This window comes from Dactylosporangium sp. NPDC051541 (assembly GCF_044454505.1).
Taxonomy (GTDB): Bacteria; Actinomycetota; Actinomycetes; order Mycobacteriales; family Micromonosporaceae; genus Dactylosporangium.
Map to the genome: position 1 here is coordinate 596521 of NZ_JBITDU010000003.1, position 55269 is coordinate 651789.

Below are 55269 nucleotides of genomic sequence, written 5' to 3' on the forward strand. Positions count from 1 at the left end.
GAGGGTGCGTGCAGTGGTCGGCGTCGCGAAGGTGCGCGAAGTCACCCAGGATCTGACCCTCGGCGGCATCCTGCGGGGTGTGTCATGAGACGCGCCCTGCCGATGCCCGCACCGGTCGACGCCACGAGAACGCCCGCAGTGGCCGGCGTCGCGGGGGTGCGCGCGGTGGTCAGCAAGACGAGGGTGCGTGCAGTGGTCGGCGTCGCGAAGGTGCGCGAAGTCACCCAGGATCTGACCCTCGGCGGCATCCTGCGGGGTGTGTCATGAGACGCGCCTTTACCGCCGCCCTGGCCGCCGCAGCCGCCGGCGTCTGCCTCCTCGCCGGCGGCTGCGGCCTCCCGCTTCCCGGCGGGGCGCCGGCCGGGGCCGGGTACCGGGTCACCGCCGAGTTCGAGGACGTCCTCGACCTCGTGCCGCAGGCGGCGGTCAAGGTCAACGACGTCACCGTCGGCAGCGTGGAGCAGATTTCGCTCGCGGGCTGGACGGCTCGGGTGCGGCTGCTGGTCGATCAGAAGGTGCAGCTGCCGGCCAACGCCACGGCGGCGATTCGGCAGAGCAGCCTGCTCGGCGAGAAGTACGTGGCGCTGGAGACGCCGGCCACCGAGTCGCCGCAGGGGCGCCTCGCCGACGGGGCGGTGGTGCCGTTGAGCCGGACCCGGCGCTCGGCCGAGGTCGAAGAGGTCCTGGCCGCGTTCGGCATGCTGCTCAACGGCGGGGGACTGGCCCAGCTCAAGACCATCAACGCGGAGCTGGCGACCGCGTTCCAGGGGCGCGAGCCGGCCGCCCGCGACGCGCTGCACCAGCTTGACACGTTCGTCAGCGGGCTCGACGCGCAGAAGGCCGACATCGTGCGCGCGCTGGACGCGCTCGACCGGCTCACGGACTCACTCGCAAAGCAACGAGCCGTCATCGGTACCGCACTGTCATCGCTCGCACCGGGGCTCACCGTGCTCGAGGACCAGCGCACACAGCTCACCGCCACCCTGACCGCGCTCGGCGACCTCGGGAAGGTCGGCACGCAGGTCATCGCGGCCAGCCGGGACGACACGCTCGCGTCGCTCAAAGCGCTGCAGCCGCTGCTGCAGCAGCTTGTCAAGGCCGGTGACGCGCTGCCGAAATCGCTCGACTTCCTGCTGTCGTTCCCGTTCCCGCCGAACGTCAGCGGCGCGATCGTCGGTGACTACGTCAACCTCGGCGCGACCGCGGACCTGGACGCGACCACGATCCTGTCGAATCTGCTCGTGAACACCGCCCCGCCCGCGGCGCAGACACAGAAGCCGGCGGGCGGCGCGCAGCCGAAGACCGGCGGCTCCGGCGGTACCACCACGGGCAACTCCGGTTCTGGAAACTCGAACCAGAAGCCTCCCGTGGACGTCCCCGCCGTGATCGGCGTGCTGCCGCTGAGCTGCCTGCCGGTCGGTGGGCTCCTGCCGCCGGGCTGGGTGCCGCCGAAGGGCTGTGAGCTGCCGAAGGACTGCAAACTCCTGGCACCGGGGACGCCGGCGCCGCCCGGAAGCCTGCTGCCGAAGGGCGGGGTCGTGCCGCCGGGGACCGTGTTCCCGCCCGGCACGCTGCTGCCGCCCGGTTTCGCGCTCTCGCCGGCCTGCCTGCTGCCGCCCGCGACCGGAGCGACCAACGGGCAGCAGGGCGGGCTCGGCGACGTGCTGGGCGGGGGGCTGCTGCCGTGATTCGCCGGTCGACGAAGCTGCAGGTGCTGGCGTTCCTGGTGGCCGGGCTCCTGGGGGTCGTGTACGTCGGGCTCGAGTACGTCGGGCTCGGCGATCGCCTCCTCGGCCGCGGCACCACCGTCTACGCCGACCTGGCGCAGGCCGGTGGCCTGTTCGCGAACGCGCCGGTCACCTACCGGGGCGTGCCCGTGGGCCGGGTCGAGTCGGTGACCCTCCATGATGGCGGCGCGCGGGCCCGGCTCCACCTCGACGACGGCGTGCTGGTGCCGGCCGGCACGCGCGCGATCGTCGGGCAGCGCTCCGCCGTCGGTGAGCAGTTCCTCGATCTGCGCCCGGACGGCGACGCCGGTCCGTATCTGCGCGACGGCTCCGTGATTCCGGCCTCGCGGACCGGTATCCCGCTCGCACCGGAGACGCTGCTGGCGAATCTGGACGCACTCGTGCAATCCGTCGACCCGCAGGCGCTGACCGTGGTGATCGACGAGCTCGGCACGGCGTTCGAGGGCAACGAACAGGCGCTGCGACACCTGCTCGACGCCACCGAACTGTTGCTCGATTCGGCCACGGCGACGCTGCCGCAAACGCACACACTGCTCACCGACGGACGCACGGTCTTGCAGACACAGCAGGAGTCGGCGCGGGCGATCCGGCAGTGGGCGGCCGGACTGGCCCAGATCGCGGCGACGCTGCGCTCGTCCGACGCCGACCTGCGCCGAATCATCGCCGACGCGCCGCCGGCCGCCCGGCAGCTCGTGTCGCTCCTCGACGGCCTCGATCCGTCGATCGGCCCGCTGCTGGGCAACCTCATCGCGGTGAACGGGGTCGCGGCCCGCCGGCTGCCCGGCATCGAGCAGATCCTGGTGGTGTACCCCCTGGCCGTGGCCGGTGGCTTCACGGTCACCCCGGGCGACGGCACGGCCCACTTCGGCCTCGTGCTCAACGTGAACGACCCGCCGCCGTGCAACTACACGACCTCGAACAAGTGCGACCTGGTCCGCGGCACCGGCAACGCACCGCGGCCCGGCACATCGGGCGACCCCGGCGCGCCGGGCGACCCCGGGCCGCCGTCCGTCGACCCCGCGACCGGAACCGTGCTCGCCGCCGACGGCAATCCGTTGCTGTTCGGCACCACCGGCGGTCAGTACGCGCTCGCCGGCGACCAGTCCTGGAAACAGCTTCTACTCGCCGGCCTCGCGCCGTGAAGGAGGATCCCGTGTCCGCACCTGAGGAGCGCGGCCTGCGGCTGGTGCCGGGCGGCGCCGACTCCGAACTCGCCCCGCGCAGCGTCCGGCGGCGGGCCGCCACCCGCCGCCGGCTCCCGGCCGCCAAGCGCCGGGACACGATCGCCAACGTCCTGGCCCACCTGGACGAGGAGCCCGAACTCCTGTCCGCGGACGAGTCGGACCGGGATGAGTCGGACCGGGACGAGGCCGCGGACGCGGCCGAACTCCAGCAAGACGTTGCTCCAGACGAGGATGACGCCGGGAAGCGTCTTCGTCGGCGAGCGGCGCCGCACCGACGGGGGCCCGCCCGGCCGGTGCGGCGCCGTCTCGCGAAGCCCTCGCCACGGCGTCCCGTCGGCTCCGCGCGGCGGCGTCTCACCCGGCCGTCGCCGCGTACCGTCCTGCTGGCGCTGCTCGTCTGCGCCGCGCTCGCCGCGGCCGGGGTGCTCGGGCAGCGCTGGTACGCCGGCCGCAGCCTGGAGCAGGCCCACCAGCAGGCCGTCGCCGCGGCCAAGCAGACGACGGTCGACTTCGTCTCGGTCAGCGCCGGCAGCGTCGACCGCGACCTGCAACGGATCGTGGCCGGCGCGACCGGTGACTTCCGTGACGAGTTCACCCGCGGCCAGGCCCAGGTCCGGGCGGCGGTCGTGGAGAACAACGTCGACTCGAAGGGCACGGTGCTGCGGGCCGCGCTGGTGTCCGGGGACAAACATGCGGCGGTGGTACTGGTAGCCGTCGACGCCACCGTGAAGAACGCCAAGGCCCCGGACGGCCGCGCCTCGCACTACCGCATCCAGGTCGACATGGCCCGGGACCGCGACTCGGGCCGCTGGCTGGTGGCGAAGCTCCAGTTCGTCGGCTGACCGCTGAGGAGGTACCAATGAAGCGTATTCTGTTTGTGGTTGTGCTCCTGCTGGCGGCGGCGTCCGCGGGCTGGTATTTCTCGGATCGGCAGCACCGCCGGGATGTGGCCGTCCGCCAGTCCACGGCCGCCGCCAACGCCGCCGCGCAGGCGCTGTTCTCCTACGACTACCGCAGTTTCGACGCGAGTGTCGCCAACGGCAAGGGCTTCGCGACGGGCGGGTTCGCCGACGAGTACGCCCAGACGACGGCCGCCCTGAAGCGCAACGCGGTCGCGGAGCAGGCGATCGTCCGGGCCTCGGTCTCGGCGACGGGCGTCGTGACGGCCGGCCCGTCCCAGGTCGAACTGCTGCTGTACGTGGACCAGTATCGCCGCAACGCGAACATCACCGGCGAGAAGGTCGACCAGAACCGGGTCGTGCTCACCATGGTTCCGGTCGCCGGCACGTGGAAGGTGTCCCACGCCATCGCCGTCTGACCGATCATCACAAAAAAAGAAACCGGTTGCGCGGTAGCGGCGGTTGGGTATCGGGTGGGGACATGGACGTCAATGAGATCCTCGCGCGGTTCGACCGGGAGATCCGGCAGCAGCCGCAGGAGGGGCCGGGGGCCGTGGTCGAGCGCGGGCCCGGGGTGGTGCGGGTGGTGTGCGGCGACGACGGCTGGTCCGGGATCACCTGGTCCGGGCTCGGCGGGCTGGATGCCGACGCGGTCATCGCCGAGCAGGTCCGGCGGTTCGCCGGGGTGCCATGGGAGTGGAAACTGTACTCCCACGACGAGCCCGCGGACCTGGCCGACCGGCTGCTGGACGCCGGGTTCGAGCCGGGCCCGCCCGAGGCGCTGCTCGTCGCCGAGGTCGACGCCCTGCCGCAGGCCGCCGCGCCGCCGGACGGGGTGCGGCTGGAGCCCGTCACCGGCACCGGCGGGGCCGAACTGGTGGTCCGGGTGCACGACGAGGTCTTCGGCGGCGACCACTCGGCGATCGGGCGGCACCTGCTGGACCGGCCCGACGAGGTGAAGGCGGTCGTCGCGATGGCGGGGGACCGGCCGATCTGCGCGGGGCGGATCGAGCTGCACCGGGGCACGGAGTTCGCGAGCCTCTGGGGCGGCGGGACCGCCGAGGACTGGCGCGGCCGCGGCGTCTTCAAGGCCGTCGTCGCCTACCGGGCGGCCCAGGCCGCGCAGGCCGGGTACCGCTATCTGCAGGTCGACGCCAGCGACGACAGCCGGCCGATCCTGCAACGGCTCGGCTTCGTCCGCCTGGCCACAACGACGCCGTTCGTGCACGCCTGATGGAGGATCGCGCATGAGTCACAAGTCGCGGCTGTTCGCCGTCATCATCGACGTCGCCGCGGAGGAGCGCGACGCCGCCACCCGGTTCTGGGCGGCGGCGCTGGGGGCCGACGCGGCCGTCGAAGCGCACGAGCCGCAGTTCACCAGCCTGGCCGGCGGGATCATCAAGGCGGCCCTGCAGCAGATCGAGGGCGACGCTCGATACCACCTCGACTTCGAGACCGACGATCTCGACGCCGAGGTGGCCCGGCTGCGGGGGCTGGGCGCGGTGCCCGTGTCGCGATACCTCGACTGCCACGTGCTGCGCGCCCCCGGCGGCCACCTGCTCTGCGTGATCCCCGTCCACGGCGACCGCGCCGACTTCGACGCCACAGCGCGCGTCTGGGACTGAGACGCAACCGCGCGTGTCTGAGACCGAGACGTCACGGCGCCTGTCCGGGAGTGCGACGCGACCACGCGTATCCGGACAGAGACGCCACCGCGCGTGTCCGGACTGAGACGCCACGGCGCGTGTCCGGGAGTGAGACGCGCGGTCAGGACTGCTGCTGCCGGCGGGCCCGGACGTGGCGCGTGATGAGCGTGCCGGCGCAGGCCAGGACGATGACGCCGGAGACGACGCCGAGGATCGGGTTCACCGTGGACAGCGCGGCGTTGAGTACGGCGGCGACGGCAAGGGCCGTCCAGAGCAGCGTGTTGGTGCGGCGGTCGTTCGTCATGATGCCCTCCTGAGTGCTGCGGTTCGTTCGACACCTATGACGGTATGAGCCGGGCCGGGCGGAATCGATGCCGTGCGCTGCCCAACGCCGGTACAGCAGGCTGTACCTCCGGCGCATGGTTGCTCGGCGTGGCTCGAGGCCTCGGTCCCGTGAGGTCGCAGCGGAAGGTGTGGCGTTAAGCTGAGCCCCGCGCGGCCGGTGCGGAGGCGCTGATTGTGTGCTCAGCCCCTTTGAGGCGCGGCCCGGACGCGCGGATTGTGAGGGGTGTGGTGGAGGCTCGTCTCCGCGCCGCATTTGGGAAACGAGGCCGGGCCGCGCTCGACGCGCTCGCGCGGCTCGTCGGCGGGCTCGGCACGGCCATGCTCGCGCTCATCGCACTGCTGACCTGCGTGGTCACGCTGCTCGCGAGTGTCGTCGGCGTCGGGCTGCTGATCGCGCCGTTCGCGGTACGACTGCTGCGGGTCGTCGCCGACCGGGAGCGTGACCGGCTCTCCCGGACCGGGCCGGAGCTGCTCGGAAACCTGCCCGCGCCGACCGGCGTCCGCGCGGTGTTCACCGACGTCGTGGTCCGCCGGGAGCTGCTCTGGGCCGCGATCCACGGCACGGCTGGGCTCTTCATCGGCATCTTCGGCATCGCGCTGCCGGTCAACGTGCTGCGTGACGGCTCGTTCCCGCTGTGGTACCGGTTCGTGCCGCTCGAGGGGCGGACCGCGTCGATCGGGTTCGGCGTGGTGCACACGCTGACCGGGGCGCTGTGGGTGTCGGCGCTGGCGCTGGTGTGGCTGTTCCTGCTGTTCTACGGCACGCCGGTGCTGGCCCGGGTGCAGGCGGCGCCGGGGCGCGAACTGCTCGCGCCACCGCCCGGGACCGACCTGATGCTGCGGGTGGCCGAGCTGACCGCGACCCGGGCCGCGGCGCTGGACGCCCACGCGACCGAGCTGCGCCGGATCGAACGGGCGCTGCACGACGGCACCCAGAATCGGATCGTCGCGGTGAACGTGCTGCTGGGGGCGGCCCGGCGGGCCGTCAGCCGGGACCCGGCGACCGCCGACGAGATCCTGGAGCGGGCCCAGGGCGCGGCCGAGGCGGCCCTGGCCGAGCTGCGGGCGGTGGTCCGGACCATCCTCCCGCCGGTGCTCACCGACCGCAGCCTGCCCGACGCGCTGCGCTCCCTGGCCGCGAACTGCGCGGTCCGGGTCGATGTCGACGCCGAGCTGCCGGTGCGTTGCGCGGCGTCGGTGGAGGCGACGGTGTACTTCGTCGCGGCCGAGGCCCTCACCAACGTCGCCAAGCACAGCGGCGCCGAGCACGCCACGCTCCGGCTGCGCCGCACCGGGGACCGGCTCCACCTGACCGTCACCGACGACGGGCACGGCGGCGCCGACGAGCACGCCGGGTCGGGCCTGACCGGCATCCGCCAGCGGGCCGCGGCCCACGACGGCACCGTAGACCTGACCAGCCCGGTGGGCGGTCCGACCATCCTGAAGGTGAGCATCCCGTGCGGATCGTGATCGCGGAAGACGACGCCCTGCTGCGCGAGGGCCTGGCGATGTTGTTGCGGGCGGAGTCCCTCGACGTGGTGGCCACGGCCGACAACCCGACGACGTTCCTCGCGGCCGTCGACGAGCACAAGCCGGACGTGGCGATCGTGGACGTGCGGATGCCCCCGACCCACACGGACGAGGGCATCGTGGCCGCCGTCGAGGCCCGCCGCCGCCGGCCGGACCTCGCGGTGCTGGTGCTGTCGGCGTACGTCGAGCAGGCCTTCGCGACCGACCTGCTCGCCGTGGGCGGTGCGCGGCTCGGGTATCTGCTGAAGGAGCGCGTCGGGCGGGTCGAGGAGTTCCTCACGGCCCTGCACCGGGTCGCGGACGGCGGCACCGCGATCGACCCGGACGTCGTGGCCCAGCTGCTGAGCCGCAGCCGCCCCGACGCCCGCCTGGAGCGGCTCAGCGCCCGGGAGCGCGAAGTCCTGGCCCTGATGGCCGAGGGGCTGGGCAACGCGGCGATCGCCGAGCGGCTGTTCGTCACCGACGGGGCCGTGCACAAGCACATCCGCAGCATCTTCGCGAAGCTGGAGCTGGCCCCCGACGACCGCACGGACCGCCGGGTGGCCGCGGTGCTCCACTACCTGGAGGCCTCCTGATCCCGGCCGTGGTGCGGCCGGCGCTACCCCTGGCGCAGCCGGTTGATGGCGGTGAGCAGCTCGGCCTGGGTGATCGGGCCCGACGTCCGGCCGGTGCGGGCCTCGCCCATGGCCTTGTCGAGCTGGGCGCGGCGCAGCGCCTCCTTCAGGTCCGCGCCGGTCAGGCCGGTGGCCGCCGCGGCCAGGGCGTCGGTGTCGACGTCGGGGGCGAACATCCGGAATCCGGCGTTCTCGTGCCGGTGGATGAGGGCCCGGATCTGCTTGGTGAGGATCTGTGCACGAGCGGCCGGACCCGGCAGTGGTACGGCCAGCTTCAGATCGAACCGCCCCGAGCGCACGAGGGACGCGTCGACCCGGTCGGGGAAGTTGGTCGTCGCGACGACGATGACGTTGGGGTTGGCGTCGATGAGCGTGTTCATCTCCTGCTTGAAGATGCCGGCCACCGCGTTGATCATCTGCCCGGCGGCGTCGAACGCGGCCCCCGTGTAGCTGATGATCGAGTCGAACTCGTCGAACAGCAGCACCGTCGGCCGGCGCAGGCCGCGGGCCTCGGTGAAGATCCGCTGGATGTTCTTCTCGGAGTTGCCGACCCACTTGTCGAGGATCTCCGGGGTGCGGATTTCGCGCAGGTCGCCGTCGATCTCGTTGGCGAGGGCCTGGGCCAGCATCGTCTTGCCGGTGCCGGGCGGCCCGTAGAGCAGGATGCCCTGCGGCCGGGTCGCGCCCCAGCGGGCCAGGACCTCCGGATGCCGGAACGACACGGCGACGTCGCGGAACTGGGCGACGACGTCCTCGAGCCCGCCGACGTCGTCGAGGCGCACACCCTCGGGCCCGGCCTCGGCCCCGGCCGCCGGGCTCACCGTCACCGGGCCGTTCGTGCCGGTCACCTGCATGATCGCGAGGACCAGGGCGGCGAGCGAGGCTGAGCGCAGTACCAAATCCGGACCCTGTTCTTGCACGTGAACCGCGGGGTCGTCGACGTCGGCGGCCCGGACCGGCCGGGTGCCGCGGGCGACGCCGATCGCGATGATCGTGCCGAGGACCGCCCCGGGCAGGCCGAGCAGCCGGAACAGCGCCCCGCCGGCCGCGCCGCCCGCGAACAGCTTGGCGAACGCGGGCAGGCTGAACGCGCCGCGCACCCACCGGGCCCGGTAACCGTCGGCCTCCACCGTGATCTCGATGCCGCGATGGGGCAGGTCGTGCCCGACCGCGTCCCCGGCGGTGAGCAGGTGCCCGTCGACGATCCGCACGATCCGGCCGCCGACGTCGACGACCTCGATCGCGGGGCGCAGCTCACGCTCGGTCATGTGTTCGAGTCTGCCACGGGATGGACGGCGCGGCAGCGCTCCCGGTTCTTGGCTCCGGGCCCGCCCGATCGGACAAAACGGGGATACTGGACATGGCTCCGAAGGTCTGGACATGAAACATCGCCGGAGTAACGTGCCGGGGATACGAGAGGGGTGGCATGCTCGAACGGTTCAACGGCCTCGCGCCCGAGGCCGCCGAGGAGGCGCTGCTCGCCTGCTGTGCCTCGCCGGACTGGGCGGCCCGGGTCGCCGCCGCCCGGCCCTACCAGACGCCGGCCGACCTGGTGGTCGCCGGCGTCACCGCATACGACGAGCTGGGCTGGGCCGATCTGCAACGGGTGCTCGCGGCCCATCCGCGGATCGGGGAGAAACCGGCCGGCGACGGCGCCGATGCCGCCTGGTCCCGCCGCGAGCAGTCCGGCGTCCGGGGCGCCGACGACGAGCTCGCCCGGGTCAACGAGGCCTACGAGGACCGCTTCGGCCACCTGTTCCTGATCTTCGCCTCCGGCAAGTCGGCCGCCGAGGTGCTCGCCGCCGCGCGCGGGCGCCTGGGCAACGACGACGAGACCGAGCGCGTCGTCGTCCGCGGCGAGCTGCGCAAGATCGTCGAGCTGCGGCTGGAGCGAATGGCGGACGCGGCGGCATGAGCGGTTCCGAGCGCAGCGAGGAGGCCGCGAACCAGGGGCGCAGCTTCGGCTCAGGCGGCCGGAGCGGAGCGGAGGCCGCATGAGCGTTTCGACACACGTCCTGGACACCGCCCGGGGCATTCCCGCGGCCGGGGTGCCGATCCGGCTGGAGACGACCGACCACATCTTCGTCGGTGACGGGCTCACCGACGCCGACGGGCGGCTGCGCTGGGACGACGTCGGCACCGGCCGCTACCGGCTGGTCATCGACACCGCGGCCTACCTCGGCCCGGACGCGTTCTTCCCCGAGGTGGCCATCGCGTTCACCATCGCCGATGCCCGCCACCACCACGTGCCGCTGCTGCTGAGCCCGTTCGGCTACTCGACCTACCGGGGGAGCTGAGCGCGCATGCCGACCTTCGAGCTGGGTCCCAACCAGTACGGCAAGGCCGAGACCCGCCTGGTCCACGTCGAGCGCGGCGCCGGCGGCGACCGGCTGACCGACCTCAACGTCAGCATCGCGCTTCGCGGCGACCTCGCGGCCAGCCACCTCACCGGCGACAACGCCGCCGTGCTGCCCACCGACACGCAGAAGAACACGGTCTACGCCTTCGCGCGCGAGTTCGGCATCGCCGGTAGTGAGGCGTTCGCGATCCGCCTGGCCGAGCACTTCGTCGCCGCGCAGCCGTCGATTCATGAGGCCAGGGTCACGATCCAGCGGTACCCCTGGATCGAAATCGACGGCCGGCACTCCTTCCAGCGGGCCGGCGGCGAGGTCCGCACCGTGACCGTCCACCATGGACACCACGGGACGCAGGTCGTCTCCGGCGTCAGCGGGCTCGTGCTGCTGAAAACCACCGACTCCGAGTTCCACGGGTACCTCAAGGACCGCTACACCACCCTGCCGGAGACCCGGGACCGCGTCCTCGCCACCTCCGTCGACGCCACCTGGCGGACGGCGAGCGGCTTCACCGACCCGGAGCCGGCCCGGGCCGCGCTGATCGAGGCGTTCGCCGACACCTACAGCCACGCGCTGCAACAGACGCTGTTCGCCATGGGATCGCGGGTCCTGGAGCGCTGCCCGGACGTCGTCGAGGTGAAGCTGTCCCTGCCCAACCGGCACCATTTCCTCGTCGACCTGGAGCCGTTCGGCCTGGACAACCCCAACGAGGTCTACTTCGCCGCCGACCGCCCCTACGGCCTGATCGAGGGTGTCGTACGGCGCGACGGTGTCACGATCCCGCAGGAGGTCACGTGGACTTTCTGAGGCCGTCCACCTGGGACGAGGCCCTCGCGGCCAAGGCGGCCCACCCCGATGCGGTGCCGATCGCCGGCGGCACGGACGTGATGGTGGAGCTGAACTTCGACCGCCGGCGCCCGGCCGCCCTGCTCGACCTGACCCGGGTGGCCGAACTGGCCGACTGGTCCCCGGACGGCGGTGTGCTGCGCGTCGGGGCCGGGGTCACCTACCGCCGGATCATCGACGAGCTCGGCCGGCGCCTTCCGGCCCTCGCCATGGCCTCCCGCACGGTCGGTTCGCCCCAGATCCGCAACCGTGGCACGGTCGGCGGCAACCTGGGCTCCGCCTCCCCGGCCGGCGATGCCCACCCACCGCTGCTGGCCTGCGGCGCCGAGGTGGAACTGGCCTCCGTGCGGGGCTCACGGCGGGTCCGCGCCCACGAGTTCTTCGCCGGTCCGAAGCGCAGCGTCCTCGCGGCGGACGAGCTGATCGCCGGGTTCCGGATCCCGCCGGCGGCCGGGGCGCAGCAGTTCGCGAAGGTCGGCACCCGCAACGCGATGGTCATCGCGGTGTGCTCGTTCGCCCTCGCGCTCGACCCGCAGCGGCGCACGGTCGGCACCGGAATCGGCTCGGCCGGTCCGACACCGTTGCGGGCGCCGGACGCGGAGGCGCTGGCCGGCGAGTTCCCGTGGGACACCAAAGATTCACTTCCGGAGCCGACGGCCGTGCGGTTCGGCGAACTGGTGGCCGCGGCGGCCCGGCCGATCGACGACGTGCGGGGGAGTGCGGCATACCGGCGGCACGCCCTGAGCGTGCTGGGGGCCAGGACGTTGCGGTGGGCGTGGGAGGAGTACCGATGCGGGTCAACGTGACCGTGAACGGCGAGACGGTCGCCGCCGACGATGTGTGGGAGGGCGAGAGCCTCCTCTACGTGCTGCGCGAGCGGCTCGGGCTGCCGGGCGCGAAGAACGCCTGCGAGCAGGGCGAGTGCGGCTCCTGCACGGTCTACCTGGACGACACCGCGGTGTGTGCGTGCCTGGTCGCGGCCGGCCAGGCCGAGGGCCGCACGGTCCGGACCGTCGAGGGGATCGCCGGCGCCGGCGCGCTGCACCCGATCCAGCAGGCGTTCCTCGAAGCCGGCGCCGTGCAGTGCGGATTCTGCACCCCCGGCCTCATCGTGGCCGTCCACGACCTCCTCGAGCGCAACCCCGACCCCAGCGACCCGGACATCCGCGAGGCCCTCGCCGGCAACCTGTGCCGGTGCACGGGCTACGAGCACATCATCGCCGCCGTCAAGCAGGTGGCGGCCCGATGATCGTCATCGAGGGGTGCGCGATCGCCACCGTCGACGCCGCCGGCACCGAGCACGCCGACGGGCACCTCGTGGTGGCCGGCGACCGGATCGTGGAAGTCGGCCCCGGCCCCTACCGCGGCGACGCGAGCGTCACGAGGGTCGACGGCCGCGGCTGCCTCGCCACCCCCGGCCTGGTCAATACCCACCACCACCTCTACCAGTGGGCCACCCGCGGCTACGCCCAGCAGGCGATCCTCTTCGGCTGGCTCAAGGAGCTGTACCCGGTCTGGGCCCGCATCGACGCCGGGATCGTGCACGCCGCCGCCGGTGCCGGACTGGCCCAGCTCGCGCTCTCCGGCTGCACCACCAGCACCGACCATCACTACGTGTTCCCGCGCGGCCGCGGCGACCTGCTCGCGGCCGAGATCCAGGCCGCCGCGGAGGTGGGGCTGCGGTTCCATCCGGCCCGCGGCTCCATGGACCTGTCCGAGAAGGACGGCGGGCTGCCGCCGGACTCGGTGGTCGAGGACACCGACGCCGCGCTCGCCGCGACCAAGGAGGCGATCGACCGCTTCCACGACCCGGACCCGGGGGCGATGGTGCGCATCGCGGTCGCGCCGTGCAGCCCGTTCTCGGTCACGCCGCGGCTCATGCGGGAGGCGGCCGAGCTGGCCCGGGCCGAGGGCGTGCGGCTGCACACGCATCTCGCGGAGACGGTCGAGGAGGAGTCCTACTGCCAGGAGGTGCACGGCTGCACGCCCGTGCAATACGCGGAAAGCCTCGGCTGGCTCGGCGACGACGTCTGGCTCGCGCACACCGTCCACCTCGACGAGTCCGCGATCGCCCGGCTCGGCGCGACCGGCACCGGTGTCGCGCACTGCCCGAGCTCCAACGGCCGCCTCGGCGCCGGCCTCGCCCCGGTCCGGGACCTGCTCGACGCCGGCGCCCCGGTCGGCCTCGGCGTCGACGGGGCCGCCTCGCAGGAGGCCGGGCAGCTCGGGGCCGAACTGCGGCAGGCGCTGTACGTGGCCCGGCTCCGCGGCGGCCCGGCCGCCCTCACCGCCCGCGAGTCCCTGGCGCTCGGCACGATCGGCGGCGCCCGCTGCCTGGGCCGGGCCGACGAGCTCGGCTCGCTGGAGGCCGGCAAGCTCGCCGACATCGCCCTCTGGCGCCTCGACGGCCTCGGCCACGCCGGCATCGCCGACCCGGTCGCCGCCCTCGTCCTCGGCCCGCCCGCACCGCTGGCCCTGCTCCTGGTCGGCGGCCGCGCGGTGGTCCAGGACGGCATGTTGTCCACGGTGGACGAGCAGGCCATCGCGAAAGCCCTGGCCCGGGCGGCGAAGGAGCTGCGATGACCAGCGCCGTCACGAAAGCAACGATCGGTGGCATCGGCACCTCACCGATCCGCCCCGACGGCACCCTCAAGGTGACGGGCGAGTTCGCGTTCTCGTCCGACCTGTGGGCCGACCGCATGCTGTGGGGCGCCACCCTGCGCAGCCCCCACCCGCGGGCCCGGATCATCGGCATCGACCTGACCGAGGCCCTCAAGCTGCCGGGCGTCCACGCGGTGCTCACCGCCGAGGACGTGCCCGGCGCCAAGCACTACGGACTGGAGCACCGCGACCAGCCCGTCCTGGCCATGGGCGAGGTCCGCTACGCCGGCGAGCCGGTCGCCATCGTCGCCGCCGACCACCCCGAGACCGCCCGCCGCGCCGCCGCCCGGATCGCCGTCGAATACGAGGTGCTGACCCCGGTCGTCGACAGCGAGGAGGGCGAGGTCCTGCGCCACGTGCCGATCCGCAAAGGGCCGCAGGACGTCACCGCACCGGTCGTGGTCACCGGCGAGTACGAGGTCGGCATGCAGGACCAGGCCTTCCTCGGCCCGGAGTCCGGCCTCGCCATCCCGGCCGAGGACGGCGGCGTCGACCTGTTCATCGCGACCCAGTGGCTGCACGGCGACCTGTGGCAGGTGGCCGACTGCCTCGGCCTGCCGCACGACAAGGTGCGGCTCACCCTGGCCGGCGTCGGCGGCGCGTTCGGCGGCCGGGAGGACGTGTCGATGCAGGTCCACGCCTGCATGCTGGCGCTGCACACCGGCCGGCCGGTCAAGATGGTGTACTCGCGCGAGGAGTCGTTCTTCGGCCACGTCCACCGCCACCCGGCGAAGCTGCGCTACGAGCACGGCGCCGGCGAGGACGGCCGCCTGCTCTACGTCAAGGCCAGGATCCTGCTCGACGGCGGCGCCTACGCCTCCACGTCGAGCGCGGTCGTCGCCAACGCCACCACGCTCGGCATCGGCCCATACCGGGTGCCGAGCGTCACCGTCGACGGATACGCGGTCTACACCAACAACCCGCCGTGCGGCGCAATGCGCGGCTTCGGCGCGGTCCAGGCCTGCTTCGCCTACGAGTCGCAGATGGACAAGCTCGCGGAGGCGCTCGGCCTCGACCCGGTGGAGGTCCGGTCCCGCAACGCCCTCGAACCGGGCGACACCATGCCCACCGGGCAGGTCGTCACCGGCCCCGCCCCGATCGCCGAGCTGCTGCGGCGGGTCCGCGACACGCCAGTGCCCGATGCGACCGCGGACGACCCGCGGGAACTGCCCGGCGGCGTCGCGAACACCACCCACGGCGAAGGCGTGCGCCGGGGCGTCGGCTACGCGATCGGGATCAAGAACGTCGGGTTCTCCGAGGGCTTCGACGACTACTCGACGGCGCGGGTGCGCCTCGAACTGGTCGGCGGGGAGCCGGCCGCGGTCGTGCACACCGCGGCCGCCGAGGTCGGGCAGGGCCTGGTCACCGTCCTCGCCCAGATCGTGCGGACCGAGCTCGGCGTGGAGCGGGTGACGGTCGCCACCGCGGACACGACGATCGGCAGCGCCGGTTCGTCGTCGGCGTCGCGGCAGACCTACGTCACCGGCGGCGCGGTGAAAGCCGCGTGCGAAGCCGTGCGCCGGGAGCTGGAGCGCCGCGGCGGTGCCCTGGGCGAGCCGATCGACGAGACCGTCGAGTGGCGGCACAAGCCGACGTTCCCGCTCGACCCGCACACGGGCCAGGGCAACGCGCACGTACAGTACGCGTTCGCCGCGCACCGGGCCACCGTCGACGTCGACGTCGAGCTCGGCCTGGTCCGGGTCGTCGAGATCGCCACCGCGCAGGACGTCGGCAAGGCCCTGCACCCGCAGTCGGTCCGCGGCCAGATCGCCGGCGGCACCGCCCAGGGGCTGGGGCTCGCCGTCATGGAGGAGATCCAGCTCGTCGACGGCCGGATCCGCAACCCGTCGTTCACGGACTACCTGATACCGACGATCCTCGACGTCCCGCCGATGCGGATCGACGTCCTGGAGCTCGGCGACCCGGAAGCGCCGTACGGCCTGCGCGGCATCGGCGAACCCCCGACCATCTCCTCCACCCCGGCGATCGTCGCCGCGATCCGCGCCGCCACCGGCCTGGCCCTGCGGCGCGTCCCGGTCCGCCCCGAGCACCTGACCGGGACCTGACGACGATGGCCCTCACCGATCGCGACCTGGCCGAGCTGCGGGCCCGGGTCGAGCACGCGGGCCCGGTCACCGTGCCCGTCGCCCGGCAGCCGAGCCACACGGTGTACGTCCCGGCCTCGGCGTTCACGGCCGCGACCGTGGGGGAGTGGGCGAACGAGGCCCGGGCCCTGGTCCGCGACCACGGCCGCCCGCCGTTCCCGGACGACATTGTGGAGATGGTCCTGGCGAAGCTGGTCACCACGCCGATCGAGGATCTGCGGGTCGATTTCGAGGACGGCTACGGCCGCCGCCCCGACGCGGAGGAGGACGCCCACGCCACCGCCGCCGGCACCGCGCTGCGCACGGACCCGCCACCGTTCTTCGGCCTGCGTTGCAAGAGCCTCGAGCCCGCTCTGGTACTGCGAGCAGCCCGCACGGTCGATCTGTTCCTGACCGCGCTCGGCCCCCCACCGCCCGGTTTCGTCATCACGTTCCCGAAAGCCACGTCGGTGGCCTCGGCCGAGGCCGCGGTCCTGCTGTGCCACCAGTTGGAGCACGCGCACGGCCTGGCCGACGGCACGCTGCAGTTCGAGCTGCAGGTCGAGACCCCGCAGGCGATCCTCGGCCCCGACGGGCGCAGCCCGCTGCCCGAGATGATCGTCGCGGCGCAGGGCCGCCTGACCGGCCTGCACTACGGCACCTACGACTACAGCACCGCGCTCGGCGTCGCCCCGTCGTACCAGAGCCTCGAGCACCCGGTGGCCGACCACGCCAAGTCGGTCATGCAGGTCGCCGTGGCCGGCACCGGCGTCGACATCGCCGACGGGTCCACGAACGTCATCCCGGCCGGCACCAGTGAGGAGGTCCACCGGGCCTGGGCCCTGCACGCCCGCCTGGTCCGCCGCAGCCTCGAGCGCGGCATCTACCAGGGCTGGGACCTGCACCCGGGGCACCTGGTCACGCGCTGGGGGGCCACGTTCGAGTTCTACCGCGACGGCGTCGACGAGGCCGTCCGCCGCCTGGGCCACTACCTGGGCCGCCGGGTCCGCGGGCACCTCGACGAGCCGGCCACGGCGCGGGCGATGGCCCGGTTCCTGCTGCGGGGCCTGCACTGCGGTGCGCTGCGCCCCGGCGACGTGCGCCACCCCGTCGACGTGCTGGAGGCTCTGTGACCTTCTCGCTGCGCTCCCGCCAGGTCTACCTGCCGGACGGCCCCCGCGCCGCGACCGTGACCGTCCACGACGGGCAGATCGCCGCGGTCGGCCCCTACGAGTCCACGGTGGACGGTCCGGTCACCGATCTCGGCCCCCTGGCGCTGCTGCCCGGCCTCGTCGACACGCACGTGCACGTGAACGAGCCCGGCCGGACCGAGTGGGAGGGGTTCAGCACCGCCACCCGCGCGGCCGCCGCCGGTGGTGTGACCACGATCGTCGACATGCCGCTCAACTCGCTGCCGCCGACCACGACGGTCGCGGCGCTGCGGGAGAAGCAGGCCGCCGCGCACGGCAAGTGCTACGTGGACGTCGGCTTCTGGGGCGGTGCCGTCCCGGGCAACGTCGAGGATCTGCCGCCGCTGCACGAGGCCGGCGTCTTCGGCTTCAAGAGCTTCCTGGTCGACTCCGGCGTGCCCGAGTTCCCGCCGCTGGACCGGGCCGGTCTGCACGCGGCCTGCCGGGCCGTCGACGCGCTGTTCATCGTGCACGCGGAGGACCCGGCGCGGCTGCACGACGCCCGCCCGTCCCGCGCGTATGCCGACTTCCTCGCCTCCCGGCCGGCCGCGGCCGAGGTCTCGGCGGTGGACACCGCACTCGACGTCGCCCGGGAGACGGCGAGCCGGGTGCACATTCTGCACCTGTCGGCCGCGGATGCGCTGCTGTCGTTGCGGGCGGCCCGGGCGCAGGGCGTCAAGGCGACCGCGGAGACCTGCCCGCACTACCTGACCCTCGACGCGCTCGGGGTGCCGGACGGGGCGACGGAGTACAAATGCTGCCCGCCGATCCGGGACTTGGGCAACCAGGACCGTTTGTGGGGCGGTCTGGCCGACGGGACCATCGCGATCGTCGTCTCCGACCACTCCCCGTCGACCCCGGAGCTGAAGCGCCGCGACACCGGCGACTTCGCCGCGGCCTGGGGCGGCATCGCCTCCCTGCAGCTCGGGCTGCCGGCGGTGTGGACGGCGGCCCGCGAGCGCGGCTTCACCCTGGCCGACGTGGTCCGCTGGATGGCGCTCGGCCCGGCCGACCTGGTCGGCCTGCGCCGCAAGGGCCGGATCGCCGTCGGTGCCGACGCCGACCTGGTCGCGTTCGACCCGGTCGGATCGTTCGTGGTCGACCCGGCGGCGCTGCACCACCGGCACCCGGTCACGCCGTACGCCACCCGCGAGCTGACCGGTGTGGTCCACACGACGTGGCTGCGCGGCGAGCCGATCGGGGACACTGCGAAGGGTCGTTTCCTGCTGCGGGAGGGTGCCCGATGACGTTCACCGACCTGACCGACCTGGCGTCGCGGCGGCTGGGCGGCGGTGTGGTCGCCGCCAACGACGAGTTCTTCGCGGCCATGGACAACCTGGTCAATCCGGAGCCGTCGGAGTTCGAGACGTGGACCTACGGCCCGAAGGGCAAGGTGTACGACGGCTGGGAGACGCGCCGCCGGCGGGAGCCGGGCCACGACTGGGCGATCGTCCGGCTGGGCGCACCGGGTCAGATTCACGGGGTGGTGGTGGACACGGCCCACTTCACCGGCAACTTCCCGCCGTTCGCGTCCGTGGACGCGGCCGAGCTCCCCGGCCACCCGTCGCCGTCCGACCTGGCCGCGGCGAACTGGACGGAGATCGTCGCGAAGTCCCCGCTCAAGGGCGACAACCGCAACCACTTCCCGATCGCACCCGGCCCGCGCCACACCCACGTCCGCCTCAACATCCACCCCGACGGCGGTGTCGCCCGGCTGCGGGTGCACGGCGTGGCCGTCCCCGACCCGGCGCTGCTGCACGGCCTGACCGTGAACCTGGCCGCGATGGAGCTCGGCGCCGTGGTCGCCGGCTGCAGCGACATGTTCTACGGCTCACCGGGCAACCTCCTGCTCCCGGACCGGGCGCGGCAGATGAGCGAGGGCTGGGAGACGGCCCGCCGCCGCGAACCCGGCAACGAATGGGTTTTGGTCCGCCTGGCCGCGGAGGGCCGGGTGCGGCTGGTGGAGCTGGACACCACCCACTTCAAGGGCAACGCCCCCGGCGCGGCCGCCCTGCGCGCGACCGCCGACCCGTCGTCCTCCTGGTCCGACCTGCTGCCGCGCACACCGCTGCAGCCGGACACCCGCCACTACTTCCGCCTCGACTCCGGCGTCGCCGCCAGTCATGTGCGGCTGGACATCTATCCCGACGGCGGTATGGCCCGCCTGCGCATCTGGGGCGAGACCACCGCCACAGGCTGACGGCCGGGGTACGGAACCGTACCCGTGGGTAGGGTTGTCGGGTGACCCTTGCCGCGATCGACGACGGGCTCTTCCGGCGCGTCCTGCGGCGGCACGCGGCGGCCGTCGTGGTGGTCACCACCGCGGGCGGGGACGGCCCCGCCGGGTTCACGGCGACGTCGTTCACCTCGGTGTCGCTGGACCCGCCGCTCGTCTCGTTCTGCCTGGCCAAGGCCGCCTCCGTCTGGCCCTCCGTCAGCGCGGCGACGGCCGTGGCCGTGCACGTGCTCACGGCCGACCAGGAGCCGGTGGCCCGGGTGTTCGCCACGCCGGGGATCGACCGGTTCGCCGAATACGAGCGGATCGGCGCCTGGCACCGCGGCCCCGCCGGCGTGCCGCTGCTCGACGACTCCCTCGCCGTGCTGATCTGCCGGATCGTCAACCTGGTCGAGGCCGGCGACCACATGATCGTCATCGCCTCGCCCGTGCACGCCGAGCACCACGACGACGCCGACGCCGCCCCGCTCGTCTACCACGACGGCGCCTACACCGCCCTGTGAACCCGGGCCGCCAGGCGCAGGCGCATCGCCGTGTTGGTCTCGCGGGTGAAGCCGAGCCGCTCGTAGATCGGCTGGCCGCCCGGGGTGGCGAAGAGCCGCACGGCCGGCACCGCGCGGGCCGTGAACCAGTCCAGGAGCGCCTCCAGGCACGCGGTCGAGAAGCCTTGGCGGCGGTACTGCTCATCCGTCGCCACATTGAAGATGTACCCGACGGCGCCGTCCGGGTTGCCGGGTGAGCCGAGGTGCGCGTCGATCGTGCCCACCGCGCACGCCGCCAGGCCGGGCGGAGCCGGGCGGTCCACCACGAACGCGGCCAGGGTCGCTTCCGGGTCGGGCACCGGCAGCCGGCGGCGCAGCTCGGCGGCGGCGCGGCGGGACCAGTCGCCCGGCGGCACCGCGGCACCCTCCATGGCCGACAGCATCACGATCCGCAGCCGGACCAGCTCATCGGTGTCGGCCGGCGTCGCGCGGCGTACGGGAATGCCCACAGCGAGCAAAAGTACCTGGAATACTCCGGTTCGGCGCGCAACGGCCGATCTCGCCGGGGGGAGGTGGCGCATGGATGGCACGGTGGACCGGGTCATCGGCGTGCTGTCGCCGTTCGTCGGCGGGACCTACTACGGGCGGCTCGTCGCCGGCGTCTCGGCCGCGGCCGAGCGGCGCGGCTGGCGGACCATCGCGGTGCAGGCCCTCGACGCCGCCGCCGACATGAGCATCAACGGCGGCAACCCGGCGTTCGTGGAGCCCGTCGCCTGGCGGCACGCGGCCGGGTTCGTCGTGCTGGCCGAGGCGGTGACCCCGCAGTACCTCCGCGAACTGATGCTCGCCGGGAAGCCGGTCGTGCTGGTCGGGCACGAACTCGCCGACGGCGGGTGCCCGGCCGTGCTGCCGGGCAACGGCGCCGGAGTCCGGGAGATCGTTTCCCACCTGGTGGGGCACGGGCACCAGCGGATCGCGTTCACCGGCTACCTCGAGGCGACGGACGTGCGCGAGCGGTTCGAGGCGTACAAGGGGGCGTACCGGCACGAGCCGCTGTTCCTGCCCGCGGCCGACAACCTGGAGAGCGGCATCACCTGGACCGCGGACGACTTCCGGCGGCTCGGCGCGGACGCGCTGGTGGCGGCCACCGACCGCAACGCGATCGGGGCGCTGCGGGTGCTGGCCGCGGCCGGGCTGGAGTGCCCGCGGGACTACGCGCTGACCGGGTTCGACAACATCGACGTGGCCGCGTTCATGCGGCCCGAGCTGGCCAGCGCCGCGCAGCCGCTCGCCGCGATGGGGGACCGGGCGGTCGAGCTGCTGCTGCGGGAGATCGGCGGGGAGCGCGTCGCCGCCGGGCCGCACCGGCTGCCGGCGGTGTTCGTGCCGAGAACGTCGTGCGGGTGCACCGACTTCGCGACCGCCCTGCCGGCCACCGCGGCCCCGGCCGGGCGGGAGCGGCTGGCGGAGCGGTTCGCGGCCGCGCTGCCGCCGGAAGGGCTGCGGCCGGCGGGGTCGGACGGCATCGCGCAGCGGGCGGTCACGGCGACCGTCGAGGCCATCACCGGCGACGAAGCCGGCGGGATCGGCCGCGCGGCAACCGCCCTGCAGCACCTGTACTCGCTCAGCCCCGCCACGGAGACACTGCGGTTCCTGCTCCGGGCGATCCAGGAGTACGTGGCCACGCTGACCGATCTGGACGTGCCGTCGGCGGGCCGGGTCGGCGGTCGCGTGCAGGAGCTGATGCTCGTCCTGGGCCGGGTGAACAACGGCGTGCAGTTCGCCGACCGGCGGCATCTGCGATCGCTCATCAGCATGCAGTACGCGCTCAATACGGCCCTGCTCTACGCCCGGGACACGGACCCGCGGGACCCGTCCTGGCTCGCGGCCACCCCGGCGACCGCGGCCGCGATCGCCTGGCGTGGCCCGGCCGGTGCGCTGACCCGCGGGCCGGGGTGGCGGCGCGGGCCCGGCCCGGCCATCCCGGCCGGGCCGACGACGATCGAGGCGTTCCCGCCGGCCGAGCTGATCGCGGCGGCCGGGCCGGGCCAGACCGTCGTCCTGGTCCCGGCGAAGATCAGCGGCAGCGACCGCGGCTGGCTGGCCGTCGTCGACACCATCGAGTGCGACGTCGAGGACGGCCGGGAGCTGGCCAACCAGTGCGCCGCCCTGCTGACCGTCGCCATCGACCTGCGCGAGCAGGAGGAGCGGCTGCGCCGCAGCGCGCTGTCGGACCTGCTCACGGCGCTGCCGAACCGGGCGTCCTTCCTGGCCACCCTGGAGGCGGCGGTGGAGCGGGCCGCGGCCGGAGGGCCGCCGTTCGCGGTGCTGTTCCTGGACCTGGACGGATTCAAACGGGTCAACGACACCCTCGGGCACGCCGCCGGCGACGAGCTGCTCGTGCACGTGGCCCGGCGGATCCGTGGCTGCCTGCGCCCCACCGACGTCCCGGCCCGCTTCGGCGGCGACGAGTTCCTGGTCCTGCTGCCCGGCGTGACCGACGGCGCCGCCCTCGCCGAGATCACCGAGCGCCTGGCCCGGTCGATCCGGGCGCCGTTCAACCTGGCCGCGGGGAGCGCCCGGATCGGCGTGAGCATCGGTGCGACGACCAGCGACCGGCACCCCACCGCCGAGCAGCTGCTGCACGACGCCGACGCGGCGATGTACCGGATCAAGGCCTCCGGTTCGCCGTTCGGTTGACGGGCCGGCCGGTGGGTAGTGGTCAAGTATGGATGTTGCATTTCTGGTATCCAAGGAAGGCATTGAGCAGGCCGAGCTGACCGAGCCGTGGAAGGCGGTCGAGCACGCCGGGCACAATCCGCGGCTGGTCTCGCCCGAGCCGGGCAAGGTGCAGGCGTTCAACCACCTGGACCCGGCCGACACGTTCACCGTCGACGTCACCGCGGCCGATGCCCGGCCCGGGGACTTCGCGGCCCTGGTGCTGCCCGGCGGGGTGGCCAACGGCGACCTGCTGCGGTCGCTGCCGGACGCGGTCGAGTTCGTGCGGGAGTTCGTGGCGCTGGGGCGGCCGATCGCGGTCATCTGCCACGGCGGCTGGGTCCTGATCGAGGCCGACGCGGTCCGGGGCAAGCGGCTCACGTCCTGGCCGTCGCTGCGGACCGACTACCGCAATGCCGGCGCCACCTGGGCCGACGAGCCGCTCATCGTGGACGGCAACCTCATCAGCAGCCGGAAGCCGGACGACCTGCCGGAGTTCAACCGGGCGCTGATCGCCGCGCTGGACCGGTAGGCGGACGGCGTTCGACCGGCCGGCGGTGGTCGTCGGACGGAGACCGGGCGTACCTGAAGGGAAAGGCCGCCGCTCGAATCCGAGCGGCGGCCTCACGCTGTACCCCCGAAACTAGGCCCTGTCCTGCCGATCTTTGCCGGCCTACGCCGGGCCCAGATCCCGCCTGCGCACACATCGCGAAAGGCCGGATACAACCCCGGTATCCGGCCTTCCACGCTGCGCACGCAGACGAAATCTGGACTCCGTCTCGGCTCGACAAGACCGACAGGACAGGGCCTAGCTCTTCTTGACGCCTTTTCCACTGCGGAACAGTTTGACCATGCCGGCGAAGAAGCGCTCCATCTCCGAGCCGAACGGGTTGTCGCTGACCACGTAGGTCCAGGTGGCGGACGGCCGGACCAGGCCCGCGTCGGCCGGCTCCCAGTCGGGGCCGTCGATCTCGACCTCGTCGAACTCGCTGACCGTGCGGTTGTCGATCTCGGCGAGCAGGCCGCGGAACGCCGGGATCGCCTCGCGGTGGAACTCGTCGAGGGGGTCCTGTGATCCGAGGACCCGCAGGTGGATGCCCTCGCGCAGCTCGCTCATGTCGGCCAGGTGCTCCGACCACGCCTGGTCGGCGTGGAAGAGGGCGATCGTGCGGGCGATGCGCAGCAGCGTCTCCTCGCCCAGCTCCTCGGCCAGCTCGTTGTACTTGTCCGGGGACCGCTCGGCCAGCAGCTCGCCGGCGGAGTCGGTGGTGAGCAGCTCCTCGCGCCGCTTGCCGTGCAGCTGGCGGTGCTGGTCGAGGAGGTAGTTGTAGCGCCACGTGTTGCGGTGGATCTCCAGGTTGACGGTCTCGGCGACCCGCTGGGCCGAGCCGATCGCCCACCGGACGTCCTCGTCCTCGATGGCGCCCTCGGCGTCGGCCTGGCCCATCGGCATCGGCTCGGGGCCGTAGCGCTCGACGAGCTCGTCCTCGAGGGAGACGAAGAACATCGACTCACCGGGGTCGCCCTGCCGGCCGGCGCGGCCGCGGAGCTGGTCGTCGATGCGGCGGGAGTCGTTGCGGGCGGTGCCGATGACGAACAGCCCGCCGAGCTCGGCGACCCGCTCGCGCTCCTTCTCGTCGCTGCCGCCGAGGCGGATGTCGACGCCGCGGCCGGTCATCTGGGTGGAGACGGTGACCGCGCCGAACGCGCCGGCCTCGGCCACGATCCCGGCCTCGGCCTCGTCGTTCTTGGCGTTGAGGACGACGCAGTCGACGCCCTCCTCGGCGAGGGTGGCGGCCAGGCGCTCCGACTCGGCGACGCTCAGCGTGCCGATCAGGACGGGGCGGCCGGTGTTGTGCATGGCGACGATCTCGGCGACGACGGCGATGTCGCGCTCCTCGGCCGAGGCGTAGACCCGGTCGGGCCAGTCCTTGCGGACGTTGGGCAGGTGCGGCGGGATGACCGCGACCTCGAGCTTGTAGAACTCCCGGAGCTGGTCGCCGACGGGCATCGCGGTGCCCGTCATGCCACAGATCCGCTTGTACTGTGTGAGGAACGCCTGCACCGTGATGGTCTGCAGGACAGTACCCCCGCCGCTGGATCGGATCTTCTCCTTGGCCTCGACCGCGGCCTGCAGGCCGTCGGGCCAGCGGCGGCGCTGCGCGACCCGGCCCCGGAACTCGTCGATCAGCTCGACCCGCTCGTCGCGCACGATGTAGTCGACGTCGCGGACCAGCAGGGCCTCGGCGTGCAGCGCGAGGTTGACCGCGGTCAGGACGTCGACGTTGTCCTCGGCGTAGAGGTCGACGTCGAGCGCGGCCTCGACCTTGGCCAGCCCGCGGGTGCTCAGATGCGCGGTGCGGCCCTCGTCGACGACCTCGTAGTCGCGGTCGCGGTGCAGCCCGCTGACGATCTCGGCGATCGCGGTCGGCTGGTCCTCCTCAGCGATCGTGGAGCCGGCCAGGACCAGCGGGACCCGGGCCTCGTCGATGAGGATCGAGTCGGCCTCGTCGACGATGACGGTCGCGAACTCCCGGTGCACCCGGTCCGCGGTGTCCGTCACGATGGAGTCGCGGAGCAGGTCGAAGCCGGCCTCGGAGACGGACACATAGGTGATGTCCCGCGCGTAGGCGGCGCGCCGCTCCTCGGCCGTCGAGGCCTCGTTGACCCAGCCGACGGTGAGGTCGAGCAGCTCGTAGACGGGCCGCATCCACTCGGCGTCACGGCGGGCCAGGTAGTCGTTGACGGTGATCACGTGGACCGGGCCCATCGCGGCGTAGCCGGCGGCGGCGATCGCGGCGGTCAGCGTCTTGCCCTCACCGGTGGCCATCTCGACGACGTGCCCGGCCAGCAGCACCTGGGCGCCGAGCAGCTGCACGTCGTAGGGCCGCTCGTCGAGGGCCCGCTTGGCCGCCTCCCGGCCGAGCGCGCACGCCTCGACGAAGTCCTTGGGATCTTCGCGCTGGTGCAGTGCCGTGGCGGCGGCACGAAGCTCGTCATCGGTGAGCTCGGACAGCTCGGCCTCGCGCTCCTCGATCTCCGGCAGCAGGGCGCGCATCGGCTCGAGGTCGATCGTGGTGCCGGGCTGCTCCTGCAGCTTCCGTCGCCACGCGTTGAATTTGCTCACCAAACCCATGCCGAACACGATACGTCGCTTATTGCGTTGCCTGTGCGCCCCGTCACGTGGTTTTGTCCAGCGGTGGAAACTGCGGCGATTGAGCGGTTTGTCCGGGACGGTTTTTTCAAGATCGATTCGGCGGTACCGCCGGCGCTGGCGGACCGCTGCCAAGAGTTGCTCTGGGCCGAGATCGAAGCCGAGCCGGGTGACCCTTCGACCTGGAAGCGCCCGGTGTACTGGGTCGGCGGCATGGCCCAGGAGCCCTTCCGGCTCGCGGCCAACCAGCCGGTGCTCCTCGACGCGTTCGACGCGCTGGTCGGCCCCGGCCGCTGGACCCCGCGCACGTCCCTGGGCTCGTTCCCGCTGCGCTTCCCGCACGAGGAGGAGCCCGACGACGCTGGCTGGCACATCGAGGGCAGCTTCACGCCGCCCGGCGAGACCGGCTTCTGGGCCAACATGCACTCCCGCGGCCGCGCGCTGCTCATGCTGTTCCTGTTCACCGACGTCGACGAGCACAACGCCCCGACCCGGGTCCGGGTCGGCTCGCACCGCGACGTGCACCCGCTGCTGGCGCCGTACGGTTCCCGCGGGGCGCCGCTCATGGAGATCGGCCCGCGGCTGGCTCTCGCTTCCGAGCGCCGCGAGCAGGTCCTGGCCACGGGCAAGGCCGGCGACGTCTACCTGTGCCACCCGTTCCTGGTCCACGCCGCCCAGCCGCACCACGGTGACCGCCCGCGCTTCATCGGCCAGCCGCCCCTGCACCCGGCACCGGCGTATTTTGACTCCGGACCCTTCGCGGACTCGAACTTTCCGGTCGCGAGGCATATTTGATGGCGTGGAGCAATCGGTCGCGGCGCTGAGCGCGCTCGTGGGTAAAGGCGGCGTGCTCGTGCTCAGCGGGGCGGGCCTGTCGACGGAGTCGGGCATCCCCGACTATCGCGGGCCCAGCGGGCTTCGGCGCGGCAACGCCCAGCCGATGACCTACCAGACGTTCACCCGCGACCTGATCGCCCGCCGGCGCTACTGGGCCCGCAGCCACCTCGGCTGGCGGACCATCGCCCGGGCCGCCCCCAACGCCGGCCACCACGCCGTCGGCCGGCTCCAGTCCTTCGGCCTGCTCACGGGCGTGATCACGCAGAACGTCGACGGCCTGCACCAGGCCGGCGGGGCGGACGGGGTCATCGAGCTGCACGGGGCCCTGGACCGGGTCGTCTGCCTGGACTGCGGGGTGCTCTCGGACCGTGCCGCGCTGGACGACCGCCTCGCGGCCGCGAACTCCGGCTACGCGGCCGAGGCGGGGGCGGTCAACCCCGACGGCGACGTGGAACTTACAGACGAGCAGGCCGCCGGCTTCGTCGTCGTGGGCTGCACGGGCTGCGGCGGGATGCTGAAACCGGACGTCGTGTTCTTCGGCGAGACCGTGCCCGCGCCGCGCGTGCAGTCCTGCTTCGACCTGGTGGAACGCTCGGCCGCGCTGATCGTGCTCGGATCCTCGCTGACCGTGATGTCGGGCCGCCGCTTCGTGGTCCGCGCGGCCAAACTCGGGCTGCCGGTCGCGATCGTCAACCAGGGCCCGACCCGCGGCGACACCCTGGCGTCGCTGCTGCTGGACGCGCCGCTGGGTCCGGTGCTGTCGAAGGTCGCCTGGGATCTGCGCAACTGAGCCCAGCCCTCAGGCGATCGAGCGCGCGGAGGACCAGACCGACAGCGCGAGGCGGACGAGTTCGGCGTTGTCGGCCACCGGTTCGCCGTCCGGCCCGGTCAGGGTGTCCTCGAGCCCGATGCGCGTCGGCAGCCCGAGCCGCCCGGCCAGGGCGACGAGCTCCCAGCACCGCTCGCCCTCACCGTGCAGGAGCCGCTCACCATGCACACCGACCTCGTCGAGCCGCCGCAGGATGGCCAGGGGGTCGTCGCCCGGCCCCATGATTTCGACGAGGACCCGCTGCACCCCGCCCGCGATCGACAGCGCACCCGCGTCGTCGAGGGTCCAGACCCCGGCCTCGACCGCGATGCCGAGCTCGGCCAAGGTGGCGGCGAGGGCGGTGAACCCGGGTTCGGAGACGTTCACGGAGGCGAAATCCGGCCGCTGGTACCGCGAAAGCCCCGCCCACCCGGCCACCGCCTCCTGCCGCGCCCCGACATCCTTGCCGGTGATCCACAGCCCCGTACTCACACCGACGGGCGTGGCCGGACAGTTCCGCCGCACAGCCGCGACCGCCGCCCCGATGTCCTCCGCCGCGAGCGACTCCCGCCCCTCGCTGTCCCGGGCGTGGAGGTGCACAGCCTCGGCTCCGGCCGCGACCGCTCCCTGAGCGGCCGAGCCGAGCTCGTCAGGCGTGCAGGGCAATGCGGCGTGCGCACCAACGGCCCGCCCGCCGTTGAGCGCCACCTTGATCCTGGCAATCGGGGACATCACCACACAACTGTCACCTTCCGGACCGAGCCCTGCAAAGTCCCACACGCCCAGCCCCACGAACGGGTCGCGATCACCACCAGCGAACTCCACCCCGGCAACGCGCCTTGACCACGGACACCTTGCCGGCGACACCTCCACCAGGCACCGTCGTCACCGCGCTGCGCACTACCGCCAGCTGGTCCCGCAGCGCCCGTGCTCGCCGCACTGCGGTGTAGCGCCCCGCGCTCGTCCCGTGCCCGCGCTCGTCCCGTGCCCGCGCTCGTCCTGTCCCCGCGCTCGTCTCGGGCCGCGCTCCTGCTTGTCCTGTGCCCGTGCTCGTCTCGTGCCGCGCTCCTGCTTGTCCTGCGCCCGCGCTCGTCTCATCCCGCGTCCGTGCCGGTGCCCCTGCTTGTCCCGTGCTCGTGCCGCTGTGTCGTGCCGCTGTCCTCACGTCGCTTGCCGCGCTTTGCTCGCCGGTGTGCTGTTGCTCGCCGGTGTGCTGTTGCGCGGCGTCAGTCCCTGTGTGCCCTCGCGAAGTCTCCTACTGGGCGAAGATCTTCTACTAGTCGTTCTGGAGCCACTTACCGGCACTTTACCGACATATGCCCCGACGGGCGATAAGTCCGAAAAGTCGAGCGGAGCGCGGCACGAAGTGCCCGACTTTTCGGGAAAGCACGGAAACCCCATGAATGCGCGAATCCCCGGCCGCGGGGGAGCGGGCCGGGGAACGCGAAGCGCCTGGTGCGGGGGTTGGTCAGAGATCGGGGTGTATCTGGGGAGCTTGGGGCTCGGTGGTAGCGGACCGGTAGGTCCAGACGCCGCCGGCCACGCCGATGAGGCAGAGAGCCAGGACGGTGCTCGGGACGCTGCCGGCGGCCAGGCCGATGATGACGCCGACTACGGCGGCTATGGCGATGATCACCGAGATCACCCGGCGGGGGGTGATCCGGCGGGTCAGCGCCCGGTTGAATCCATTGACGAAGCGCGTGTCGCTCTGCAACGCGGCTTCGATGTCTGCGAGCCGCTTCTGCTCGCTCTCGCTGAGCATGACGCCCAACCTCCTCCGACGGGCCGCCCGGTGCGCGACGTGTACCCGCTCCGATCGATCGTCACACACAAACCGGCCCCGTGGGTCCACCAGTTGGCGTCAACTCGAACTCTGCTGGTCAGCGCGTTGGCGTTTCGCGGCAAATGTCGGATCGGGCGACCTGCGAAAGATGTCGGCGTATGCCATTCTCGACGGCGAATGGCGCGCGAGGCCGGCGTGAACATTGCGGATCAGTAGCAGGTAGTGACCGTGCGGTGGCATGGGGGAGGATAGGGATCGTGGACCCGAGGCAGTGGCAGCAGCCCGACCAGAGCGGTGGCTATCCGCCCCAGCAGCCGCCGCAATACCCGCCACAGCAGCCCCAGCAGCCCCCGCAGTATCCGCCCCAGCAACCCCAGTACCCGCCGCCGCAGCAGCCCCAATACCAGCCGCAGCAGCCGCCGCAGTACGAGCAGCCGCAATACGAACAGCAGCCGCAATACGAACAGCCCCAGCAGCAGTACCCGCCGCAGTACCAGAACCAGTACGAGCAGCCCCCGCCGGCGCAGCCGTACTCGGCGGTGCCGTACGCGTCCCAGCCCTACAGCGCGCCCCCGTCCTACCAGCAGCCGAACTATCAGCAGCAGCAGCCGTCGTACCAGACCTCGGCCCCGCCCGCGGTCGACGGCGGCGGGCGCAGCAAGCGGTTCCTGTGGCTGCTGGTCGCCAGTTCGGTCCTGCTCGTGGTCGTCGTGGTCGCCATCGTCGTCGTCGCGCTCAACCGTGACCCGGACACCCCGACCGGGCCGACGACCGCCTCCTCGCCGACCGGGCCGGTCGACAAGTGCCTGGTCGGGAAGTGGAAGCAGACCTCATACCAGAAACTCGTCGACCTCACCGGCACCGACACCGCCAAGCGGGGCAACCTGACCAAGGTCAAGATGACCGGCGGCGGCAAGGTCTGGGAGATCAAGGACGACGGCAACGCGATCGAGGACGACACCAACACCGTCTACAGCGGCAAGACCGACGACGGCCGGACCGTCACCGCGACCTGGGCCGGGCGCACCGAGTGGAAGCTCAGCACCAAGGACGGGCAGATCTCCTTCGCCGGCGGCGAGGCCACGACGGTCGTCACGATCAGCGTCGACGGCACCCAGGCCGGCCGGATCGAGCTGGAGCCCAACCTCGACCCGGTGAAGTACACCTGCAACGGCGACATCTGGCGCACGTCCAGCAAGGACAACGACGACGACTTCGCCCGGTACGACCGCCAGAAGTAAGGGCGGCCGGACACCCGGTTGATCACCCTCCCAAAGGGGTACACGCCGGGATATGACGCAGTGGTTCACGCAAGTCGGCGAGCGCGCCCGGACCCGGCTGAGCACAGCGCGCGAGATTCCGCCGTTCGCCGGCCCGGTCGAGGTCCGGCCGGCGTCCACTGTGGAAGACGGTATCCCCCGCGGCGTGAAGGTCGCGGGGGCCTGGGCCTGGCGGCTCGTGCTGTTCATCCTGGCCGCCTACCTGCTGCTGCGCCTCATCGCCGCCCTGCGCCTGGTCGTCATCCCGGTCGTCGTGGCGATCCTGCTGGCCGCCCTGCTCGAACCCGCCGCCGGACGGCTGCGCAAAAGCGGCGTCAACCGGTCGTTGGCCGCGGCCCTCGTCCTGGTCGGCGGGCTGGTCGTGGTCTTCGGCGGCCTCGGCGTCATTGTGTACACGTTCATCGACCAGTTCGACAACCTGTCCGGGCGGGTCACCGAGGGCCTCAACGAGATACAGAGCTGGCTCGCCTCGGGCCCGTTCCACATCTCCCAGCAGCAGCTCAACGACGCGATGGCCTCGCTGCGCAAGCAGTTCACGGCCAACCGCGGCGCGCTGACGTCGGGCGCGCTGACCACCGCGACCACGCTCGGCGAGGTGCTCACCGGGTTCTTCGTGGTGCTGTTCACGCTGTTCTTCTTCCTGCGCGACGGCGGCTCGATCTGGACGTTCCTGTGCCGCCTGCTGCCGAACCAGGCCCGCCTCCCCGTCGCGCGGGCCGGGCACTACAGCTGGTACACCCTCGTCTCCTATGTCCGCGCCACCGTCCTGGTCGCGTTCGTCGACGCGGTCGGCATCGGCATCGGCCTCGCCGTCATCCGGGTCCCGCTCGCCCTGCCGCTGGCCGCGCTGGTCTTCCTCGGCGCGTTCATCCCGGTCGTCGGGGCCACGCTGTCGGGTGCCGTGGCGGTGCTCGTCGCGCTCGTCACCAACGGGCCGGTCAGCGCACTGCTCGTGCTCGCCGTCGTCATCGCTGTACAACAGCTGGAGGGGCATGTCCTGCAGCCGCTCATCATGGGCCGGGCGGTCGCCCTGCACCCGCTGTCGGTCATCCTCGCCATCACCACCGGCGTCGTCGTGGCCGGCATCGTGGGTGGCCTCGTCGCCGTCCCGCTGCTCGCGGTCGGCAACACGGCGATCCGCTACCTCGCCGAGCACCCCGACGGCGAGCCGACCGACAACCGCGAGGTCCCCGGGACCGAGCCGACCGACGACGACGAGAAACGCGCGGAGGACGCCGAGGAGCGGGCCGACGAGCGGGCTGACGAGCGGGCCGAAGCGACGTCGGCGCCGCGGCGGGCGGGTAGCGTCGACAGCGAGATCAAGGATCAGTGAGGAGCCGCAGCCATGCCGTTGTCCGGTGAGTACGAGCCGAGCCCCAGCGACCGGGCCCGCGACCAGGTCGAGCTGTTCGAGCGCACGAACGGCGCCGAGGGCAACACCCTCAACGACCGGCCGGTCATCGTGCTGACGTCCCTGGGCGCGAAGTCGGGCAAGATCCGCAAGACGCCGCTCATGCGGGTCGAGCACGACGGCGAATACGCGGTCGTCGCCTCTCAGGGTGGCGCGCCGACGCACCCGGTCTGGTATCACAACCTCGTCGCCAACCCGCACGTCGAGCTGCAGGACGGCCCGGTCCGCAAGGACTACACCGCCCGCGAGGTCACGGGCGAGGAGCGGCGGCAGTGGTGGGAGCGGGCCAACGAGACGTGGCCGTCCTACAACGAGTACCAGACGAAGACCGACCGCGAGATCCCGGTCTTCGTGCTGACGCCCCAGAGTTGAACGACCCGGTCATGCTGACGCTGCTGGCCATGCAGCGCCAGAACTGGGAGCAGGGCGTGGCCATCCACGCCCTGCTCGACTCGGGCGAGTTCGACCTGGCCGACCGCCTCTCCCGCGACGCGGTGGTGCACCAGACCGGGGACGGCCGGCTCGGCACGATCGGCGACGAGCGCGGCGCCGTGAACTCCGCGGCGATATATCCGGGAGTGGTACGGACACAGCCCGGACCGGCGCAGCGACAACTGGACTGGATCGTCGAGCGGGCCCCTCGCGCCGCCGACGGCACCCTCTTCCACGTGCTGGACGCGCCCGAGATCTGGGCCGACACGGTCTACATGGTGGTGCCGACCCTCGCGCTCGCCGGTCTCCTGGACATGGCCGTGCAGCAGGTTGAGGGCCATCGCCGCCACCTGTGCCGCGACGGGCTGTACCGGGCCGCGGACAACCGGCCGAAGCTGTGGGGCACCGGCAGTGGCTGGGTCGCCGCCGGCCTGGCCCGCGCGATCCGCCACGCACCCGAGCTGGCGCCACAACTGTCCGGACACGCGCGGGAAGTTCTGGACGCCTGCCTGGTGTACCGCCGCGACGACGGACTTTTCGGTGACGTCCTCGACGATCCAGCCTCTTTCCGCGAGGCCAACCTGGCCCAGATGCTCGCCTACACCGCCTGCACGGGCGTGGCCGACGGCTGGCTGCCGCACTCCTACGTCCAGGTCGCCGACTCGCTGCGCGCCGCGGTCGCCCCGTTCGTCGTCGACGGCCTGGTCACGTCGGTCTGCGGGGCCCCGACGTTCGACCGCCCCGGCACGTCCGCCGAGGCCCAGGCCTTCCACCTCCTGGCGGCCGCGGCGAGCCGGAGAGTCGTGAGCTGAAGCCGGCGGGTCGTCAGCTGAACTCGTCGGCGGCGTCCCGGCCCGCTTCGGTGACCTGCTCCAGAAACGACTGGAGCACCTCCAGCTGCTCCTCGGAGTAGCCGGCCAGGAGGTCGTCCATCCGCCCGTTCATGCCGCCGAAGAGGGCGTAGATCTCCGCGTTGCGCTCGCGGGCGGCCCGGATCAGCACGGCCCGGCGGTCGGCCGGGTCGCGGTCGCGGGTCACCCAGCCGGCGCGCTCCAGGCGGTCGAGCACGCCGGTCATCGTCGCCGGGTGCAGGCCGGCCCGGCGGGCCAGGGCGCTCGGGCTCAGCGGGCCGTGCCGCTGGACCAGGTCCAGGCAGTTGAAGTCGGCGTCCTTGATCTCCAGGCGGGCTCCGACGCGGTGGTTGAGCAGCGACAGCTGGGTGCTGAGGGCCCGGAGCCGCTCCTTGATCGCGTTGGCCGTCCGGCGCCGCGAAGGTGATACGGAACTCATATGACTTACTCCTCGTTCCATATATTATGGAACTCGTAAGGTATTGGTCTCGGAGTTACTATACCTGGACGGGAGTCGTCATGATCGTGGTCACGGGCGCCACCGGTACCATCGGGCGCCATCTCATCGAAACGCTGACCGGCCTGGGGCGGGCGGTCGCCCCGATCAGCCGCGCGGCCGGGCCGACGGCCGCGCAGGTCCTGGAAGGCGGCGGGGTCGAGGCGCTGTTCCTGCACCCGCGGGCCGTCGGTGAGCACAGCGCGGAGCTGGTCCGGCTGGCCCGGGAGCACGGCGTGCGGCGGGTCGTCGCCCTGTCCGCGATGAACGTCGAGGAGCCCGACGAGCGGCAGCCGTCGCGGCTCGCCGGGGACCGCAACCGCGAGACGGAGCAGGCCGCCGCCGCGAGCGGGCTGCCCTGGGTCAGCCTCCGGGCCAGCTCGTTCGCGAGCAACACCGGGCGGGCGTTCGGGCCGCAGCTGCGGGCCGGGGACGTGGTGCGGTACACCTTCCGCGGCTTTGAGGAATCGCTCGTCGACGAGCGTGACCTGGCCGACGTCGCGGTCAAGGCGCTGCTCGGGCAGGCCGGCGCCGGCGTGCTCGAGCTGACCGGGCCGCAGTCGCTGAGCCACGGCGAGCAGGTCGCGATCCTCGGAGCCGTCCTCGGGCGGCCGCTGCGCTTCGAGGAGGTCCCGCCGGAGGCCGCGGCCCGGGCGATGATCGCCGGCGGCATGCCCGAGGCGTTCGCGACCGCGCTCATGGACCGGTACCGCCGCCACCTGGACCGCCCCCAGCACCCGCCCACCGGTGTCGTCGCCGCGGTGCTCGGGCGGCCGGCGCGGACGTTCGCGCAGTACTGTGCTTCGCTGGTCCCGTGACGGACGACGGGGAACTGCTGCTGGTGGCGCTGGTCGAGCTCGTGCCTGATGCGCTGGAGGAGTCGGCGCGCTACGAGGACGAGGTGCTGGCGCTGCTGCCCCGGCACGGCGGAGCCCTCGAGGCCCGGCTGACCAGCGGCGAGACCGAGGTGCAGACCATTCGCTTCGCGCGGCGGTCCGGCCTGGACGCGTTCCTGCGCGACCCGGACCGGGCGGCGCTGCGCGAGCGCTACGGTGCGGCGGTGCCGGCGACGCGAGTGCTCGAGGTGCAACCGCGCTGATCCAGGGCCTGTTTTCCAACTGGGGCAGGGCTGCGGCGGGCCCAGATCCCTCGCCCAGGCCGGTCCGGCGACGCTGCGCCGGCCGGCCCGCCCCAGGCGCTGCGCCCACATCGCGAAAGGCCGGATACAACCCCGGTATCCGACCTCCCGCGCTGCGCACGCAGACAAAATCTGGACTCCGCCTCGCTCCCACCCCAGTTGGAAAACAGGCCCTGGGGGTACCAGCGAAATATGCACGTCCCCACTTGGATCAAGACGACCGCCGCCGTGACCGTCGCCGCCGGGATCGGGTCGCTGGTGACGCGGCCGGGTGACCGGTGGTATCGGCGGCTCGACAAGCCCTCGTGGCAGCCGCCCCCGCGGGCGTTTCCGCTGGTGTGGACGCCGCTCTACGGGCTCATCGCGTTCGCGGGGGCGCGGGCCCTGGATGCGTCCCGGGGTCCCGCACGGCGGGAGTTCGCCGTCGCCTACGGGGCCAATCTGGCCCTCAACGCCGGGTGGACGGCGGTGTTCTTCGGGGCGCGCCGGCCCCGCGCCGCGCTGGCCGAGATCGCGCTGCTCAACGCGTCGAACCTCGACCTGCTGCGGCGGGCGTGGCGGGCCGACCGGGCCGCCGGGGCCGCCCTCGCACCCTATGTGGCCTGGACCGGCTTCGCGACCGCGCTGAACGCGGCGATCGCCCGCCGGAACTGAAGCCCGATCAGCGGTTGCGCTGACGCCAGGTGGACAGGCCGGCCTCGAGGCGGTTCTGGTTGCGGGTGCTGCCCAGGCCGCGCTTGGCCTTGCCGTAGAGCCACAGGCCGCCACCGACCACGAGCGCGCCGATGATCAGGTAGACGATAATGCTGAACAGGGCGTGGAACACCCACGAGGCGATCGCGCCGACCACGAAGAGGCCCACGACGACCGCGATGGCACCAACCAGGAAACGACCCATGCACCTAGCATGCTCCTGCGGTGCCACCACCGTCATCAGGGACCTCCCGGAGTCATGCCGCCAGGGTGGCGTAGGTGCCGGCGTCGGCGACCAGACTGTCGTGGGTGCCGCGCTCGACGATCCGGCCGTGGTCGACCACGGCGATCTGGTCGGCGTCGCGGACCGTGGAGAGCCGGTGCGCGATGGTGATCGTGGTGCGGCCCTTCGCCAGGTCGTCGAACGCCCGCTGCACGGCCCGCTCGGTCTCGTTGTCGAGGGCGCTGGTGGCCTCGTCGAGGACCAGGACGCGGGGGTCGCGCAGGAGGGTCCGGGCGATCGCGATGCGCTGCTGCTCGCCTCCGGAGAAGCGGTACCCCCGCGACCCCACCACCGTGTCGTAGCCCTCCGGCAGCGACGCGATCAGGTCGTGGATCCGGGCCGCCCGGGCCGCCGCCTCGATCTCGGCGTCGGTCGCGTCCGGCTTGGCGTAGCGGAGGTTCTCCCGGACGGTGGTGTGCAGCAGGTACGTCTCCTGGCTCACGACCCCCACGATGCCCGCGAGGTCGGCCAGCCGCAGGTCGCGCAGGTCCACGCCGTCGATCGTGATCCGGCCCGCGCCGGGGTCGTAGAGGCGGGCGATGAGCGCGGCGATCGTGCTCTTGCCCGAGCCGGTCTCGCCGACCAGGGCCAGCGACGTCCCGGCCGGCACGTCGAGGGATACCCCGGCGACCGCGGCCGTCTCGCTGCCCGGGTAGGCGAACGTCACGTCCTCGAAGCGCAGGTGGCCCCGGGCGGCGGGCAGTTGCCGGGGGTTGGCGGGCTCGGCGACCTCGACGGGCAGGTCGAGGTACTCGAAGATCCGCGCGAACAGCGCCAGTGAGCTGGTCAGCTGCACGCCGACCCCGAGCAGGCCCATCAGCGGCCGGAACAGCCCGGCCTGCAGCCCGGTGAACGCGACAAGCGTGCCGATGCTGAGCGAGCCGGCCGTCATCGGCAGCCCGGCGCTGAGGTAGATGATCGCCGGGATGGCCGCGAAGATGATGCTCATGGACGCCATCCGCCAGCGGCCGGCCAGCTCGGAGCGCAGCTCCAGCTCGATCAGGCGCTCGGAGGACTCGGTGAAGCGGCGGATGACGGCACCGCCCGCGCCCATCGTCTTGGACAGGCGCACGCCGCTGACGGAGAGCCCCTCCTCGATGGTCACGTTGAGGTCGGCCAGCTCGCGCTGGCGCTGGGCGGTGATCTCGCGGCGCATGCTCGCGACCTTGCGGGTCAGGTAGATCGCGGGCGGCAGCACGACGAGGGAGACCAGCGACAGCCGCCACGACAGCGCGGCCATGGCCACGGCGGTGGCGACCGCCGTGGTCAGGTTGGAGGCGATCGACGTGGCGGTGTTGGTGACGACCGCCTCCATCCCGCCGATGTCGTTGGTGATGCGGGACTGCACCTCGCCGGTGCGGGTCCGGGTGAAGAAGCCGACGGACTGCCGCTGCAGGTGGGTGAACACGTCGACGCGCAGGCGGTGCATGACCAGCTGGCCGACCTTCGTCGACTGCCACGTCTGCACGACGCCGAGCGCGGAGGTCACGGCGGCGACGGCGACCATGCCGAGGACGAGCCAGACCAGCAGGCGCACGTCACGCTCGGGCAGGGCCCGGTCGATGACCGCGCGGAGCAGGAACGGCGAGGCCATCGCCAGGATGGACGACACCACGATGATGAGCACGACGCCGGCCAGGCGGCCGCGGTGCTGGGTGAACAGCCGCCCGATGCGGGCCAGGGAAACCTGCTTGGCCTGGGCCTTCTCGGCGGCCTTCTCACTCGCGGAGAGCTTGCGGGGCCCGCGGGCGCGGGCGGGGGGATTGGGCTCCAAGGGGGAGCTCCTCTCGGTCGAATATGCTGAGGGTACCTCACTTTGAGGGAACAGCACCAACCCGTTTTTCATTCCGCCCGCCGCCCGGCGTTTTCGACAGGTGACTATGTTGGTCCACGTGGAGGACGAAAGCCTCTCCGAGCTGTTCTGGTCGGTGGCCCGCCGGCTCCGGCACCAGTCGCACGAGACGCTGCAGCCGCTCGGGGTCACCCCCGGGCAGGCGCGTGCCCTCAACGTGCTGGCCAAACACGGCACGATGCGCCTCAGCGAGCTGTCGGAGCACCTGCGCATCGCGCCCCGCTCGACCACCGAGGTCGTCGACGGGCTGCAGGAGCGCGGCCTGGTGGAGCGCCGGCCCGACCCCGCCGACCGCCGGGCGACGCTTGTCACGCTGACCGCGGCCGGCACCGCCACGACCGAGCACCTGCGCGCCGAGCGCGGCGCTCAGGGAGAGCGCTTCTTCGCGTCCCTGCCCGCGGCCGATCGGGCCGAGCTGATCCGCATACTCGCCGCCCTGCGGGTATCCGAACCGAATTGAGGTAACTGCATGGTGTCACGCCTCGCTCGCCTGGTCGTCTGCGCCGCGGTGGTCGCGGGGGCCGGGCTGGGCCTCGCCACACCCGCCGCCGCCGTCGCGGACGGCAACCCGGTGCCGGAGGGGCAATACCGGTTCGCGGTGAAGCTGACCATGACCGACATCCCGAGGCCCGACGGCACCCGGTATGACAGCTCGTGCACCGCCGCGCTGGTGTCGCCGTGGTGGGTCATCACCGCCGGGCACTGTTTCCACGACCCCAACCGCAACCCGGTCTCCGGACCGGTGCCCTACGCGACCACCGCGACCGTCGGCCGGGCCGACCTGGCCAACGACACCGGTCACGTAGTGGACGTCGTCTCCGTGCAGCAGGCCCCGACCGGCGACATCGCGATGGCCAAGCTGGCCGCCCCGGTGAACGACGTGACGCCGGTCCGCGTGTCCAGCACGGCGCCGAAGGTCGGTGACGTGCTGCGCATCACCGGCTGGGGCAAGCTGAAGGGGACCGACACGGTCCCGTCCACGCACCTGCAGACCGGGCTGGTCAAGGTGTCCTCGGTCGCCGCGGTCACGGCCGGGGTGAAGGGCTACTTCCCGGCGCCGACCACCAGCGCGTGCGAGCACGACTCGGGCGCGCCGTACTTCGCCGAGCCGCAGCACCGCCCGGTGCTCGTGTCGGTGGAGAGCACGGGGCCGACGTGCCCGCACGCCCAGGAGGAGACGACCACCCGCGTCGATCCCCTCTACGGCTGGGTCAAGGCCACGCTGCTGACATAAAAGGGTATTCGGTCGGGGCCGAATCGCCCGGATCGCGGTAGCTTCCATCGAGATAGCGGAACATCTCGATGGGGAGGACACCGCATGATCCGATTTCGACGGGCGCTGCTCGCCGCGACGCTGATGCTGGGTTTGATCGGCACGGTCGCGGTAGCAGCGCCCGCGTCGGCGGCGACCACCGCGGCGGACACCGACATCCGTGACCGCCTCGAGGCCGCACCCGGCGTCACCGTGCTCGAGGAGCAGCCGGTCGTCGCGCCATACCGCTTCTTCATCCTCAGCATCACCCAGCCGGTCGACCACACCAACCCGCGGAAGGGCACCTTCGAGCAGCGGTTCACGCTGCTGCACCGGGGGACGGACCGGCCGACGGTACTGCACACGACCGGCTACAACGTGCCCGAGTACGCGTTCCGCTCCGAGCCCACCCGGCTGATCGACGGCAACCAGATCTCCGTGGAGCAGCGCTTCTTCATGCCGTCGCGCCCCGGGGAACCGAAGTGGGAGCAGCAGCTCACCATCTGGCAGGCCGCGACCGACCACCACCGGATCGTGGCCGCGCTCAAGCCGATCTACTCCCAGAAGTGGATCTCGACGGGGGCCAGCAAGGGCGGCATGACGTCGATCTACCACCGCCGCTTCTACCCCAGCGACGTCGACGGCACCGTCGCCTACGTGGCGCCCCAGGACGTGGTGAACGACGAGGACTCGGCCTACGACAAGTTCTTCACCAAGGTCGGGACGGCCGCGTGCCGGGCCGCGCTGGACGGCGTCCAGATCGAGGCCCTGAAGCGGCGGACCGAGTTCGTCGCCCGCTACCAGGCCTGGGCCACCGAGAACCAGCGCACGTTCACCATCACGGGCAGCGCCGACCGGGCCTTCGAATTCATGGTCAACGGCACGACCTGGGCATTTTGGCAGTACTCCCTGGAGTCCGACTGTGCCGACGTGCCCCCGAGAACAGCGTCCAGTGACGACATCTGGAACTGGATCGACCTGATCTACGGCCTCGACTCGAACACCGACCAGGGCATCGAGCCGTACATCCCCTACTACTTCCAGGCCTCCTACCAGCTCGGCTACCCGGACGTGTCCCTGCCACACCTCAAGGGCCTGCAGCACTACCGCGGCCAGGACCGGGCCCAGTCGTACATCCCGCGTGCGCTGGTACCCCGGTTCCAGCCCCTCGCGATGCTCGACATCGACATCTGGGTCAAGTTCGCGGCCAGCCGCCTGATCTTCGTCTACGGTGGCAATGACCCCTGGGGCGCGGAGCCGTTCCGGCTGGGGCCGTTCACCCGCGACTCCCAGTGGTACGTCGCGGCGGGCGCCAACCACGGCGCGAACATCGCCGCGCTCAAGCCCGACGAGACCGCGAAGGCCACGGCCGCCGTCCAGCGCTGGGCCGGCGTGACCACGCCGGCCGCGAGCTCGTTCGGCGCGTCCGGATCCTCGAGCTACATCGCCGGCCTCGACGACCACAACCTGGCCCTCGACCGGAAGTTCAACCGCTAGTCCGCACGCCGTGAGCGCGGCGGGGGCGTCGAATGTCCCCGCCGTGCTCAACTCGCCCGCCCGCCTGCCGATCGGGCCGGTATGGTGCGGAACCTCCCGATCGCCGCGAAGCTCGCCTCGACCGTCGCGATCGTCAGTCTCCTGCTCGTCGGCGTCGGCCTGGTCGGCATCCGGCAGCTCGGCGACGCCCAGGACCGGCTGCACCTGATGTACGCCGACAACCTCCAGGACATCGCCGACCTCGACGACGTGGCCCTGCGGTTCCGCACGGTCCAGGCCGAGCTGATGAACATCGCCCTGGCCGCGACCGACGCCGACCAGAGCACCGCGAAGCAGAACCTGCAGGACGCGAACACGGCCCTGGACAAAGGCTGGAGCGAGTTCGTCACGCTGCCCCTCGCCGGCGAGGAGGCCGATCGCAACGCGTTCGAACAGGCGCTGGCGAGCTATCGGACAGTACTGGAGCAGGATCTGATGCCGTTGGCCACGTCCGCGCAGACCGACGGGGCGGTGCTGTTCGAAACGATCCGGACCAAGGCCGCCCCCCAGGTCACGGCCGCGCAGGGGGCGCTGAACCGGCTCGACGCGGCCGTGGACACCAAGGCCCAGAACACCCTGGCCGCGTCCCAGCGCGCCTACGACCGCGCCCGCCTGCTCATCATCGGCATGATCGTGGCCGCCGTAGCGTTGGCCGCGGTGCTGGTGACGGTCATCAGCCGCCTGATCTCCCGCCCGCTGCGCGAAACCGTCCGCGTCCTGGAGTCGGTGGCCGAGGGCGACCTCAGCGGCCGCCTGCACGTGTCCGGTCGTGACGAGGTGGGCCGGATGGGCACCGCGTTGAACCGGGGCCTGGAGCGCCTGGGCACCTCCCTGCGCGACGTGGACGGCAACGTGGGCCGGGTCACGACCGCGGCGGCGCACCTGACGACGTCCGCCGGCCAGATGACGGGCAGCGCCGCCCGCTCCTCCGACGAGGTACGCCTGGCGTCGCAGGCGACGGACGGCATCACCCAGGACATCGGTACCGTCGCCGCGGGCTCCGAGGAGATCGGCGCCTCGATCCAGGAGATCGCCCGCAGCACTTCAGCCGCCGCCCAGACCGCGGACCGAGCCGTCCGAGAAGCAGCAGAAGCGGCGGCGGTACTGGCCAGCCTCGGCCAGTCCTCACGAGAAATCGAGACGGTCGTCAAACTGATCACGTCGATCGCCGAGCAGACGAACCTGCTGGCCCTGAACGCCACCATCGAGGCCGCCCGGGCCGGCGACGCCGGGAAGGGCTTCGCGGTGGTGGCGACGGAGGTGAAGGACCTGGCGCAGGAAACGGCGCGGGCGACCGAGGACATCGCGCAGCGCGTAGCCGCCATCCAGCGCGACTCCACCGCCGCCGTGACCGCCATCGAACAGATCAGCACCGTCATCACCACGATCAGCGACGCCCAGGCCAGCATCGCCGCCGCCGTGGAACAACAGTCCGCGACCACCGCCGAGATGACGAGAACGGTGAGCCAGGTAGCCGGCCGCGCGACCCAGATCAGCACCAACGTCAACGGCGTGGCCACCGCCGCCGACGAGACCACGACCATCGCGAAGGACACGGCCGCCACCGCGGACGACCTGAACACGGTCGCCGCCGACCTCCGCCGTACCGTCGCCGTCTTCCGCTACTGAATCCAGTGAGGGAAACGGTCTCCCATCCGGTTGATCAGAAGGCGGGACGCCGGATGCGCCAGAACACCAGCGCCAGCAAGAGCGCGGCCAGCCCGACGAAGGTGACGCTCTCGATGAGCTGGAAGGTCCAGTATCGATCCATGGGCTGGTAGACGACCCAATGCTGGATACCGTGGTCGTGGAGGTAGGTGGCGGGGTCGCCGCCGCCCTCACGAGCCTTGCCTTCCATGATGACGGCGCCGAGCCCGCTGACGCGCCGGCCGTCGGCGTCGACGAACCCCTGGTCCAGGATCATGTCCCGGACGTTCCCCGTGCCGTCGGCGATGTCGCCGGACCCCGGCACGAAGGCCTCGACGCGGGTGACCGGCGTGAGGAAGTGCGGACGGATCCAGCCGGCGACGGTGACGCGCACCGCCAGGAAGCACACGAGCGCCCCGGCGGCCGCCGGCAGACTGCGGCGCAGCACCGCCCCGGCCGCGACACCCAGCGCGAACGCGAACAGTGTGTACGCCATGGGCGCCGTGCCGGTGAGGTCGAAGCCGGTGATGTCCAGCCCGCCGCCCAGCAGATCAAGGGGTCGCCGATACCAGGCGATCACCACGGACAGGATTGCGGCGAGCAGGACGCTGAGGGTGCCGAGCACCACGACTTTGCCGGCCAGCCAGCGCCGGCGGGGCACGGCCTGGGTCCAGACCAGCTGCCAGGTGCCCGCCTCGAGTTCGCGGGCGAGCAGCGGCGCGCCGAGGAACCCGCCGATCGCGTACGGCGCGAAGTTGAGCAGGATCAGCACTGTGGTGCTGTAGCCGTAGTCGTGCTGGAGCCGGACCAGCGCGGAGCGGCAGGCCTGGTCCAGCGGCGGTGCCAGGCAGTGCGCCGAGCCCAGCGGGAACAGGGCGTGCATCGGCCGGCCGAGTACGAAGAGCGCCACGGCGATGACGCCGATGAAGATCGTCAGGGCCAGGGCCTCGGTGCGATGCTGGCGCCACATCATCCACGTCATGCCGCCTCCGCCCGGGACCCGACGGCCTCAGCGTCGACGGGTCGGCGCAGGTAGGCGAGGACCAGCTCTTCGAGTCCGACGGGGTTGGCCTGCCAACCCGGCATGATCGGCGCCGCTGTCTGGCGTACCAGCATGGTGGTGTGTCTGTCGCTGTGCTTGACGTCGACGACGGACCGGGAGCCCCGGTGATCGGTCGTGACCCGCGGGCCCACGAGCAGGCGGTGCTCGGCGAGCAGCGCGTCGATGTCGCCGCTGAGCATGACCCGGCCGTGGTTCATGACCACGAGGTGGTCGCAGACCCGTTCGAGCTCATGGACGGCGTGGGAGGAGAACAACACGGTGAGTTCCCCGTCGGCGACCGCGCTCATGAGGGTCTGCTGGAACTCCTGCCGCGCCAGCGGATCCAGGCTGGATGTCGGCTCGTCGAGCACCAGCAGATCGGGTCGCTTGGCCAGCGCCAGCGCGAGCGCCACCTGGGACTGCTGCCCTCCGGAGAGCGCGCCGGCGCGGGCGTCAAGCGAAATGCCCAGCCGGGTCAGGCGCCGTGCGGCCGATTCGCCGTCGAAGCGCACGTTGCACGAGCGGCCGAAGCGCAGCAGGTCCGCGACGGTGAACTGGCGGTAGAGCGGGTGGTCCTGGGCAAGGAAGCCGATGCGGGTCAGGGCCCGCACGCTGTTCGTGGCCGGCGACTCGCCGAACACCTCGACCGACCCCACCGTCGGCGTGAGCAGACCGACCGACAGCCGCAGCAAGGTGGTCTTGCCGGCGCCGTTCGGGCCGACGAGTGCGGTGACCCGGCCGGGCGGCAGTTCCAGCGTGCAGTCGCGCAAGGCCCAGGCCCTGCGGTAGCGCTTGCCGAGGTTCCGGGTGAGCAGCGCGGGCTGGGTCGTCATGCCGTCTCCGTCTTCGCCGTCGTCTTCGTCTGGTGGTGGACGCTGGAGAAGAGGGCGGCGATCGCGTGATCGTCGAGCCCGGCGGCGTACGCACGGCGCAGCCAGGTTTGCAGGCCGGTTCGCAGCGAGGTGTACGTGGCCGGGGGCACCGCCGCCGGCAGGGTGTCGTTGACGAAGGTGCCGTGACCCGGCCGGCCGGTGACGAGATGCTCCTGCTCCAGCTGGCGGTATGCCTTCGCAACGGTGTTCGGGTTGATGGCGAGGGACTCGACGACCTCTCGGATCAGGGGCAGGCGGTCGCCGGGCAGCAGGAAACCCAGCAGGACCGCCTGCTGGACCTGCTGGACCAGCTGTAGATACGGCGGTACGCCGGAGCCGGTATCGAGCCGGAAATGGAACACGGCAACTCCCTCGCTGTACTGCTTTACTAAGCGCGTAGTAAAGCAGTAAAGCCAGGGGTCGTCAACGGAGCCTCCCCCTCGGAGGGAGAGGCTCAGTCCAGGTCGGCGAGGCGGTCGGCGGGGATGACCGCGTACTGGCGCAGGGACAGGTCCCGGAACGTGACCGGGCCGCGGGGGCCGGGGACGCGGTCGATGTTGATGCCCGTCTCCGGGACGTTGAGCAGCTTGAACCCGTCCAGCAAGCGGGTCGTCGCGTTCCAGAAGGCGCCCGTCCCCGCGTAGGCGCCCAGGAACTCGCGGGCCGCGGCGGCGTCCTCGGTGACGATGCCGGCGGCCAGGCCGGACGTCTCCTCGTTGGCGAGGCGGGCCGCGTCGAGCGGGCCGTCGGCCGGGGCCACGGTGATCGTGGCTTCGCGGTCGGAGTCCAGGGCCCATTCGTAGCCGAGCGGGTGTGCGTGCGGCGGCAGCGAGACCGAGATCTTCGGGGCCACGGCGGCGGTGACGCGGGGGATCAGCGAGGAGTACAGCGAGCGGTGGATGAGCAGCAGGTTGAGGCGGTTGCAGACGCCCAGGCGGTCCAGGCCGGCGGTGATCAGCGCGAACGCCTTGTCCAGGTCGGCCGCGGCGTCGATGTACAGGACGCCGCCGCCGTCGGCGTGGGCCAGGGTGCGCACGCCCCGCAGCGCGGCCTTCTCGGCCAAGGTGCGGGTGCTCTCGCCGCTGCCGCGCAGGATGACCAGGGGGATCAGGCCGGGCTGGGCGACCAGGGCGTCGGCCGTCTCGCGGCCGCGGGCGCGGATCAGCTGCACGGCGGCCGGGTCCAGGCCGGCCTCGGCCAGGGCGGGGGCGACGATCTCGTCCATCAGGGCGATCGCCGAGGCCAGGGCGGCCGAGCCGGTGCGCAGGACGCCGCCGTTCTGGCTCTTGATGAGCTGGGAGGCGACGTCGACGGTCACGTTGGGGCGGGCCTCGTAGTTGGCGCCGATGACGCCGACCGGGCGGCGCCACTCCTGCAGTGTCAGGCCGCCGCCGAGCTCGCGGACGGTGCGGCGGGCCGGCTCCGGCTCGACGTCGGCGAGGATGTTGAGCTGCTCGGCCATGCCGGCCAGGCGGGTCTCGTCGAGGCGGAGCCGGTCGAGCAGGCCGCCGCTCATGCCGTCGGCCTCGGCCTGGGTGACATCCGACGCGTTGGCGGCCAGGATCGCGTCCGGTGCGGTGGCCAGCCGGCGGGCCATGCCGCGCAGGGCCTCGTCGATCGTCTTGGCCGGTGCCGCGGCGAGCGAGCCGGCGGCGGCCCGGGCGGAGCGGGCGGCCGCAGCCACAACCTCGTTGACGTCCTGGTCCACGGCGGCCTCCAACAAACGACGGGTCAAGCGGTCCGTTTACGTGCCTGCAGAGTGTATGTAAGCGGCAGCCGCTCGGGTCGCTCGGCCAGCCGGTGCTCGCCGTGCTCGTCCTTGACGGTGGCGCCGGGGTAGAAGTCCCACGGGCAGCTGTCGTGCTCCTCCAGCATGGTCAGCTCCAGGCCGGCGCCGAGCAGGGCGGTGACGATCTCGCCCAGGCCGTGGCTGAACGAGTGCGAGACGGTGTGCGTGAATTGCACGTCCGTGTCGACGTAGGTGCCGTTCTCGTCCCAGACGAGCGGCTCGGGGCGCTCGAAGTAGGGAAACTCGAGGGCGACCAGGCCGTCCTTGCGGGTCTCGTCGACCGCCCACATGGTGGGATGACCCTCGCGGATGAACAGCCGGCCGCCGGGGCGCAGCAGCGCGGCGACGGTCGCGGCCCACCGGCGGATGTCGGGCAGCCAGCACAGGGCGCCGACCCCGGTGTACACGAGATCGAAGACACCGGCTTCCAGCACGTCCGGCGCGGAGTACACCTCCGCCTCGACGTAGGTGATGTCGGCTCCGGTCCGCCGGGCCAGGTCCCGGGCCTCGGCCAGCGACGCGGAGGAGAAGTCCAGGCCGGTGACGTCGGCGCCGAGGCGGTGCAGGGAGAGCGTGTCGGTGCCGATGTGGCACTGCAGATGCACCGCCCGCAGCCCGCGCACATCTCCGAGCCGCTGCCGGTCGAACCGCACGACCTCACTCAGCAATTCCGGATCATCGACAAAACCCTGGATGTTGTACCCGCTCGACGCGGCATGGGCCGGGGCGCGCTCGTCCCAATGCGCCTTGTTCACCTGTACTGAATCCACGCCCCGACCGTCGCACGGCGGTCAAACGGATATCGCCTCCGTCGCGGCGTGCAGCGCGTCGTCCTTGACCGGCATGGGCCGCAGCACCGGCGGCACGTGCACGGGCACGTCCACCGCGGCCGACAGGAGCAGGGCCAGGGCGACGCTCGTCGGGCGGGCCTCGGGGAGCTTCGACAGGCTGGCGGTACACATCTCGGCCACCTCCTCCGGCAGCCCGGCGATCGTGGGCAGCGGGGCCGGCGGCATGGACCTGTGCGCGTGCAGCATCTGCTCGTCCGTGTTCGCCGGCCACGGGAGCCGCCCGGTCAGGCACTGGTAGAGCAGCACCCCGACCGCGTACACGTCCGCCGCGGGCGCCGCCGTGCCCCGTTCGAGCCGCTCCGGGGCCAGGTACGCCGGGGTGCCCATCAGCGTGCCGTCCGGCAGCTGGTCCGGCTGGCCGATGCGGGCGGCCACCCCGAAGTCGAGGATCTTGGCGCCGGACGCGGTCAGCACGACGTTGGCGGGCTTGATGTCGCGGTGCACGACCCCGTGCCCGTGCGCGGCCGCGAGGCCGGCCCCGACCTCGGCGCACACCCGGCCGGCGACCTGCCAGTCGAGCGGCCCGTCGAGCATCACCCGATCCAGTGACTGCCCCTCGACCAGCTCCATGACCAGGTACGCGGTGCCCCGGCCGGCCCGCCGGGACGTCCCGAAGTCATAGACCGCCACCACGTTCGGGTGGGCGAACCGGGCGCCGGAGCGGGCCTCGTTGCGGGCCCGTTCGAACGCGTCGATGTCCGCGGTGTGCTCGGGTGTGAGCAGCTTCACGGCGACCTGGCGGTCCAGCACCTCGTCGTGCGCCTCCCAGACGCTGGCCATGCCGCCTTCGCCCAGCTTGCGACGCAGCCGGTACCGTCCGCCCAGAAACCGCACCCCATCCTGTTTCCCACGGGACGCCCCTTTCAAAAGGCGAACCGCACGGCACCCGTCCGGGCACCGGCACGGCAACGCCCGGCCGGTGAGCTGGTAGGCATGCAGGGACGCCAGCGGTACCTCGCGGTGGCCGGTGCCGCCGCGATCGTGGGATCGTCGCTGGCCACCGGCCCGCTCGGCCGTGCCCTGTGGCTGGCCACGGCCATCGTCGGCAGCGCGCCGCTGCTGGTCCGGCTGGTCCGCGACCGCCGGGCGATCGCACCCGCGTGGCGCCTCGTCGGCCTCGGGTTCGCGGTCCGGCTCCTCGCCGACGCCGTCTGGTCCGGGGAGTCGCTGCTCCACGGCGGTCCCGTGCCGTTCCCGTCCTGGAACGACTTCGCCTACCTGGCGTCATACGCGCTGCTCATCGCCGGGCTCATCGGGGCCGCCGGGGGCCGGGCCCGGATCGCGCTGCTCGACGCGTCGATCGTGATGGCCGGCGTCGCGGTCATCGACTGGATGGTGCTGATCCACCCCTACCTGCACCGGACCGAGATCGGGCCGCTCGCGCTCGGCCTGGCCCTGGTGTACCCGATCTGTGACCTGGTCCTGTTCGCCGCGGCCGTGCGGGTCCTGCTCTCCGGGGCCGCCCGCAACCGGGCCAACCTGCTCCTGCTGGCCGGCGTCGGGCTGATGCTCACGGCCAACACGATCTTCTTCGCGCACGCCGCGAACGGCCGGGTCCGCGACGTCCAGTGGCTCGACAACATGCTCTGGCTCGGCTCCTACCTGGTGCTCGGCCTGGCCGGCCTGCACCAGCGCCGCCTCGGCGGCCGCGAGCCCCGCCGGCCGCAGGCCGGTGACGAGCGCGACGTCCTGTCGACCCGGCGCATCCTGCTCTTCGGCGGCGCCACGCTGCTCGGGCCGGCCGCGACCGTCTACCGCCTCGTCACCACCCACGGCAGCCGGGCACCGGGGGAGTGGCGCCACCTGATCGTGCCGGCCGTTCTCGCCGGGCTGCTGTCGGTACTGCTCGTCACCCGCCTCGGCGGCCTGGCCCGGCTGGCGCAGCGCCGCCTCGCCGACCTCGCCACCAACGAGCGGCGCCTGGAGGCCGCGCTGGTCGAGCGGGTCGGCCTGGAGCACCAGCTGCGCCACGGCGCCCTGCACGACCCGGTGACCGGCCTGGCCAACCGCGCCCTGCTGACCGAGCGCATGGACTGGGCCCTGGCCCGCCCGGAGCGGCGGCCGCACGCCCTGCTCCTGCTCGACGTGGACCGGTTCACCGACGTCAACGACGCCCACGGCATCGGCTTCGGCGACCAGGTGCTCATTGCCCTGGCCGCGCGGCTGCGGGCCGTCGCCGCACCGGGTGACACGCTGGCCAGACTCGGCGGCGACGAGTTCGCGCTGTTCGCCGAGACCGACCACGAACGGGCCGGCCAGCTCGCCGAACTGCTGCGGGCCGAAGTCCGGGCACCCATCGCGATCGACGGGCGGACGGTGCACCTCGCGGCCAGCATCGGCCTCGTGCACATCGACGGGCAGGACCCGCAGGAAGTGGTCGCCGATGCCGAGCTGGCCCTGCGGGCGGCGAAGCGGGGCGGCCGGGACCGGGTCGTGCGGTACAAGCCGGAGTTGCGCAGTGCCCGGGAAACCTTCACGCGGATCAGCGCCGGGCTGCGCCACGCGATCGAGCGCGACGAGCTCGCCGTGCACTACCAGCCGGTGGTCGAGCTGCCCGGGGCGCGGATCGTCGCCGTCGAGGCGCTGCTGCGCTGGACCCCGGCCGACGGCCCGGTCCCGCCGAACGACTTCATCCCGGTCGCCGAGGAGACCGGCCTCATCGTGCCGATCGGCGCCTGGGTCCTCGAGCAGGCCTGCCGCGACGCCGGCACCTGGTACGAGCGGTTCGGCACCTCCATCACCGTGAACGTCTCCGTACGCCAGCTGGCCGAGCCGGACTTCGCCGACGACGTCCTGGCCGTCCTCGGCCGCACCGGCCTGCCCCCGGCCGCCCTGGTCCTGGAGATCACCGAGTCGGTGTTCGCCGGCGACGCCGACGCGCTCCCCGAGGCCCTCGCCCGCCTGCGCGGCCACGGCATCCGCATCGCCATCGACGACTTCGGCACCGGCTACTCGTCGCTGTCGTACCTCAACCAGCTCCCCGTCGACATCCTGAAAATCGACCGCTCCTTCGTGCCAACCGGCCCCGAGGCCGGCGGTGACCACGCCTTCACCCGCGCCGTCCTCCAGCTCGGCAGCAGCCGCGACCTGCCGGCGATCGCCGAGGGCATCGAGACCGCCGAGCAGGCCGAGGTCCTGCACGCGCTCGGCTGCCGGCTGGCACAGGGGTACCACTTCGCCAAGCCCGGCCCCGCCCCGCACCTCGAGGCCGCCTTCGCCCGCCTGAACCCGGCCCGCACCGGATGAGACGCGACCCGGTCGTCATCGCCATGATCGCCGCCGGTGCCGTGCTCGCGGGCTGGTTCCTGCTGGGCGTCGCCGACGGCGCCACCCAGGTCCGCGTGTTCTGGACGGTCCTGCCGATCACCGATTTTCTGCTGGGGTACTTCGCCCGCCGCGTCACGCGCATGAACATCCCCGCCGACACCCGCCGTTTCTGGCGTGCCGTCAGCCGGGTCTCGCTGGTGTTCATCGTCGGCGACGCCAGCCAGACCGCCGTCGCCTGGCTGCACCCCGGCCCGGCCGCCGCCGTCCCCAACCCGTTCCAGGTCGCCACCCTCCTGGCCGGGCTCGGCTGGGTGGTATGGATCATGCTCACGCACCCGAGCCGGATCGCGACCCGCCAGGCGAAGCAACGCTTCTGGCTCGACGCCGCCTCGGTCCTGGTCGGCGCGGGTGTCCTGGTCTGGCTGCTGGTCCTGCCGACCGGCACCGGCCAGCCGAAGAGCGCCCTCGTGGCCCTGCTCCTCGGCACCGTCGTCATCCTGGTCGCCGCGTTCGCCGCGGTGAAGCTCATCCTGAGCGGCAACGCACCCCTGTCGGCCCGCGCCGTCGCGCCGATGCTGCTGGCCGGGGTGCTGCAGGGCTCGGTCGGCGCCCTGGTCGGCCCGGAGGGTGCCCGCCTGGGCCTGCTCCTGGCGGCGCAAATTCTGTCGGCGGTACTGCTGATGGCCGGCCCGCGCCTGCAAGAACTCGGCGGCCCACCGGTCCCCGCATCCGAGCGGGTCGCGAAGCCGTACAGCCTGCTGCCGTACACCACCTTGGCCGGTCTGTTCGCGGCTTTGCCCTTCGTCCTGCACGACGGTGTCGGCCCGGACGGCTGGCTCCTGCTGGGCGGCCTCTTCGTCGCCACCGTCCTGGCCGTGAGCCGCCAGCAGCTGGCGTTCACCGAGAACGCGACGCTGCTGCGCGAGCTGCGCCACCAGGCCACCCACGACGGCCTGACCGGCTTGGCGAACCGCGCCCTGTTCGACGCCACCCTGGCCGACCTGACCTCACACAGCGCCGTCCTGCTGGTCGACCTCAACGACTTCAAGCAAGTCAACGACACCCACGGCCACCACGCCGGCGACACGGTCCTGACCGCTGTAGCCGCCCGCCTGGCCGCCGTCACCCCACCCGGCGGCATGGCGGCCCGCCTGGGCGGCGACGAGTTCGCAATCCTCCTACCAGCCACGGACGCCGACGAGGCCGCCCTGGTCGGCGCCAGCTTCCTGGCGCGCCTGGACACCCCGATCCACTTCGACGACGCTCTCCTATCGATCCGGGCGAGCGTAGGCATCGCCGACGGCCCCCCGGGCGACCCGGACGCCCTCCTACGCCGAGCGGACACGGAAATGTACCGCCGCAAACGCGCAAAACCCCACCCCGCCACCGACCCCGCAGCACTCCGCACCGCCACGGCAAGATAAACGAATGCAAGCCCTTCCATCGCCGAAGGCCCCGCGCCGCAAATGAATGCAAGCCCTTCCATCGCCGAAGCCCCGCGCCCCGTTACCACCGAATGACGACCACGACGGACCCGCCGGCCAATTCGCGGACCGCCACCAACGAACCGCATCCAAAGCACGGTCGCAACCACGCCACTCCGGTAGTTCCCATCGGCCGAGCCCACGTTGCGGTGCCCCTCCAGCCGGGCGATCCACCCCGAGGCACCCCGCAACGACGCCGAACAACGGGCTCGAGCCGCCGGACGAGGCTGCGCAAGGTCCTGTGGCTCAGCATCATCAAGGTCCCCCGCGCCGTCGACATCAGTCCCGGCCGCCGCGACCGGCATCGACTCTTCAACCGGCATCAACTCCGCGACCGGCATCGACTCTTCGACCGGCACTGGCTCCTCGGCCGGCTCCTGCGGTTCAGATTCCATAAGCTCAGACGCAGCGGCAAGCTGGACGCGCCGAGCCGCCCAAGCCTGACGCCAGTCCTCATCGGTCACCGGAATGTTGTCACCGTAGATTCGGCGGAGCTTTTCCTCATACCGCCTTTGCAGTCCCCAATCGCGTTGCTCTTGGTGCACGCGACGGAACTCTTCCACCATGGGGCTGTATTTCCGCGCGGCCGGCGCGCTTCCATCACTATTTCAAATAGTGTACGAGGGTCGCGATTTCAGCGGTTGGAGGGGCACCGCAATGTGGGCTCGGCCGATGGGAACTACCGGATCAGCGTGGTTTCGACCGTAGTTTGGTCGCGGTTTGTTGGTTGCGGTTCGTCTGGGGGTGCCGGGTCCGTTGTGGTCGACTTTCGGTGGTAACGGGCCGGGGATTGTTTGGCAAAAGCGTCAGGTCGGTTCGGTGGTGGGGTGTTGATTGCGCAGGACGATTGCGCGGCGGTGTTGGGTGTCGGCGCGTTGTCGACGGTGTTGCGGCGGCCCATTCGGAGGTTGCGCAGGACCTCGACGTGGCCAACCGCGCACAGGACGGACACACCGGAGCACGTGCGGCCGTGCATTTCGCGGTGCATGAACGCCCGGCTGCGCGGCCCATGCCCGCGTTGCCTTGCGGTCAGGATCGTGGCCAGGCTGGACACGGCGGACGTTGCGTCGAACGAGCGGTCACAGTCCCGCGCGGCGGGTGAAGAGGGCGCGTTCGGCGGCGTTGCGGGTCAGTGCGGCGGCCTCGGTGAAGGCGGCTCTTGCCTCCTCGTGGCGGCCCAGGCGTTCCAGCATCTCGCCGCGGGCGGCCGGCAGGTGTGGGTAGCCGGGAAGGTGCAGCTCGTCCAGCAAGGTCAGGGCGGCGGCTGGGCCTTCGGACATGCCTACCGCTACGGCTCGGTTCAGTTCGACGACCGCTGACGGGGCTACGTGGGAGAGCAGGCGGTACAGGGCGGCGATGCGTGGCCAGTCGGTTTCGGCGGGGGTCAGGGCGCGGGCGTGGCAGGCGGCGATCGCGGCCTGCAGACCGTATGGGCCCAGGACGCCCAAGGCTTCCGCGCGGGCCAGGGCGGCCAGGCCGCGGCGGATGAGGAGGCGGTCCCAGCGGCGGCGGTCCTGGTCCAGGAGGAGGATCGGGCGGCCGTCGGGGGTTGTGCGGGCGGGCAGGCGGGAGGCCTGCAGTTCCATGAGCGCGGTGAGGCCGTGTACTTCGGGTGCGTCGGGCCGCAGGCCGCTGAGGACCCGGCCCAGGCGCAGGGCCTCGTCGCAGAGTTGGGGGCGGGTCCAGTCGTCGCCGGCGGTGGCCGCGTAGCCCTCGTTGAAGATCAGGTAGATGGTGCCGAGGACGGCGGCCAGGCGGGATGGGAGCTGGGGTGGAGGTGGGAGTTCGAACGCTACGCCCCGGAGGGTTTTCTTGGCCCGCAGGATCCGCTGGGAGACGGTCGCCTCGGTGGTGAGGAAGGCCCGGGCGATCTCGTCGGTGCGCAGGCCGCCGAGCATCCGCAAGGTGAGGGCGACCTGTGACTCGGTGGTCAGCGCGGGGTGGCAGGCGGTGAAGAGCAGCCGGAGGGTGTCGTCGCCGATGTGGTCGTCGATGGCGTCCACGATCGCGGGCTCGTCGTCGGAGGCTTCGGCAGTACCCACGAGGAAAAGTTTTTTGCGGTAGTTCTCCTGACGGCGCAGATGGTCGACGGCCCGGTGTTTGGCGGTGGCCATGAGCCACGGGCCGGGGGCGTCCGGCACGCCGCGGACCGGCCACTGCTCCAGCGCGGCGACGAGCGCGTCCTGGGCCAGCTCCTCGGCCAGGCCGACGTCCCGGACCAGCCGGGCGAGCGCGCCGATGATGCGGGCCGACTCGATCCGGAACACCGCTTCGACGACACGACTCACATCCGGCCGGTCGGGGGTCACGCTAGAACTCCATCACCTGCAGAATGCGGCACGTGCCTTCCCATTCGGGCCACAGGTCGCGGTGGACCTTCATGAACCGCGAGCACCACTCGACCGCCTCCTCCTTGGAGCGGACCGAGTACAGCGCGTAGCTGATCATCTCCTTGGTCTCCGCGAACGGCCCGTCGGTGACGGTCAGTGCACCGCCGGTCACGGTGATCCGGGCCCCGGCCGCGGACGGCAGGAGCCCGGCGTTGTCCAGCAGCGCCCCGGCCGCCGTCGCCTCCTCGCCGAGCTGCATGATCGCCTCCATGAGCCCGGCGGGCGGGGGCGTCGGCGGCTGGGCGGCCTCGAGCAGCATCACGTAGCGCATGTGTGTCTCTCCGATCTGGTGGAAACCCTTCGTACCTCTCCTCGAACGGGCGCCACCGGATCCGACACGCCGGCCGCTACGAGTTTCTGGTGATGTCCGAGACCTCCTGCGGCGTCAGCTTGATCGCCGCGGCCGCGATGTTGTCCTCGAGGTGCCCGACGGAGCCGGTCCCGGGGATCGGCAGGATCGACGGCGAGCGGGCCAGGAGCCACGCGAGGACGATCTGGCGGGCCGTGGCCTCGTACTTCTTCGCGACCGCCTCGATCGTGGCGTTGCCGTCGAGGTTCTGGATCGGCGCCCACGGCAGGAACGCGATCGACTCCTGCTCGCACAGGTCGACCAGGGACTCCGAGCCGCGGTCGTCGACGTTGTAGCGGTTCTGGATCGACACGATCGGGGTGATCCGCTGCGCGATCCGCAGCTGCTCCTCGTTGAAGTTGGACACGCCGATGTGCCGGATCTTGCCCTGGGCCTTGAGCTCGGCGAGCGCGCCGATGGACTCCTCGACCGGCACCTTGGGGTCGGGCCGGTGGTACTGATACAGCGCGATCTGCTCCACCCGGAGTTTGCGCAGGCTGCCCTCGAGGGCCTCACGCAGGTGCTCGGGGCGGCCGTCGGGCTCCCACACGCCCGGGCCGGGCCGCACGAGGCCGCCCTTGGTGGCGATGACCAGGTCGTCGGCGTAGGGGTGCAGGGCCTCGGCGAGGAGCTCCTCGCTGATGCCGGGCCCGTAGGAGTCGGCGGTGTCGATGAAGTTCACGCCCAGCTCAACGGTCCGGCGCAAGACGCGAACGGCCTCGTCGCGGTCGCGCGGCGGCCCCCAGATCCCCTCACCGGTGATCCGCATCGCGCCGAAGCCGAGCCGGTTGACGGTCAGGTCGCCGCCGACGTCGATCGTGCCCGCGTCCGCCGCGCTGCTCTGTGCTGACATGCGTCAGGTCTCCTTCAGGGAGGTACAACAGAAGTGCTCTCGCCTTCGAATCTAGCCACGTCCGTTTGCATCCGGCCCCTCGCGGCTCTGGATTAGCGCAGATCACCCTGGGTATGGTGGCCCGACCCCGCCCGCCCGTCCCCGTTCCTGCGAACACTGGGAGTGAGCACCATGAACGCGCATGACCCCACCGGCATCGACCCCAACAGCCCCGAGGCCTCGGCCCGGGAGGCCGCCCGCTTCGAGGCGGAGCGGCAGCAGAGCGTCGCCCACCGTGAGGCCCAGGGCGGCCGCGTCGACGACGGCGCGGTCGACTCCCACGGCCGCAGCATCGCCGACCCCCGCCGCGGCACGCAGCTCGACGAAGACATCTAGGAACTTT

Annotated in this window: 56 protein-coding genes; 38 read left to right on the plus strand and 18 right to left on the minus strand. The window is 72.2% G+C overall.

The window, feature by feature from the left end:
- Positions 1-84: 84 nt before the first annotated feature.
- The 7 genes from ACIA8L_RS16850 to ACIA8L_RS16880 all read left to right on the plus strand — a co-directional run bounded on the left by ACIA8L_RS16850 (position 85) and on the right by ACIA8L_RS16880 (position 5456).
- Positions 85-267, plus strand: a complete 183-nt coding sequence (locus ACIA8L_RS16850) for a hypothetical protein (RefSeq protein WP_395905232.1) — start codon at positions 85-87, stop codon at positions 265-267.
- Positions 264-1688, plus strand: coding sequence for an MCE family protein (locus ACIA8L_RS16855; protein ID WP_395905234.1), 1425 nt, complete (start codon positions 264-266; stop codon positions 1686-1688). Before ACIA8L_RS16850 ends, ACIA8L_RS16855 begins: the two co-directional genes overlap by 4 nt.
- Positions 1685-2890, plus strand: a complete 1206-nt coding sequence (locus ACIA8L_RS16860) for an MCE family protein (protein WP_395905235.1) — start codon at positions 1685-1687, stop codon at positions 2888-2890. The genes ACIA8L_RS16855 and ACIA8L_RS16860 overlap by 4 nt, the downstream gene beginning before the upstream one ends.
- A gap of 11 nt (positions 2891-2901) precedes the next feature.
- Complete coding sequence (locus tag ACIA8L_RS16865) at positions 2902-3774, plus strand: hypothetical protein (RefSeq protein ID WP_395905237.1); 873 nt, start codon at positions 2902-2904, stop codon at positions 3772-3774.
- A gap of 17 nt (positions 3775-3791) precedes the next feature.
- Complete coding sequence (locus ACIA8L_RS16870) at positions 3792-4250, plus strand: hypothetical protein (protein WP_395905239.1); 459 nt, start codon at positions 3792-3794, stop codon at positions 4248-4250.
- Positions 4251-4312: 62 nt separating this feature from the next.
- Positions 4313-5065 (plus strand): GNAT family N-acetyltransferase, encoded by a 753-nt coding sequence (locus ACIA8L_RS16875; RefSeq protein ID WP_395905241.1) that lies wholly within the window; start codon positions 4313-4315, stop codon positions 5063-5065.
- Positions 5066-5078: 13 nt separating this feature from the next.
- The gene (locus ACIA8L_RS16880) at positions 5079-5456 is read left to right on the plus strand and encodes a VOC family protein (protein WP_395905243.1); all 378 of its coding nucleotides are present in this window, start codon (positions 5079-5081) and stop codon (positions 5454-5456) included.
- 142 nt (positions 5457-5598) lie between these two features.
- Here ACIA8L_RS16880 and ACIA8L_RS16885 read toward each other — a convergent pair whose 3' ends face one another.
- Entirely contained in the window at positions 5599-5781 is a 183-nt protein-coding gene (locus tag ACIA8L_RS16885; protein WP_395905245.1) for a hypothetical protein, read from the minus strand.
- 266 nt (positions 5782-6047) lie between these two features.
- On the opposite strand from ACIA8L_RS16885, the gene ACIA8L_RS16890 reads away from it, so the two are divergent.
- Positions 6048-7292, plus strand: a complete 1245-nt coding sequence (locus tag ACIA8L_RS16890) for a sensor histidine kinase (RefSeq protein ID WP_395905247.1) — start codon at positions 6048-6050, stop codon at positions 7290-7292.
- Positions 7280-7927 carry a response regulator gene (locus ACIA8L_RS16895; RefSeq protein WP_395905249.1) on the plus strand — a complete coding sequence of 216 codons (648 nt, stop codon included), beginning with the start codon at positions 7280-7282 and terminating at the stop codon, positions 7925-7927. The genes ACIA8L_RS16890 and ACIA8L_RS16895 overlap by 13 nt, the downstream gene beginning before the upstream one ends.
- Before the next feature lie 23 nt (positions 7928-7950).
- Here ACIA8L_RS16895 and ACIA8L_RS16900 read toward each other — a convergent pair whose 3' ends face one another.
- Complete coding sequence (locus tag ACIA8L_RS16900; RefSeq protein ID WP_395905251.1) at positions 7951-9234, minus strand: AAA family ATPase; 1284 nt, start codon at positions 9232-9234, stop codon at positions 7951-7953.
- Positions 9235-9392: 158 nt separating this feature from the next.
- Between ACIA8L_RS16900 and uraD the strand changes: the two genes are divergently transcribed.
- The 11 genes from uraD to ACIA8L_RS16955 all read left to right on the plus strand — a co-directional run bounded on the left by uraD (position 9393) and on the right by ACIA8L_RS16955 (position 19840).
- Entirely contained in the window at positions 9393-9881 is a 489-nt protein-coding gene (uraD, locus tag ACIA8L_RS16905; RefSeq protein ID WP_395905253.1) for a 2-oxo-4-hydroxy-4-carboxy-5-ureidoimidazoline decarboxylase, read from the plus strand.
- A gap of 79 nt (positions 9882-9960) precedes the next feature.
- On the plus strand, positions 9961-10263 hold the full coding sequence (gene uraH / locus ACIA8L_RS16910) for a hydroxyisourate hydrolase (RefSeq protein ID WP_395905255.1): 303 nt from the start codon (positions 9961-9963) through the stop codon (positions 10261-10263).
- Positions 10264-10269: 6 nt separating this feature from the next.
- The gene (gene pucL / locus ACIA8L_RS16915) at positions 10270-11127 is read left to right on the plus strand and encodes a factor-independent urate hydroxylase (RefSeq protein WP_395905257.1); all 858 of its coding nucleotides are present in this window, start codon (positions 10270-10272) and stop codon (positions 11125-11127) included.
- On the plus strand, positions 11115-11972 hold the full coding sequence (locus ACIA8L_RS16920; RefSeq protein ID WP_395905259.1) for an FAD binding domain-containing protein: 858 nt from the start codon (positions 11115-11117) through the stop codon (positions 11970-11972). The genes pucL and ACIA8L_RS16920 overlap by 13 nt, the downstream gene beginning before the upstream one ends.
- Positions 11957-12415 carry a (2Fe-2S)-binding protein gene (locus ACIA8L_RS16925; RefSeq protein ID WP_395905261.1) on the plus strand — a complete coding sequence of 153 codons (459 nt, stop codon included), beginning with the start codon at positions 11957-11959 and terminating at the stop codon, positions 12413-12415. The genes ACIA8L_RS16920 and ACIA8L_RS16925 overlap by 16 nt, the downstream gene beginning before the upstream one ends.
- Positions 12412-13749: an 8-oxoguanine deaminase gene (locus tag ACIA8L_RS16930; protein WP_395905263.1), complete on the plus strand. Its 1338-nt coding sequence runs from the start codon at positions 12412-12414 to the stop codon at positions 13747-13749. Before ACIA8L_RS16925 ends, ACIA8L_RS16930 begins: the two co-directional genes overlap by 4 nt.
- Positions 13746-15893, plus strand: a complete 2148-nt coding sequence (locus tag ACIA8L_RS16935) for a molybdopterin cofactor-binding domain-containing protein (protein ID WP_395905265.1) — start codon at positions 13746-13748, stop codon at positions 15891-15893. Before ACIA8L_RS16930 ends, ACIA8L_RS16935 begins: the two co-directional genes overlap by 4 nt.
- 5 nt (positions 15894-15898) lie before the next feature.
- Entirely contained in the window at positions 15899-17044 is a 1146-nt protein-coding gene (locus tag ACIA8L_RS16940) for a DUF6986 family protein (RefSeq protein WP_395905266.1), read from the plus strand.
- Positions 17041-18348 carry an allantoinase AllB gene (gene allB / locus ACIA8L_RS16945; protein ID WP_395905268.1) on the plus strand — a complete coding sequence of 436 codons (1308 nt, stop codon included), beginning with the start codon at positions 17041-17043 and terminating at the stop codon, positions 18346-18348. Before ACIA8L_RS16940 ends, allB begins: the two co-directional genes overlap by 4 nt.
- Positions 18345-19301 (plus strand): allantoicase, encoded by a 957-nt coding sequence (alc, locus tag ACIA8L_RS16950; RefSeq protein WP_395905270.1) that lies wholly within the window; start codon positions 18345-18347, stop codon positions 19299-19301. Before allB ends, alc begins: the two co-directional genes overlap by 4 nt.
- A gap of 41 nt (positions 19302-19342) precedes the next feature.
- Positions 19343-19840 carry a flavin reductase family protein gene (locus ACIA8L_RS16955; protein ID WP_395905272.1) on the plus strand — a complete coding sequence of 166 codons (498 nt, stop codon included), beginning with the start codon at positions 19343-19345 and terminating at the stop codon, positions 19838-19840.
- Here the strand turns inward: ACIA8L_RS16955 and ACIA8L_RS16960 are convergent.
- On the minus strand, positions 19825-20328 hold the full coding sequence (locus tag ACIA8L_RS16960) for a GNAT family N-acetyltransferase (protein ID WP_395905274.1): 504 nt from the start codon (positions 20326-20328) through the stop codon (positions 19825-19827). The genes ACIA8L_RS16955 and ACIA8L_RS16960 overlap by 16 nt on opposite strands.
- 70 nt (positions 20329-20398) lie before the next feature.
- Between ACIA8L_RS16960 and ACIA8L_RS16965 the strand changes: the two genes are divergently transcribed.
- Together ACIA8L_RS16965 and ACIA8L_RS16970 are read left to right on the plus strand one after the other, a co-directional pair.
- Complete coding sequence (locus ACIA8L_RS16965; RefSeq protein WP_395905276.1) at positions 20399-22519, plus strand: diguanylate cyclase domain-containing protein; 2121 nt, start codon at positions 20399-20401, stop codon at positions 22517-22519.
- A 28-nt stretch (positions 22520-22547) separates the two neighbouring features.
- Positions 22548-23069 carry a type 1 glutamine amidotransferase domain-containing protein gene (locus ACIA8L_RS16970; protein WP_395905278.1) on the plus strand — a complete coding sequence of 174 codons (522 nt, stop codon included), beginning with the start codon at positions 22548-22550 and terminating at the stop codon, positions 23067-23069.
- Positions 23070-23345: 276 nt separating this feature from the next.
- On the opposite strand, the gene secA2 is transcribed toward ACIA8L_RS16970, so the two are convergent.
- Entirely contained in the window at positions 23346-25673 is a 2328-nt protein-coding gene (gene secA2, locus ACIA8L_RS16975; RefSeq protein ID WP_395905280.1) for an accessory Sec system translocase SecA2, read from the minus strand.
- 63 nt (positions 25674-25736) lie between these two features.
- On the opposite strand from secA2, the gene ACIA8L_RS16980 reads away from it, so the two are divergent.
- Positions 25737-26486: a phytanoyl-CoA dioxygenase family protein gene (locus ACIA8L_RS16980; protein WP_395905282.1), complete on the plus strand. Its 750-nt coding sequence runs from the start codon at positions 25737-25739 to the stop codon at positions 26484-26486.
- A gap of 4 nt (positions 26487-26490) precedes the next feature.
- The gene (locus tag ACIA8L_RS16985; RefSeq protein WP_395905284.1) at positions 26491-27318 is read left to right on the plus strand and encodes an NAD-dependent protein deacetylase; all 828 of its coding nucleotides are present in this window, start codon (positions 26491-26493) and stop codon (positions 27316-27318) included.
- A gap of 9 nt (positions 27319-27327) precedes the next feature.
- Here the strand turns inward: ACIA8L_RS16985 and ACIA8L_RS16990 are convergent, their stop codons facing one another.
- Both ACIA8L_RS16990 and ACIA8L_RS16995 read right to left on the minus strand, forming a co-directional pair.
- The gene (locus ACIA8L_RS16990) at positions 27328-28068 is read right to left on the minus strand and encodes a 3-keto-5-aminohexanoate cleavage protein (protein ID WP_395906310.1); all 741 of its coding nucleotides are present in this window, start codon (positions 28066-28068) and stop codon (positions 27328-27330) included.
- Positions 28069-28804: 736 nt separating this feature from the next.
- The gene (locus ACIA8L_RS16995; protein WP_395905286.1) at positions 28805-29098 is read right to left on the minus strand and encodes a DUF3040 domain-containing protein; all 294 of its coding nucleotides are present in this window, start codon (positions 29096-29098) and stop codon (positions 28805-28807) included.
- Between the two features lie 278 nt (positions 29099-29376).
- On the opposite strand from ACIA8L_RS16995, the gene ACIA8L_RS17000 reads away from it, so the two are divergent.
- Genes ACIA8L_RS17000 through ACIA8L_RS17015 form a run of 4 tightly spaced genes read left to right on the plus strand, consistent with a single transcriptional unit; the run spans position 29377 to position 33054 of the window.
- Positions 29377-30360, plus strand: a complete 984-nt coding sequence (locus ACIA8L_RS17000) for a hypothetical protein (RefSeq protein ID WP_395905288.1) — start codon at positions 29377-29379, stop codon at positions 30358-30360.
- 52 nt (positions 30361-30412) lie between these two features.
- Entirely contained in the window at positions 30413-31732 is a 1320-nt protein-coding gene (locus ACIA8L_RS17005; protein ID WP_395905290.1) for an AI-2E family transporter, read from the plus strand.
- 12 nt (positions 31733-31744) lie between these two features.
- A complete protein-coding gene (locus ACIA8L_RS17010; protein WP_395905292.1) occupies positions 31745-32182 on the plus strand; it encodes a nitroreductase family deazaflavin-dependent oxidoreductase in 438 nt (145 codons plus the stop codon).
- A gap of 11 nt (positions 32183-32193) precedes the next feature.
- Positions 32194-33054, plus strand: coding sequence for a glycoside hydrolase family 88 protein (locus ACIA8L_RS17015; RefSeq protein WP_395905294.1), 861 nt, complete (start codon positions 32194-32196; stop codon positions 33052-33054).
- A 13-nt stretch (positions 33055-33067) separates the two neighbouring features.
- On the opposite strand, the gene ACIA8L_RS17020 is transcribed toward ACIA8L_RS17015, so the two are convergent.
- Entirely contained in the window at positions 33068-33532 is a 465-nt protein-coding gene (locus ACIA8L_RS17020; protein WP_395905296.1) for a MarR family winged helix-turn-helix transcriptional regulator, read from the minus strand.
- An 80-nt stretch (positions 33533-33612) separates the two neighbouring features.
- On the opposite strand from ACIA8L_RS17020, the gene ACIA8L_RS17025 reads away from it, so the two are divergent.
- From ACIA8L_RS17025 to ACIA8L_RS17035, 3 genes are all read left to right on the plus strand, one after another.
- Entirely contained in the window at positions 33613-34407 is a 795-nt protein-coding gene (locus tag ACIA8L_RS17025) for an NmrA family transcriptional regulator (protein WP_395905298.1), read from the plus strand.
- The gene (locus tag ACIA8L_RS17030; RefSeq protein ID WP_395905300.1) at positions 34404-34688 is read left to right on the plus strand and encodes a hypothetical protein; all 285 of its coding nucleotides are present in this window, start codon (positions 34404-34406) and stop codon (positions 34686-34688) included. Before ACIA8L_RS17025 ends, ACIA8L_RS17030 begins: the two co-directional genes overlap by 4 nt.
- 231 nt (positions 34689-34919) lie before the next feature.
- Positions 34920-35381: a TspO/MBR family protein gene (locus ACIA8L_RS17035; protein ID WP_395905302.1), complete on the plus strand. Its 462-nt coding sequence runs from the start codon at positions 34920-34922 to the stop codon at positions 35379-35381.
- A 7-nt stretch (positions 35382-35388) separates the two neighbouring features.
- On the opposite strand, the gene ACIA8L_RS17040 is transcribed toward ACIA8L_RS17035, so the two are convergent.
- Positions 35389-35625, minus strand: coding sequence for a hypothetical protein (locus ACIA8L_RS17040; RefSeq protein WP_395905303.1), 237 nt, complete (start codon positions 35623-35625; stop codon positions 35389-35391).
- A 52-nt stretch (positions 35626-35677) separates the two neighbouring features.
- A complete protein-coding gene (locus ACIA8L_RS17045) occupies positions 35678-37384 on the minus strand; it encodes an ABC transporter ATP-binding protein (RefSeq protein ID WP_395906314.1) in 1707 nt (568 codons plus the stop codon).
- Between the two features lie 211 nt (positions 37385-37595).
- Here ACIA8L_RS17045 and ACIA8L_RS17050 point away from each other — a divergent pair, with 211 nt between their 5' ends.
- The 4 genes from ACIA8L_RS17050 to ACIA8L_RS17065 all read left to right on the plus strand — a co-directional run bounded on the left by ACIA8L_RS17050 (position 37596) and on the right by ACIA8L_RS17065 (position 41972).
- On the plus strand, positions 37596-38015 hold the full coding sequence (locus ACIA8L_RS17050; RefSeq protein WP_395905304.1) for a MarR family winged helix-turn-helix transcriptional regulator: 420 nt from the start codon (positions 37596-37598) through the stop codon (positions 38013-38015).
- A gap of 9 nt (positions 38016-38024) precedes the next feature.
- Positions 38025-38789, plus strand: coding sequence for a S1 family peptidase (locus ACIA8L_RS17055; RefSeq protein WP_395905305.1), 765 nt, complete (start codon positions 38025-38027; stop codon positions 38787-38789).
- Between the two features lie 84 nt (positions 38790-38873).
- Positions 38874-40304, plus strand: a complete 1431-nt coding sequence (locus tag ACIA8L_RS17060; RefSeq protein ID WP_395905307.1) for a S28 family serine protease — start codon at positions 38874-38876, stop codon at positions 40302-40304.
- A gap of 81 nt (positions 40305-40385) precedes the next feature.
- A complete protein-coding gene (locus tag ACIA8L_RS17065; RefSeq protein WP_395905309.1) occupies positions 40386-41972 on the plus strand; it encodes a methyl-accepting chemotaxis protein in 1587 nt (528 codons plus the stop codon).
- Between the two features lie 34 nt (positions 41973-42006).
- Here the strand turns inward: ACIA8L_RS17065 and ACIA8L_RS17070 are convergent, their stop codons facing one another.
- The 6 genes from ACIA8L_RS17070 to ACIA8L_RS17095 all read right to left on the minus strand — a co-directional run bounded on the left by ACIA8L_RS17070 (position 42007) and on the right by ACIA8L_RS17095 (position 47378).
- Positions 42007-42972: an ABC transporter permease subunit gene (locus ACIA8L_RS17070; RefSeq protein ID WP_395905311.1), complete on the minus strand. Its 966-nt coding sequence runs from the start codon at positions 42970-42972 to the stop codon at positions 42007-42009.
- Positions 42969-43865, minus strand: coding sequence for an ABC transporter ATP-binding protein (locus tag ACIA8L_RS17075; RefSeq protein WP_395905313.1), 897 nt, complete (start codon positions 43863-43865; stop codon positions 42969-42971). Before ACIA8L_RS17075 ends, ACIA8L_RS17070 begins: the two co-directional genes overlap by 4 nt.
- Positions 43862-44266 (minus strand): GntR family transcriptional regulator, encoded by a 405-nt coding sequence (locus ACIA8L_RS17080; protein WP_395905315.1) that lies wholly within the window; start codon positions 44264-44266, stop codon positions 43862-43864. Before ACIA8L_RS17080 ends, ACIA8L_RS17075 begins: the two co-directional genes overlap by 4 nt.
- A 92-nt stretch (positions 44267-44358) precedes the next feature.
- Positions 44359-45612 carry an aldehyde dehydrogenase family protein gene (locus ACIA8L_RS17085; protein WP_395905317.1) on the minus strand — a complete coding sequence of 418 codons (1254 nt, stop codon included), beginning with the start codon at positions 45610-45612 and terminating at the stop codon, positions 44359-44361.
- Positions 45613-45635: 23 nt separating this feature from the next.
- Positions 45636-46463: a class I SAM-dependent methyltransferase gene (locus ACIA8L_RS17090; RefSeq protein WP_395905319.1), complete on the minus strand. Its 828-nt coding sequence runs from the start codon at positions 46461-46463 to the stop codon at positions 45636-45638.
- Positions 46464-46484: 21 nt separating this feature from the next.
- The gene (locus tag ACIA8L_RS17095) at positions 46485-47378 is read right to left on the minus strand and encodes a serine/threonine-protein kinase (protein WP_395905321.1); all 894 of its coding nucleotides are present in this window, start codon (positions 47376-47378) and stop codon (positions 46485-46487) included.
- Between the two features lie 99 nt (positions 47379-47477).
- Between ACIA8L_RS17095 and ACIA8L_RS17100 the strand changes: the two genes are divergently transcribed.
- Positions 47478-49790, plus strand: a complete 2313-nt coding sequence (locus tag ACIA8L_RS17100) for a putative bifunctional diguanylate cyclase/phosphodiesterase (protein ID WP_395905323.1) — start codon at positions 47478-47480, stop codon at positions 49788-49790.
- Positions 49787-51235: a diguanylate cyclase domain-containing protein gene (locus ACIA8L_RS17105; RefSeq protein ID WP_395905324.1), complete on the plus strand. Its 1449-nt coding sequence runs from the start codon at positions 49787-49789 to the stop codon at positions 51233-51235. The genes ACIA8L_RS17100 and ACIA8L_RS17105 overlap by 4 nt, the downstream gene beginning before the upstream one ends.
- A 1139-nt stretch (positions 51236-52374) precedes the next feature.
- On the opposite strand, the gene ACIA8L_RS17110 is transcribed toward ACIA8L_RS17105, so the two are convergent.
- The 3 genes from ACIA8L_RS17110 to ACIA8L_RS17120 all read right to left on the minus strand — a co-directional run bounded on the left by ACIA8L_RS17110 (position 52375) and on the right by ACIA8L_RS17120 (position 54887).
- Positions 52375-53604: an RNA polymerase sigma factor gene (locus ACIA8L_RS17110; protein ID WP_395905326.1), complete on the minus strand. Its 1230-nt coding sequence runs from the start codon at positions 53602-53604 to the stop codon at positions 52375-52377.
- Position 53605: 1 nt separating this feature from the next.
- The gene (locus ACIA8L_RS17115) at positions 53606-53956 is read right to left on the minus strand and encodes a YciI family protein (RefSeq protein WP_395905328.1); all 351 of its coding nucleotides are present in this window, start codon (positions 53954-53956) and stop codon (positions 53606-53608) included.
- A 76-nt stretch (positions 53957-54032) separates the two neighbouring features.
- Entirely contained in the window at positions 54033-54887 is an 855-nt protein-coding gene (locus tag ACIA8L_RS17120; protein WP_395905330.1) for an aldo/keto reductase, read from the minus strand.
- Positions 54888-55058: 171 nt separating this feature from the next.
- Here ACIA8L_RS17120 and ACIA8L_RS17125 point away from each other — a divergent pair, with 171 nt between their 5' ends.
- A complete protein-coding gene (locus tag ACIA8L_RS17125; protein ID WP_395905332.1) occupies positions 55059-55262 on the plus strand; it encodes a hypothetical protein in 204 nt (67 codons plus the stop codon).
- Positions 55263-55269 lie beyond the last annotated feature (7 nt).

Excerpts from the sequence above, each read along its gene's own strand:
- ACIA8L_RS16850 (WP_395905232.1), top strand. The coding sequence starts at position 85 with ATGAGACGCGCCCTGCCGATGCCCGCACCGGTCGACGCCACGAGAACG.
- ACIA8L_RS16855 (WP_395905234.1), top strand. The coding sequence starts at position 264 with ATGAGACGCGCCTTTACCGCCGCCCTGGCCGCCGCAGCCGCCGGCGTC.
- ACIA8L_RS16870 (WP_395905239.1), top strand. The coding sequence starts at position 3,792 with ATGAAGCGTATTCTGTTTGTGGTTGTGCTCCTGCTGGCGGCGGCGTCC.
- ACIA8L_RS16875 (WP_395905241.1), top strand. The coding sequence starts at position 4,313 with ATGGACGTCAATGAGATCCTCGCGCGGTTCGACCGGGAGATCCGGCAG.
- ACIA8L_RS16880 (WP_395905243.1), top strand. The coding sequence starts at position 5,079 with ATGAGTCACAAGTCGCGGCTGTTCGCCGTCATCATCGACGTCGCCGCG.
- ACIA8L_RS16885 (WP_395905245.1), bottom strand. The coding sequence starts at position 5,781 with ATGACGAACGACCGCCGCACCAACACGCTGCTCTGGACGGCCCTTGCC.
- ACIA8L_RS16900 (WP_395905251.1), bottom strand. The coding sequence starts at position 9,234 with ATGACCGAGCGTGAGCTGCGCCCCGCGATCGAGGTCGTCGACGTCGGC.
- uraD (WP_395905253.1), top strand. The coding sequence starts at position 9,393 with ATGCTCGAACGGTTCAACGGCCTCGCGCCCGAGGCCGCCGAGGAGGCG.
- uraH (WP_395905255.1), top strand. The coding sequence starts at position 9,961 with ATGAGCGTTTCGACACACGTCCTGGACACCGCCCGGGGCATTCCCGCG.
- pucL (WP_395905257.1), top strand. The coding sequence starts at position 10,270 with ATGCCGACCTTCGAGCTGGGTCCCAACCAGTACGGCAAGGCCGAGACC.
- ACIA8L_RS16925 (WP_395905261.1), top strand. The coding sequence starts at position 11,957 with ATGCGGGTCAACGTGACCGTGAACGGCGAGACGGTCGCCGCCGACGAT.
- ACIA8L_RS16930 (WP_395905263.1), top strand. The coding sequence starts at position 12,412 with ATGATCGTCATCGAGGGGTGCGCGATCGCCACCGTCGACGCCGCCGGC.
- ACIA8L_RS16935 (WP_395905265.1), top strand. The coding sequence starts at position 13,746 with ATGACCAGCGCCGTCACGAAAGCAACGATCGGTGGCATCGGCACCTCA.
- ACIA8L_RS16940 (WP_395905266.1), top strand. The coding sequence starts at position 15,899 with ATGGCCCTCACCGATCGCGACCTGGCCGAGCTGCGGGCCCGGGTCGAG.
- alc (WP_395905270.1), top strand. The coding sequence starts at position 18,345 with ATGACGTTCACCGACCTGACCGACCTGGCGTCGCGGCGGCTGGGCGGC.
- ACIA8L_RS16965 (WP_395905276.1), top strand. The coding sequence starts at position 20,399 with ATGGATGGCACGGTGGACCGGGTCATCGGCGTGCTGTCGCCGTTCGTC.
- ACIA8L_RS16970 (WP_395905278.1), top strand. The coding sequence starts at position 22,548 with ATGGATGTTGCATTTCTGGTATCCAAGGAAGGCATTGAGCAGGCCGAG.
- secA2 (WP_395905280.1), bottom strand. The coding sequence starts at position 25,673 with ATGGGTTTGGTGAGCAAATTCAACGCGTGGCGACGGAAGCTGCAGGAG.
- ACIA8L_RS16990 (WP_395906310.1), bottom strand. The coding sequence starts at position 28,068 with ATGTCCCCGATTGCCAGGATCAAGGTGGCGCTCAACGGCGGGCGGGCC.
- ACIA8L_RS16995 (WP_395905286.1), bottom strand. The coding sequence starts at position 29,098 with ATGCTCAGCGAGAGCGAGCAGAAGCGGCTCGCAGACATCGAAGCCGCG.
- ACIA8L_RS17005 (WP_395905290.1), top strand. The coding sequence starts at position 30,413 with ATGACGCAGTGGTTCACGCAAGTCGGCGAGCGCGCCCGGACCCGGCTG.
- ACIA8L_RS17010 (WP_395905292.1), top strand. The coding sequence starts at position 31,745 with ATGCCGTTGTCCGGTGAGTACGAGCCGAGCCCCAGCGACCGGGCCCGC.
- ACIA8L_RS17015 (WP_395905294.1), top strand. The coding sequence starts at position 32,194 with ATGCTGACGCTGCTGGCCATGCAGCGCCAGAACTGGGAGCAGGGCGTG.
- ACIA8L_RS17020 (WP_395905296.1), bottom strand. The coding sequence starts at position 33,532 with ATGAGTTCCGTATCACCTTCGCGGCGCCGGACGGCCAACGCGATCAAG.
- ACIA8L_RS17025 (WP_395905298.1), top strand. The coding sequence starts at position 33,613 with ATGATCGTGGTCACGGGCGCCACCGGTACCATCGGGCGCCATCTCATC.
- ACIA8L_RS17035 (WP_395905302.1), top strand. The coding sequence starts at position 34,920 with ATGCACGTCCCCACTTGGATCAAGACGACCGCCGCCGTGACCGTCGCC.
- ACIA8L_RS17040 (WP_395905303.1), bottom strand. The coding sequence starts at position 35,625 with ATGGGTCGTTTCCTGGTTGGTGCCATCGCGGTCGTCGTGGGCCTCTTC.
- ACIA8L_RS17055 (WP_395905305.1), top strand. The coding sequence starts at position 38,025 with ATGGTGTCACGCCTCGCTCGCCTGGTCGTCTGCGCCGCGGTGGTCGCG.
- ACIA8L_RS17060 (WP_395905307.1), top strand. The coding sequence starts at position 38,874 with ATGATCCGATTTCGACGGGCGCTGCTCGCCGCGACGCTGATGCTGGGT.
- ACIA8L_RS17065 (WP_395905309.1), top strand. The coding sequence starts at position 40,386 with ATGGTGCGGAACCTCCCGATCGCCGCGAAGCTCGCCTCGACCGTCGCG.
- ACIA8L_RS17070 (WP_395905311.1), bottom strand. The coding sequence starts at position 42,972 with ATGACGTGGATGATGTGGCGCCAGCATCGCACCGAGGCCCTGGCCCTG.
- ACIA8L_RS17075 (WP_395905313.1), bottom strand. The coding sequence starts at position 43,865 with ATGACGACCCAGCCCGCGCTGCTCACCCGGAACCTCGGCAAGCGCTAC.
- ACIA8L_RS17100 (WP_395905323.1), top strand. The coding sequence starts at position 47,478 with ATGCAGGGACGCCAGCGGTACCTCGCGGTGGCCGGTGCCGCCGCGATC.
- ACIA8L_RS17105 (WP_395905324.1), top strand. The coding sequence starts at position 49,787 with ATGAGACGCGACCCGGTCGTCATCGCCATGATCGCCGCCGGTGCCGTG.
- ACIA8L_RS17115 (WP_395905328.1), bottom strand. The coding sequence starts at position 53,956 with ATGCGCTACGTGATGCTGCTCGAGGCCGCCCAGCCGCCGACGCCCCCG.
- ACIA8L_RS17120 (WP_395905330.1), bottom strand. The coding sequence starts at position 54,887 with ATGTCAGCACAGAGCAGCGCGGCGGACGCGGGCACGATCGACGTCGGC.
- ACIA8L_RS17125 (WP_395905332.1), top strand. The coding sequence starts at position 55,059 with ATGAACGCGCATGACCCCACCGGCATCGACCCCAACAGCCCCGAGGCC.